The 57671-nt window shown below is 53.7% G+C and carries 46 protein-coding genes, 1 pseudogene and 1 CRISPR repeat array (1 of these 48 running past the window's edge); of the genes and pseudogenes, 25 read left to right on the forward strand and 22 right to left on the reverse strand.

The annotated features are described in order from the left end of the window. Nucleotides 1-46: 46 nt before the first annotated feature. Nucleotides 47-1345 (reverse strand): multidrug effflux MFS transporter, encoded by a 1299-nt coding sequence (locus ACHZB8_RS05555; protein ID WP_316859243.1) that lies wholly within the window; start codon nt 1343-1345, stop codon nt 47-49. A gap of 667 nt (nt 1346-2012) precedes the next feature. Here ACHZB8_RS05555 and ACHZB8_RS05560 point away from each other — a divergent pair. The 4 genes from ACHZB8_RS05560 to ACHZB8_RS05575 all read left to right on the forward strand — a co-directional run bounded on the left by ACHZB8_RS05560 (nt 2013) and on the right by ACHZB8_RS05575 (nt 8901). After that, nucleotides 2013-2603, forward strand: coding sequence for a cache domain-containing protein (locus ACHZB8_RS05560; protein WP_316859245.1), 591 nt, complete (start codon nt 2013-2015; stop codon nt 2601-2603). An 8-nt stretch (nt 2604-2611) separates the two neighbouring features. Further along, a complete protein-coding gene (locus ACHZB8_RS05565; RefSeq protein ID WP_316859247.1) occupies nt 2612-3751 on the forward strand; it encodes a HAMP domain-containing methyl-accepting chemotaxis protein in 1140 nt (379 codons plus the stop codon). Between the two features lie 259 nt (nt 3752-4010). Then, nucleotides 4011-6875, forward strand: a complete 2865-nt coding sequence (locus ACHZB8_RS05570; RefSeq protein ID WP_316859249.1) for an EAL domain-containing protein — start codon at nt 4011-4013, stop codon at nt 6873-6875. 337 nt (nt 6876-7212) lie between these two features. Further along, nucleotides 7213-8901: a cache domain-containing protein gene (locus ACHZB8_RS05575; RefSeq protein WP_316859251.1), complete on the forward strand. Its 1689-nt coding sequence runs from the start codon at nt 7213-7215 to the stop codon at nt 8899-8901. A 103-nt stretch (nt 8902-9004) separates the two neighbouring features. Here the strand turns inward: ACHZB8_RS05575 and ACHZB8_RS05580 are convergent, their stop codons facing one another. After that, a complete protein-coding gene (locus ACHZB8_RS05580) occupies nt 9005-10525 on the reverse strand; it encodes an MFS transporter (RefSeq protein WP_316859252.1) in 1521 nt (506 codons plus the stop codon). Between the two features lie 419 nt (nt 10526-10944). Here ACHZB8_RS05580 and ACHZB8_RS05585 point away from each other — a divergent pair, with 419 nt between their 5' ends. From ACHZB8_RS05585 to ACHZB8_RS05600, 4 genes are all read left to right on the forward strand, one after another. Further along, nucleotides 10945-11634, forward strand: a complete 690-nt coding sequence (locus ACHZB8_RS05585; protein WP_316859254.1) for an SOS response-associated peptidase — start codon at nt 10945-10947, stop codon at nt 11632-11634. 426 nt (nt 11635-12060) lie between these two features. Continuing rightward, nucleotides 12061-13749: a methyl-accepting chemotaxis protein gene (locus tag ACHZB8_RS05590; RefSeq protein WP_316859256.1), complete on the forward strand. Its 1689-nt coding sequence runs from the start codon at nt 12061-12063 to the stop codon at nt 13747-13749. Between the two features lie 464 nt (nt 13750-14213). Next, nucleotides 14214-16373: a methyl-accepting chemotaxis protein gene (locus ACHZB8_RS05595; protein WP_316859258.1), complete on the forward strand. Its 2160-nt coding sequence runs from the start codon at nt 14214-14216 to the stop codon at nt 16371-16373. Nucleotides 16374-16538: 165 nt separating this feature from the next. After that, on the forward strand, nt 16539-16853 hold the full coding sequence (locus ACHZB8_RS05600; RefSeq protein ID WP_316859260.1) for a hypothetical protein: 315 nt from the start codon (nt 16539-16541) through the stop codon (nt 16851-16853). 61 nt (nt 16854-16914) lie between these two features. Here the strand turns inward: ACHZB8_RS05600 and ACHZB8_RS05605 are convergent, their stop codons facing one another. The 6 genes from ACHZB8_RS05605 to ACHZB8_RS05630 all read right to left on the reverse strand — a co-directional run bounded on the left by ACHZB8_RS05605 (nt 16915) and on the right by ACHZB8_RS05630 (nt 23316). Then, the gene (locus ACHZB8_RS05605; protein ID WP_316859262.1) at nt 16915-17670 is read right to left on the reverse strand and encodes an ABC transporter ATP-binding protein; all 756 of its coding nucleotides are present in this window, start codon (nt 17668-17670) and stop codon (nt 16915-16917) included. Continuing rightward, a complete protein-coding gene (locus tag ACHZB8_RS05610) occupies nt 17667-18524 on the reverse strand; it encodes an ABC transporter ATP-binding protein (protein WP_316859264.1) in 858 nt (285 codons plus the stop codon). The genes ACHZB8_RS05605 and ACHZB8_RS05610 overlap by 4 nt, the downstream gene beginning before the upstream one ends. After that, nucleotides 18521-19450, reverse strand: coding sequence for a nickel transporter permease (gene nikC, locus ACHZB8_RS05615; RefSeq protein ID WP_316859266.1), 930 nt, complete (start codon nt 19448-19450; stop codon nt 18521-18523). Before nikC ends, ACHZB8_RS05610 begins: the two co-directional genes overlap by 4 nt. A gap of 13 nt (nt 19451-19463) precedes the next feature. Next, a complete protein-coding gene (locus ACHZB8_RS05620; protein ID WP_316859268.1) occupies nt 19464-20513 on the reverse strand; it encodes an ABC transporter permease in 1050 nt (349 codons plus the stop codon). Nucleotides 20514-20535: 22 nt separating this feature from the next. Further along, nucleotides 20536-22134 carry an ABC transporter substrate-binding protein gene (locus tag ACHZB8_RS05625; RefSeq protein ID WP_316859270.1) on the reverse strand — a complete coding sequence of 533 codons (1599 nt, stop codon included), beginning with the start codon at nt 22132-22134 and terminating at the stop codon, nt 20536-20538. A 111-nt stretch (nt 22135-22245) separates the two neighbouring features. After that, entirely contained in the window at nt 22246-23316 is a 1071-nt protein-coding gene (locus ACHZB8_RS05630) for a dipeptidase (RefSeq protein WP_316859271.1), read from the reverse strand. 848 nt (nt 23317-24164) lie between these two features. On the opposite strand from ACHZB8_RS05630, the gene cas9 (ACHZB8_RS05635) reads away from it, so the two are divergent. The 7 genes and pseudogenes from cas9 (ACHZB8_RS05635) (at nt 24165) to cas2 (ending at nt 28691) form a co-directional block, all read left to right on the forward strand. Then, nucleotides 24165-25547: a type II CRISPR RNA-guided endonuclease Cas9 gene (cas9, locus tag ACHZB8_RS05635; RefSeq protein WP_316859272.1), complete on the forward strand. Its 1383-nt coding sequence runs from the start codon at nt 24165-24167 to the stop codon at nt 25545-25547. Then, the gene (locus tag ACHZB8_RS05640) at nt 25444-25917 is read left to right on the forward strand and encodes a hypothetical protein (RefSeq protein ID WP_316859274.1); all 474 of its coding nucleotides are present in this window, start codon (nt 25444-25446) and stop codon (nt 25915-25917) included. The genes cas9 (ACHZB8_RS05635) and ACHZB8_RS05640 overlap by 104 nt, the downstream gene beginning before the upstream one ends. A gap of 1 nt (nt 25918) precedes the next feature. Next, nucleotides 25919-26083: pseudogene (locus tag ACHZB8_RS05645) on the forward strand (HNH endonuclease domain-containing protein); the annotation flags it as partial. Beyond that, nucleotides 26025-26849, forward strand: coding sequence for a type II CRISPR RNA-guided endonuclease Cas9 (gene cas9 / locus ACHZB8_RS05650; RefSeq protein ID WP_394706124.1), 825 nt, complete (start codon nt 26025-26027; stop codon nt 26847-26849). The pseudogene ACHZB8_RS05645 and the gene cas9 (ACHZB8_RS05650), both read left to right, overlap by 59 nt. Next, the gene (locus ACHZB8_RS05655) at nt 26809-27366 is read left to right on the forward strand and encodes a hypothetical protein (RefSeq protein WP_316859276.1); all 558 of its coding nucleotides are present in this window, start codon (nt 26809-26811) and stop codon (nt 27364-27366) included. Before cas9 (ACHZB8_RS05650) ends, ACHZB8_RS05655 begins: the two co-directional genes overlap by 41 nt. Before the next feature lie 67 nt (nt 27367-27433). Further along, nucleotides 27434-28348: a type II CRISPR-associated endonuclease Cas1 gene (gene cas1 / locus ACHZB8_RS05660; RefSeq protein WP_316859277.1), complete on the forward strand. Its 915-nt coding sequence runs from the start codon at nt 27434-27436 to the stop codon at nt 28346-28348. A 52-nt stretch (nt 28349-28400) separates the two neighbouring features. Beyond that, the gene (gene cas2 / locus ACHZB8_RS05665) at nt 28401-28691 is read left to right on the forward strand and encodes a CRISPR-associated endonuclease Cas2 (RefSeq protein ID WP_316859278.1); all 291 of its coding nucleotides are present in this window, start codon (nt 28401-28403) and stop codon (nt 28689-28691) included. A gap of 73 nt (nt 28692-28764) precedes the next feature. Continuing rightward, a CRISPR array of direct repeats spans nt 28765-30253; the repeat unit is 36 nt; unit sequence ATTGTAGCTTCTCAGAAATCGTAGTCCAGCCGCAAC. An 82-nt stretch (nt 30254-30335) separates the two neighbouring features. Here the strand turns inward: cas2 and ACHZB8_RS05670 are convergent. From ACHZB8_RS05670 to ACHZB8_RS05710, 9 genes are all read right to left on the reverse strand, one after another. Next, nucleotides 30336-31097, reverse strand: a complete 762-nt coding sequence (locus ACHZB8_RS05670; RefSeq protein WP_316859279.1) for an SDR family NAD(P)-dependent oxidoreductase — start codon at nt 31095-31097, stop codon at nt 30336-30338. Between the two features lie 117 nt (nt 31098-31214). Next, nucleotides 31215-32210 carry an enoyl-CoA hydratase/isomerase family protein gene (locus ACHZB8_RS05675; RefSeq protein ID WP_316859280.1) on the reverse strand — a complete coding sequence of 332 codons (996 nt, stop codon included), beginning with the start codon at nt 32208-32210 and terminating at the stop codon, nt 31215-31217. 409 nt (nt 32211-32619) lie between these two features. Continuing rightward, nucleotides 32620-33933: an MFS transporter gene (locus ACHZB8_RS05680; protein WP_316859281.1), complete on the reverse strand. Its 1314-nt coding sequence runs from the start codon at nt 33931-33933 to the stop codon at nt 32620-32622. A gap of 137 nt (nt 33934-34070) precedes the next feature. Beyond that, complete coding sequence (locus ACHZB8_RS05685; RefSeq protein WP_316859283.1) at nt 34071-35363, reverse strand: MFS transporter; 1293 nt, start codon at nt 35361-35363, stop codon at nt 34071-34073. Nucleotides 35364-35608: 245 nt separating this feature from the next. Then, nucleotides 35609-36253, reverse strand: a complete 645-nt coding sequence (locus ACHZB8_RS05690; protein WP_316859284.1) for a 3-oxoacid CoA-transferase subunit B — start codon at nt 36251-36253, stop codon at nt 35609-35611. A 12-nt stretch (nt 36254-36265) separates the two neighbouring features. Beyond that, nucleotides 36266-36916: a CoA transferase subunit A gene (locus tag ACHZB8_RS05695; protein WP_316859285.1), complete on the reverse strand. Its 651-nt coding sequence runs from the start codon at nt 36914-36916 to the stop codon at nt 36266-36268. A 3-nt stretch (nt 36917-36919) separates the two neighbouring features. Beyond that, on the reverse strand, nt 36920-38092 hold the full coding sequence (locus ACHZB8_RS05700) for a thiolase family protein (protein WP_316859286.1): 1173 nt from the start codon (nt 38090-38092) through the stop codon (nt 36920-36922). Nucleotides 38093-38181: 89 nt separating this feature from the next. After that, nucleotides 38182-39027, reverse strand: coding sequence for a 3-keto-5-aminohexanoate cleavage protein (locus ACHZB8_RS05705; RefSeq protein WP_316859287.1), 846 nt, complete (start codon nt 39025-39027; stop codon nt 38182-38184). Between the two features lie 356 nt (nt 39028-39383). Further along, nucleotides 39384-39560, reverse strand: a complete 177-nt coding sequence (locus ACHZB8_RS05710; protein WP_316859288.1) for a hypothetical protein — start codon at nt 39558-39560, stop codon at nt 39384-39386. 358 nt (nt 39561-39918) lie between these two features. Between ACHZB8_RS05710 and ACHZB8_RS05715 the strand changes: the two genes are divergently transcribed. After that, nucleotides 39919-40827, forward strand: coding sequence for a LysR family transcriptional regulator (locus ACHZB8_RS05715; RefSeq protein ID WP_316859289.1), 909 nt, complete (start codon nt 39919-39921; stop codon nt 40825-40827). Nucleotides 40828-40904: 77 nt separating this feature from the next. Here the strand turns inward: ACHZB8_RS05715 and ACHZB8_RS05720 are convergent, their stop codons facing one another. Next, complete coding sequence (locus ACHZB8_RS05720; protein ID WP_316859290.1) at nt 40905-42080, reverse strand: acetyl-CoA C-acetyltransferase; 1176 nt, start codon at nt 42078-42080, stop codon at nt 40905-40907. 903 nt (nt 42081-42983) lie between these two features. On the opposite strand from ACHZB8_RS05720, the gene ACHZB8_RS05725 reads away from it, so the two are divergent. Next, entirely contained in the window at nt 42984-44381 is a 1398-nt protein-coding gene (locus ACHZB8_RS05725; protein WP_316859291.1) for a carbohydrate porin, read from the forward strand. 466 nt (nt 44382-44847) lie between these two features. Next, nucleotides 44848-45945 (forward strand): alpha/beta hydrolase, encoded by a 1098-nt coding sequence (locus ACHZB8_RS05730; protein WP_316859293.1) that lies wholly within the window; start codon nt 44848-44850, stop codon nt 45943-45945. A gap of 89 nt (nt 45946-46034) precedes the next feature. On the opposite strand, the gene ACHZB8_RS05735 is transcribed toward ACHZB8_RS05730, so the two are convergent. Then, a complete protein-coding gene (locus tag ACHZB8_RS05735; protein ID WP_316859294.1) occupies nt 46035-46934 on the reverse strand; it encodes a LysR family transcriptional regulator in 900 nt (299 codons plus the stop codon). A 131-nt stretch (nt 46935-47065) separates the two neighbouring features. After that, nucleotides 47066-47344 (reverse strand): DMT family transporter, encoded by a 279-nt coding sequence (locus ACHZB8_RS05740; protein WP_316859295.1) that lies wholly within the window; start codon nt 47342-47344, stop codon nt 47066-47068. 130 nt (nt 47345-47474) lie between these two features. Here ACHZB8_RS05740 and ACHZB8_RS05745 point away from each other — a divergent pair, with 130 nt between their 5' ends. From ACHZB8_RS05745 to ACHZB8_RS05755, 3 genes are all read left to right on the forward strand, one after another. Continuing rightward, nucleotides 47475-48224: a hypothetical protein gene (locus ACHZB8_RS05745; protein ID WP_316859296.1), complete on the forward strand. Its 750-nt coding sequence runs from the start codon at nt 47475-47477 to the stop codon at nt 48222-48224. Between the two features lie 15 nt (nt 48225-48239). Beyond that, nucleotides 48240-50390: an AAA family ATPase gene (locus tag ACHZB8_RS05750; protein WP_316859298.1), complete on the forward strand. Its 2151-nt coding sequence runs from the start codon at nt 48240-48242 to the stop codon at nt 50388-50390. 66 nt (nt 50391-50456) lie between these two features. Further along, on the forward strand, nt 50457-51068 hold the full coding sequence (locus ACHZB8_RS05755; RefSeq protein ID WP_316859299.1) for a TetR/AcrR family transcriptional regulator: 612 nt from the start codon (nt 50457-50459) through the stop codon (nt 51066-51068). Nucleotides 51069-51228: 160 nt separating this feature from the next. Here the strand turns inward: ACHZB8_RS05755 and ACHZB8_RS05760 are convergent, their stop codons facing one another. Next, complete coding sequence (locus tag ACHZB8_RS05760) at nt 51229-52095, reverse strand: LysR substrate-binding domain-containing protein (protein WP_316859300.1); 867 nt, start codon at nt 52093-52095, stop codon at nt 51229-51231. A gap of 107 nt (nt 52096-52202) precedes the next feature. Here ACHZB8_RS05760 and ACHZB8_RS05765 point away from each other — a divergent pair, with 107 nt between their 5' ends. Continuing rightward, a complete protein-coding gene (locus ACHZB8_RS05765) occupies nt 52203-52907 on the forward strand; it encodes an SDR family oxidoreductase (RefSeq protein ID WP_316859301.1) in 705 nt (234 codons plus the stop codon). A gap of 82 nt (nt 52908-52989) precedes the next feature. Beyond that, nucleotides 52990-53892, forward strand: coding sequence for a DMT family transporter (locus tag ACHZB8_RS05770; RefSeq protein WP_316859302.1), 903 nt, complete (start codon nt 52990-52992; stop codon nt 53890-53892). 260 nt (nt 53893-54152) lie between these two features. Here the strand turns inward: ACHZB8_RS05770 and ACHZB8_RS05775 are convergent, their stop codons facing one another. Further along, the gene (locus tag ACHZB8_RS05775; protein ID WP_316859303.1) at nt 54153-55307 is read right to left on the reverse strand and encodes a hypothetical protein; all 1155 of its coding nucleotides are present in this window, start codon (nt 55305-55307) and stop codon (nt 54153-54155) included. Nucleotides 55308-55799: 492 nt separating this feature from the next. Between ACHZB8_RS05775 and ACHZB8_RS05780 the strand changes: the two genes are divergently transcribed. Both ACHZB8_RS05780 and ACHZB8_RS05785 read left to right on the forward strand, forming a co-directional pair. Next, complete coding sequence (locus ACHZB8_RS05780; protein ID WP_316859304.1) at nt 55800-56624, forward strand: sulfotransferase; 825 nt, start codon at nt 55800-55802, stop codon at nt 56622-56624. Between the two features lie 125 nt (nt 56625-56749). Continuing rightward, on the forward strand, nt 56750-57671 hold the start of the coding sequence (locus tag ACHZB8_RS05785) for an autotransporter domain-containing protein (protein ID WP_316859305.1). The gene runs 2384 nt beyond the window's last position; only the first 922 of its 3306 coding nucleotides appear in the window; its start codon is at nt 56750-56752; the stop codon falls past the right edge of the window.

The raw sequence follows: 57671 nt of genomic DNA on the forward strand, positions 1-57671 counted from the left end.
AGATCTGCCTGTGCATGCCTTCTTTCCGGTCAGTTTCCCAAGCCTGTCAGTTTCCAAGCGCGAGGGCCGCGCTCCTTGCCGCTCTCCAGCGCTCGGTGAAGAACACGATTATCAACGTGATCAAGCCGCACGCGATGAAGCTTCCCGCCAGCGCCAGAATGGTACCGTCATAGACATATCCCATGAAGGTTGCGATGGCCATGGCAATGAGTGTGGAGACAGATCCCACCAGCGCCGATGCGAGCCCGGCAATATGTCCCACTTCTTCCATGGCCAGCGTGTTCAAATTGCCGAACAGAACGCCGATGCAGAAAAACAACGGGCAGAAGAAAACATAGAGCAGCCAGAGCGGAGGAACAAAGCCGGAGGTGAAAGAGAAAACAAGTGCGAGAGATGCCATGCAGACCATGCCATACAGAGCGGCTCTCGCAAGGAAGCGCATGCCATATCGCATCACAAGCCGACTGTTGAGAAAGGACGCCAGGCCAACCGACATCGCCAGTCCGGCAAAGGCAAAGGGAAAGGCTGCTCCCAGTCCATATGTGGTTTGAAACAGATCCTGAGCCGTGCTGAGATAGAGCATGAAGGGACCAGCCACAAAGCCGGCAGCGACCATGTAGCCAAAGCAGCTGGGAATCGTAAAGGAATCGACCGTTCCGCTCCAAAGGGTTGAGGGCGTCACGGGAATACGCCGATCAGGCGGCAAGGTTTCCCGCTGCCGGAACGCCAGCCAGAGGCCACCGATGGCCGAGAGCAGAATGAACACGAAGAAGACAGACCGCCAGCCAGCCAGAAACATCACCGACTGGCCCATGGTGGGGGCCAGCGCAGGCACGAAGATGAACAGCCCCATCACGAATGACATGATGCGCGCCATGGCTCGCCCTGCATAAAGATCCCGGATGAGAGCAATCATCACCACGCGCGGACCGGCAACACCCAGACCTTGCAGAAAACGCCCCACGAGCAACATCTCGAAGCTGGTCGATATCCAGCTGAGCAAATTGCCGATCATGAAAATCACCAGGCCGACAAAGATGGCTTTCTTGCGTCCCAACTGATCCGAGAAAGGACCATAGATCAATTGCCCGACCGCCAGTCCGGCAAAAAACAGGGTAATGATCTTCTGCAAGTCCTGAGGCGCAGCATGCCCCAGTTCCGTTCCGATCACACTGAAGGCAGGCAGGATTGCATCCGTACACAAGGCTGCCAGCGACATCAGCAGCGCCATCAGAGAAATGAACTCGGCAAATGGCAAATTCTGGGCGGACTTTTCAGCCTCTCCCTGGGGCGCGGTTTTTGATTGCGGCATCTGGCTCGGTTTTGAACCGGGTCTTTCAGTCATAAAGAGCGTCCTTGAAACTGGCAAAAAACGCAGCCATCCGTCTTCGCAAAGGAATCCGGCTGCACGAAATAGGTGTATTATTTGAAAGCCACGACTGTCCGGGACCGGGCAGCACGGGTCCGCCTCAAACGAGGCTGATTGCATTGATTATAGCGATCTTACTTAACATCGGCCCTTTGGGAAGGCCAGCATTATTTGGCGCGAAATCGTCAAGACAGAAAGTCGCAGTCCTCCGGTCGCGCCATTCAATGCACAGGAAACGGAACCAGACACCAATGTCGCCGGCCATGCGATTTCAATTTGAAAAATCAGGCAAAGACCATACAGGCATGCAATAATATAATAACATCAGTAAAATTATCGATTATCGCCAGATGATTTATGTAAATTATCAATTTCTATAGTTTGTTTGCATATGAATATTCAACAGATTTGCTTTTGCTATTTACTGTAACAATATCATTATATTCACTCATCCGAATTGGACTCAATTAATTTAGGTAAACCCGGGTAATTACTGCTAAATTTGAAATTTATACTTAATTTCCTCTTGATTTTACACTTTTTAACTCTGCCGTCCAAATGTAGCACAGGTCCGATCTTCTGTTATGCCACGTTGATTTTCATAGGTCGCAAGCGCCTTCGATAGATTTTGGAGATAGTCGCCATGCTTTCCAATTTGATTTCCGCCATGCCCGCCTGGATGAAAGGCCTTTCCGCAAAAATATATTTTCTCGTCTTTCTGGCGGTTGTCGGGATTGGCGCCATAACCTTGCAGGCAAGCCTTAACAGCAAATCGGATCTCGAAGCTTCAAAGGCGGAGGAATTGCATCATCTCGTGCAAACAGCGCTCTCGGTCATCGAAACATTCGACGAGCAGGCAAAAGCGGGCCAGATCTCCGAACAGGAAGCCAAGACCAGAGCCATGAGCCTTCTTTCCCGGATGCGCTACAACGACACTGACTATTTCTGGATCAATGACATGAACCGGATCATGTTGATGCATGGTACGGATCCCTCGAATGTGGGCAAGGATTTCACTGAAATCACAGATCCCAACGGCACATATGTCTTTCAGGAGCTTGTCAGGATCGGCCAGCAGGAAAATGGCGGCATGCTGCGCTATGAATGGCCACACCCCCAGTCACGCCAGCCGGTGATGAAAATGTCCTATGTCCAATCCTATAAGGACTGGGGCTGGATCGTGGAACCGGAGCATATATTGACGAGCTTCAGGCCAATCTGCAAACAAGGGTGATGCATCTCTTGAGCAGCGGGTTCATTATCTTTGTGGTGATCGCCCTCATTTCCGCACTCATTGCCCTCTCGATCACCCGACCGATCATGAGACTTGTCCAGTCGATGCTGGAGCTGGCCCAAGGACATCTTGATGTCGACATTGCCCATTGTGACAGAGAAGATGAGATCGGCAGCATGAACAGGGCAATGGTGATCTTCAGGGACAACGCCCGGCAAAGGATTCAACTGGAAGAACAGCAAAGCCTGAAAGAAGCGCAGGCAGAAGCAGAAAAATGCCGCATGATGCTGGACATCGCAGCCGAGTTCGACCAGACCGTCCGGACCATCATCGATCAGGTGCGTCATTCCTCTGTTGAGCTTGGAAAGGAAACCAACGGGCTGGCGAGCAGATCCAGAGAGAATACAGACCGTTTGCAAAGCGTTTATTCGGCCATGGAAGAAGCCAGTAGCAATGTCGGAACCGTTGCCAATGCGTCCGAGGAAATGTCGGCCTCCATCATTGAGATTTCTGGCCAGATGTCAGAATCCACTCAAGTGGCGCACAGCGCTTTCGAAGAAGTGCAGAAAGCCAATGAGGTGATGTCGAACCTGAATGACGCCTCCTCAGCCATCGGTCATATTGTTGGCCTCATTCAGGAGATTGCAGGCCAGACCAACCTGCTTGCCCTCAATGCAACGATAGAGGCGGCAAGGGCTGGAGATGCGGGCAAGGGCTTTGCCGTGGTTGCCGTCGAGGTCAAGGATCTGGCCCTACAGACCGGCAAGGCTACCGAGGAAATATCCGGACAGATCAACGCCATACAGTCCAATATCGCCGATGCCATTCATGCTATCGGACGGCTGGAGAATACCATAGACAAGATGACCGCCATTTCCAGCACCATCGCGGCGGCGGTGGAAGAGCAAGGCATTGCGGCCGGGGAAATCAGCTCCAATATCGTGCAAGCGGCTGCGGGCAGTCGCGACGCTTCGGAAAATGCGAGCATGATGGGGCAGATCGCAAGCAAAAACTCGGAAGGGGCCGAGGTCATGTCAAACAATGCCCAGGCCTTGCAGGACCAGATCGAAAATCTGGCCATCCAGGTCGACCAGTTCCTTCAGTCCATTTACAAACAGACACAAAAAGCGACATCAGAAGCTGCCTGATTGTGAAAAACCGGCATCAAAAGGAAAAACTTTTGCCCATTCCCTCTCTTAAGTGAGGCCATGGGCGCCGCCGGAGGGTAAAACGCGTTCGATCACCCCGGTTTTGACGCACGGTGTGCATTTGTTTCCAGCTTATAACTATTTCAACACTTTTCTGGCATCCTCGGATCAAACCCACTTTGCGTGGGCAAATAATTTGGACTGAGACAGCGATCCAAGCATAACGCTGTCCCTTCTAGGGGTGAGGCTGGGATAGCCAATGAAGACGCTTTTGCATGGCAGGCGCCATCGGATTATTTTGTCGACTCTTTCTGTCGTCATGACGCTTGCCGGGATTTCCCTGATCGCCATCGTGGATTTCGACAAGTCCATCACGGTGCCTCCTCTGCTTTCAATTCTGACCCATGGTCTGATCTTTGCCAGCCTGCTTTTCCTGCTTTTCCTGCGCCTTGCCCATCAGCAGGCTCTACAGAAAGCCCGAGAGCTGGAAGAGACACAAGGAAAGCTGCTGCGACAGGCGGAAAATTTTGCAAGGCAAAAAGTGGGCATTGATGCTCACGCCATCATCTCGATCACGAATCGGGACGGCAGGATCACCTATGCCAACGACAAATTCTGCGAGATCTCTGGCTATTCGCAAGAGGAGCTGATTGGCGAGGATCATCGCATTCTCAATTCCGGCATCCATGATCAGACATTCTTTTCCGGGCTCTATGCGAATGTCCTGAGGGGCAAGACCTGGCATGGCGAAATCTGCAACCGGGCCAAGGATGGTAGCCTCTACTGGGTTGCCACCACCATTGTGCCGCTTCAAAATCAGGACGGACGCGTGGATGAATTCATCTCGATCCGTACCGACATAACAAGTATCAAGTCCCACGAGGCCGAATTGCAGAAGAGCAATCAGCTCCTCGATACAACATTCAAGCATTTCCCGGGCAGCATCACCGCCTTCGACAAGGACAAGCGGTTGATCCTTGCCAATCGCGCCACCTATGATCTGCTGGAAACCTCTCCGGAGGACCTGCCCGTGGGATCAACCTATGAGGATATTGTTCGCATCAACGCAGCGCGTGGCGAATATGGCTCGGTAGAGCCGGATGAGATCCTCAAGGAAAGGCTGGACTTGCTCAAGAGCAACGAAACCATCCATTTTGATCGGATAAATCCGGCTGGGCGTCATTTGGAAATCAGCATGTGGCCGCTTCAGGATGGTGGATTTGTCGTTGTTCATCTGGACGCAACAGACCGTTACAGAATGATTGCCGATCTCAAGCGCAAGAATGAAGAGGCTGAAGCTACGGCCAAGGCGCTCATGTCAGCACAGGCCGCGCAGAAGGAAACGCATCAGAGACTTCTCGACTCGATCAATTCGATGAAGAGCGGCTTTGCCATTTGGGACAAAGAGAGCAAACTGCTCATGGTCAATGAAGCCTTCCGCAATTTCCACGAAGAGATCGAAGAATGGATTGTGCCCGGCCTCAGCTTCGAGCGGTTTATGCAACTTGGTGCCGAAAAGAAGATCTGGCAGAATAGCGACGAGATGACCGAAGAGTGGATCAAAGCCGCGCACCGGAAATTCATCTCAAATGACGAGATGGAACTCATTATCGTCATGCGCGATGGAACCCATCTGATCCTTTATAATTCGCGGCTCGAAAATGGCGACGCCATTTCCAACTTCATCGACATAACCGAGGACAGAAAGAGGCAGGCAGAACTGGAACGCGCCCGCGATGCACTCACGGACATCGCCTATTTCGACGCTCTGACGACCTTGCCCAACAGAGCCCATTGCCAGCAGGACCTTGAACAGATGTTCAAGGATGGCAAACCCAGAGACCGGTTTGCGATCATTCAAATCGATATCGACAAATTCAAGCGGGTGAATGACTCCATGGGGCATATTTCGGGCGATCATCTGCTCAAGGAAATCGGCTCAAGGCTCTCTTTCCTCGCCTCAAAGGTTCCGACATTCAAGCCCTATCGCTGGGGTGGGGACGAATTCGTTGCGACGGTGACGAATATCTCGAGCGAAGAGCTGGAGAGCCTGTGTCAGGAACTGACCGACCTCATAGCCATTCCGGTGCCATACGAAGGGGCGACGCTGTGGCCAACGGTTTCCCTTGGTATCGCGCTTTACCCGGACGACGCAACGGATCTTGCCTCACTGATGATGTATGCGGATCTGGCGCTCTACAAGACAAAGGAAATGGGTCGGGACGGGTATCAGTTCTTCTCCGCCGAAATGAAGGAAAAACTCGATTCAGAAGCCTCCATCGAGGCGGATGTGCGCGCAGCGCTGCGGCTTGACGAGTTCGAGCTTTATTTCCAGCCGCAGATCAGCACGATCGACGAGAGCATAACGGGCATCGAAGCGCTGGTGCGCTGGAACCATCCCGAACGGGGTCAGTTGCCGCCGGGACTGTTCATGGAGATCGTGGAAAGCAACGGCATGGCATCGGCCCTCGGCAATGTGATTTTCGACAAGGCCATGATGGCTGTGCGATCCTGGAGCGAAGAAGGGCTCCATTTCGGGCGCCTGTCGGTCAATCTCTCGCCTGCACATCTGAAAAAACAGACGCTCGTCGATGACTTCTGCTACAGCATGGAGAAATACGGGGTCAATCCAGACCTGTTGGCGGTGGAGCTGCTGGAGAGCATGCTGCTCGATGATCGCTACACCTATATCAACGAGCTGTTCGAAACCCTTGCCGCCAGAGGCGTGCATGTGGAACTCGACGATTTCGGCACCGGCTACGCATCGCTTTCCCATCTCTCCAATCTGCCCGTGGATGGCATCAAGATTGATCGTTCCTTTGTCAACAATATCGCCGTAAACGAGAAACAGAAGGCAATCGTCGAAGTGGTCATGTCGATGTCCAAGATGATGCAGTTGCGCGTGGTCTGTGAGGGCATCGAGACGCATCAGCAACTGTCGACGGTTTCCCAGATTGCCAACTGTTCGGTTCAGGGATATCTGGTCTCCAGACCCCTGTGTTTTAACGACATGACCAACTGGATCAGGGAAAAACGCCATATTGGCCTTCTATCGCCTTCCGGCCCACGCCAGATCCGTCATGAGCATCTCTCGATTGCTCCCAAAACGGTTATCTCGCGCTAAGGGCCCGGCGCTTCTCTCTAAGCCAATGAAGGAGACCGGCCGCGCCTGGTGCAGCCGGGCTCTTCGTCTTTCATTCATCAAGCCAGATCAATTTCTGATTGCACTCCCATTCCCACACTCTGCAATTTTAAGCATTTGATAGGGAAAAACCCGAAAAATAGTCTACAACCTTTGGATAAAATTCAAGGACCCCTCAGAAGAATGTCTATGTATTAATACCGTTCAAATAAAAAAGTCAGTCACTTCATTTGAATGGGTATTTGTTTTACCGGTTGTTTACCTGGGACTGCCCAGTGTGTTCCCAATCGATTTCGTTTAGGACTCCCGGACGGCACCCATGACCCTTTCAAAGCTCCCACTCGCCTGGAAAATCGCTATTCCAAGCATCGTGATCTTCTTTTTCATGATCGCACTCTCCGTGTTCAGTTTGTCCAATCTGAAAAGCTCTCTGCATTCAGAGCGCCTGGCAAGTCTGGAGCACATCACTGATTCAGCCAAAACCATTGCCCAACTCTATTATGAGTTGGAGAAATCGGGCGAAATGACCCGGCAGGAAGCCCAGACAAAGGCGAAGGACGCGATCAGCGCCATGCGCTATGATGACGGTTCGGGCTATGTGTTTGTTTACCAGTGGGATGGCGTCAATCTGGTTCTTCCGGACAAGAAACTGATCGGCCAGAACCTGCTCGGAATGCAGGACTCAGATGGCAACTATCTGGTGCGCGATCTCATAAACATCGCCAAGGCAGGCGGCGGGAAGCATATCTACAACTGGCCAAAACCGGGCAGTGACGAAGCGGTTGCCAAGATGAGCTGGGCGGACAGCGTACCCGAATGGGAATGGATGCTGGGAACCGGCGTCTATATATCCGACCTTGATGAGGTCTTCTATGAAGAGGCCATTATTGCCGTGATTGCGACGCTCATCGCTATTCTGGTATCCGGCCTTGTGTCCTATTCCGCTATTCGCTCGGTCAGCAAACCGCTCTCTGCGCTGGTAAGCAATATGCGCAGCCTGGCAGATGGCAACTCCGACATCACCGTTTCGGAAACCGACCGGGAAGATGAAATCGGCAAGATGGCGCAGGCCATGCAAATCTTCGTCAAAAACGAAAACAGCCGCAAAGCCGAACTGGCCAGCCATGAGAAAAATCAGGCTCTGGCGTTGAAACAGGGACAGATCGTTCAAGGTCTCTGCCAGAACTTTGATGCAGAGGTTGAGAAAATGCTTGCAACCGTCTCGGAAGCGGCTGGCGACCTTCAGAACGCCTCCAATGTCATGAGCCAGAATGCCCGAGATACTTCGGTCCAGAGCGAGCAGGTGTCGATGTCCTCTCAGCAAGCCTCAAGCAATGTTGAAGCCGTGGCATCGGCAGCCGAGCAATTGGCCGCTTCGGTCAACGAGGTTGCCCGTCAGGTTCAGTCTTCCAATGACATGGCACTCAAGGCCTCGAACGAGGCAACAAGCACCAATGACCGGGTGGAACGACTTGCACACGCTGCCAAGCAGATTTCAGAAGTGGTTACACTCATTCAGGCCATTGCCGAGCAGACCAATCTCCTTGCCCTCAACGCAACCATTGAGGCCGCAAGAGCGGGCGAAGCGGGCCGCGGCTTTGCGGTGGTTGCAGCCGAGGTCAAGGAGCTTGCCAACCAGACCTCGAAGGCAACCGAGGAAATCGACAAGCAGATTTCCGATATCCAGCAGGAAACCAATCTGGCGGTGACCGCCATCTCGGAAATCTCCCATACGATCGAGAATCTCAGCCAGATTTCCGGTCAGATCGCGGCAGCCGTTGAAGAGCAACGGGCAGCAACACAGGATATCGCGACCAACGTCGCTCAGGCATCGGCAGTCACCAGCGAAGTCTCCAACAGCGTGGGCGCTGTTTCGCAAACGGCCGAGAAAACGCAGGAAACCGCTTCCGTCGTCAATGGCTCTTCGGAACGGCTGCAAAAAGAGGCGGATCAACTCAGACTGCGCGTAGACAGCTTCCTTCGGGATGTAAGAGAACAGTCCGCCTGATCGACTGTCACGACAAGAAAGAGAGGGTGGCCCTGACGAAAGCTCCGCCCCCCCTCATCAAAGCTTGAACGGCCCCGGCATCAAGACTGCCGGGGCCATTTTGTTATTCGGCAGGATCTGTCTTTTGTCTTGAAGGGCTCTCGTCTTTGGGGCGTCCGCTCTCAGCGGCATCCGCTTCCTTTTCCCCGGTGGGGCCTTCTGGTTCTTGATTGCCGGTTCCCGTAGCGGCATTTTCCGAGACATCCAGCGCCTCGGTCTTGTCGGGGGCTGCGGGAGTTTCAGCACTTACCCCGGCCTTCCCGGTCACGTCCGACGTCACGTCTGATGGGACTGCTTCATCTGGCTCTTCCTCTTGCGGCTCCCATGCATCAGGAACAACAACATAGCGGTCTTCCTCGCTGATCAGCTCAGGCGAGACAACACCGCCCAGAGCCGCCGAGGTTGCCGCCAGGTCGAAATCCTCTTTCTGTGCTTCGCGCACCGGATCCTTGTATCGAATGCGCAAGATGAGATAGACGCTGAGACAACCAAGCAACAAAGCGGGAAACAGAAACACCGCATCTGCACCGATATAAGGCATGATGAGGGACGTGGCCGATGGCCCTATGGAGGATCCCAATCCGAAGGACACAAGCAAACCGGCGGCCATGCGGACATAGCCGTTTTCCTTGGCATTGTCATACCCATGGGCGGCAGCAAGCGAATAGGCTGGCTGTGTCAGGGCTCCGATAAGAACGCCAACCAGCAAGAACAGATAGAAGGATGCTCCGTCAAGCATAGTTATGGCAATGGACGCGAAAATGCCAAGGATACTGATGCCGAGCAACACAATGCGGCGATCCATCCTGTCGGAAAAGCGCCCGAGCGGCCATTGCGTGATCATGCCACCAAGACCCAGCATCGCGGCAAAGACCGGAGCCTGCTTGATGGCGTCATACCCCTTTTCCACCGCATAGATCGGCGCAAAGGCCAGATGTGTGCCAAGCACCATGCCGACAATGAAGGCCGAAACAATGGCCGCTGGCGAGGTGCGAAAGACCTTCGGCAATTCCAGCTTGACGATGGCGATGGGAGCTGGCTGGGCGGCTTTCGTCATGGCAACGGGCATCACGGCAACCGAAATGATGATCGAGGCGATGGCGAACAGATAAAAGCCCTCTGGCTGCGCCAGCGTCACCATCAACTGCCCCGCGGTGAAAGCGGCAAAGTTGACGATGATATAGGACGACATGATGACGCCGCGATTGGAATTGTCGGCAAATTCATTCAGCCAGCTCTCGATGATGAGATAGAGCCCGGAGATACAAAAGCCGGTAATGAAACGGAACAGGATCCAAGCTTCCGCATGGGTAACCAGAGGATGCAGCAAGGCGGCGGCAGACATGGACGAAACCATGACCGCAAAGCCACGGATATGCCCTGCCCTGACAACGACATGAGGCGTGACGATACCGCCAACAATGAAGCCGACAAAATAGGCGGATGCTCCCAGACCGATCAGGAAATTGCTGAAATCAAGGGCTCGCGAGGCGAGCGGTACAAGCGTGCTCTGCAAGCCATGACCGAGCAATAGCAAGGTGACGGAAAAAAGGAGAGAGGCAATCGGTGCAAGCATCTTGGCCATGACAACCATCCTTACGAATAGGGTGCAAGATCTGCTCTGATGGCAAATATGAAAACAGATGTGATTTTAGGGCCAGAACGCCCCCGGCTTGGTATCAGGAACGTCCAGACGCACGGCACGTCCCGTTTCGGCCACAGCTCCGGTTGGAAACAGACATTGGGTCGACGGGTGCCTTTGCGCCACCCTTGGGGTAATTTGCCCGGCATTGCAAGGACTAACTTCCAAACTCCATAAGTCATTTTGCCGTCCCTTTGCAAAAAGGTCAAAAATGGGGAAGATCGATGCAGGCTCCCGCCCCTCCAGGATTTCGGGGCTTGAGAAAGCAAGCCGGGACAGGATCTGGACAAGCGGCAGGAATGATCCTAGCCTTTGCAGCCACAAAGAGGCGAGAGAAAACAAGAACGGGATTAGTAAAGGCCATGTGCGGACGTTTCATTCTCAAGGGATCATGGGCCGAAATCTATGAGATGTATAATCTCATTCGCCCTGAAGACACTGCCCGCAACATGCCGGCCCGCTACAATATCGCCCCGACACAGGATGTTTTCTATGTGAAAGAACAAGCGGGCAAACGGCAGCTTCAGGAGGGACGCTGGTGGCTCGTGCCCCATTGGGCCAGGGAATTGCAAAGCCAATATCCCATGTTCAATGCCCGATCCGAGGAAGCCCATAACAAGCCGTCTTTCCGGGACGCCTTCAAGAGCGGGCGCTGCCTCATCCCGGCGGATGGCTATTATGAGTGGACGACCAGCAAGATCGACGGCAAGAAGGATCCGCACCTCTTGCATCTACCTGATTTCGAGCCCTTCGCCTTTGCCGGTCTGTGCAGCTACAACGCAGCGCTTGATTTGCATAGCTGCACGATCCTGACAGCTCCGGCGGTGGAAGAGATCAGACATATTCATCCCCGCATGCCGGTAATCCTCAAACCTTCCAGCTTTGACAATTGGCTCGATCAAGAGACCGGCATGGATGATGCCCGTTGCCTGCTCCGGGAACATCGCGACAGCGAGCTGATTTCCTACCGGGTCGACAGAGCGGTGGGCAACAGCCGTGCTTCGGGGCCAGAGCTCATCGCTCCCTACAAGGAAACGGGGCTGCTGCTCTGAAGCCGCAACCATGGGCCGGGAGCCACAACCATGGCCGGGCCGGTTTTCGGGATCGCATAACAAGCACCGATTGAGCCGTGCTTTTGCCATGCAGCTAAAGAAGCGCGGGGCAAGGCGGCAGAATGGCAAGCCGTGTCGCCCGCGCACTCCAATATGTTTGGTTGCGTACAAATTCACGCCAAGATCGTCGCTACTATTCGACAAATCCAAACAAAAATCCAATATCCCTCAAATCGATTAAATATATACAAAACAAAAACAAAATATATTTTTAAATACTTACATAGAGAAATATTATACTTATTTATCCATTATTATTTGCTCAAAATATCAGCAGCAACAAGAAGCTTCGATTAAGTATTTATTACAGTTATTCAACTACTGGTATGTGCTGAGCCATAGCCGAGTGTTTAGGAGTATTGAGCCATGCAGCTCCGTTCATTGATCGCAATCGCATTTTCAGGCTGCCTACTTTTCAGTGCAGCCCTGTTTTTTTCTGCAAGCTGGTGGGTTACCGGAAATATTATCGAGGAGAGTCTCGAGCAACGCTTTTTTGATGAAAGCGCTCGTCTTGAAGAGCAGATCTCCCAAGTGGATGGCAAGACGAAATTCGGTGAACAGGTCGCGGATGACTTTGTTCGGCATTTCACCGAGCAGGATGGAACATTGCTGGCAATCTTTCTCAATGACACCGGCATGCTGAAGAGCCACGCTTCGACCTTCCCGACGGGATACGAGCATTCACCCGAGCCTGTGTCAAAGGCTCTGAGGGAAGTGATGACCATTCCCAGCGTCGTCGTCGGTGCCGATCACCTCGCTGTCAGGATGAGCCCGCTCAGCGATGCCACGGGTAATGTCATCGGGGTCAGCGTAATCGGGCTTGACCGAACCGTGCTCGACGCGACACGAACCAACACGCTTGCGCTGTTCGGGATCATCTCCCTTGTCGTGCTCCTTCTGGGCCTGCTGCTCTCATGGGGTTTCAACCGTCAGATCTGCGGACCGATCACGGCGGTCAGCCGCGTTTTGCGGGATCTGACCGAAGAGAAGCAGAATGATAGCGAGCTTCCGGCCAGATCTCGCGTGCGGGAAGTCAATGACATGTTGCAAACCGTCCACCGCTTCCGGCAAACCAGCTTGGAGCGGGATGAGTTCAAGACACAGAATGAAAAATCCATGGCGGCCCGTCTGGCCGAGAAGGATGTGTTCGACAAGGCTGCCGAAGCTTTCAAGGAAGCAACGGAGAGCACGCTTGAACTGGTCAGTGAAATGGCGGCCAATCTGCGCAACACCGCAAATACCATGAGCCTGACCGCCGCAGAGGCGTCCAAGATGTCTGAAGATGCTGTCGCGACAACCTCGGATACGTCGGATAATGTGAAAAGCGTTTCCTCAGCCTCGGAAGAGCTGGCGACAACCATTCACGAAATTTCCTCCCAGGTTTCCCAGGCGACGGCGTCGATCAGCAAGGCTGGCAGCGTGACACAAAGCTCAAGCGCCCAGATCGAGGCGTTGGCACTCAATGCCGAGAAGGTCGGTGACATCGTGACGATGATCGACGGGCTTGCCGAACAAACCAATCTTCTGGCCCTTAACGCAACCATCGAAGCTGCCCGGGCGGGCGAAGCGGGACGCGGCTTTGCTGTCGTGGCGCAGGAGGTCAAGGCTCTGGCTACCCAGACAGCAAAGGCGACCGAAGAAGTATCGCAACAGATCAACGAGATTCAGAGTTCGACACAAAAAGCGGTCCAGTCCATTCGCGATGTTTCCACCAGCATGGAAGAGATCCAGCAAGTGGCCACGAGCATCGCCTCCAAGGTGGAGCTGCAAAGCTCGGCGACCAGAATGATCTCGCAAAATGTCGCCTTGGCAGCCAACGGGGCGGACGCCCTGAACAGCAGCGTTTCTGGCGTTGCCGGAGCGATCGAGACCGCCCACCTGACCGCCGGCGAAGTGCTGGAGGTATCGACCCGCATGACACGCGAAACCGAAAAGCTGGCTCAGGACATCAAGAAATTTCTTCTCGTTCTCAGAACCGGCCCGCTTGATCGCAGAAAACGCAATGATCCCAATTACAAGGGGCCTGAACGTCGTCGCAACAGGGCTGTGGTCTGAACTGCGCCAATAATTTGTGGAAAATCTGCCAGAGCCTGACCCTCCCTCAAGGGTCGGGCTTTGTCCATGATCGCCCTGTCAAAAGATAAACATGGCAGAGGCAGCTTTCCATCCTTGCCAACAATATCGGCCTTTCCAACGCCAAGGCCCCGGCTTTTTTCCGACTGCCCTGCCCACCCCTCACGACGAGGTTTCTCGCCAAGCCCCCCAGGTATCTTTTCAAAGAGCCGATCTGCGCGTTTTTGTCCTACTCTGTTTCAGTCTTTATTAACCACCCATGCACAGAACTAAGGGTGTTTTACCACTGTAAATTGTACGGAACATTTTCAAACTCATGTCTTGGAAATGTCGAGACCGGGGACGTCTTTGCAATCATGTCATTTTCTTTTTTGCGTCATGTATCTGTTAAACAAAAAATCACCCGCAGCGTTTTTTTGATGATTGCAGGATTTGCCGTCCTGATCATGTTGAATCACCGCACCGAAGGCATCCTGCATGATGTTCAGACCAGGGAACGCACCAACGCAGCGCTTGTGCGGTTGATGGATGGGATACTTGTCGACAGCCTTCAGGCCGCCCGCTTTTCAGAAGAATTTCTACTCAATCATGATGAGGAAAAAGCCACCCAGGTGAACGCGCTTTTCATCAAGGCTTCCGCGATCGATCTTGATGCCGTGCACTCCCGGCAGCGCCGAGAGGCTGTTGCCACGCTTCTTGACAAGATCACGACCAGCGCGGAGAGCTTTGCCACACTGGTCGACCTACAAAAAGAAGTCGGGCTTGGACTGAATGACGGTCTTCGCGGCAAACTTGGCGCAGCGGTGGAGCGCGCCAACGAAAAGATGGATCACTTCATCACCAAGCTCAAGATCGCGGATCGGGCCGGATATGCCAAGGCGATGCTACTGGACATGCGGCAGCAGGAAAAAGACTATATGCTCGCGCCCAGAGCCGATCATATCGAGGCGTTCGAGGCCTCTTATTCAAATCTTCTGTCCTCTCTCAAATCCTTCGGCTTCAATGCCATCGCAAGACTTGAACTCAAAGGGTATTTGAAAGTCTATCACCATGACTTTCTTGCCTGGGTGGAGGGCGACAAAAAGCTGAAGGCGCAGGCGGATACTTTCCGCCAGACCGTCAGCGATCTGATTGCATCGGTCAAGGCGGATTCCGAACAGGTCCTGCAAGACAGTGCAGACCAGATTGCCCTTGGCAAGGCGGAACAGAAGAAAACCGAGCTGGTCTTTTATCTGGTCGCTGCCTTGCTGGTCCTTGCCATGGTGATCGCGGCGTTGAGCATGGCCCGTTCAATCACAAGACCGCTCTCCTTCCTGACAAGAGGAATGCTGCAACTGGCGGACAATGATCCCGATGTCACTCTGAATGGACTTGACCGCAAGGACGAGTTTGGCGACATGACGCGGGCACTGTCGGTCTTTCGCGACAATTTCATCGAACGACGCAAACTGGAACAGCAGGCCAGTATCGAACGTGAACATGAAGTTCTGCGCCAGAACAAGGTGGCCTATGTGGTCGGCGAGTTCCGCTCGAAGATCCGGAACATGCTGAGCGCGCTCGAAGGTGGCAATCGGAACATGATCGTCTCGGCCCAAACCCTGAAAGAAGCCGCACAATCTGCCGATTGTCTGGCACAGTCCACGAACATGGCAACACAGAATTCCCACAGTTCCGTGCAAACCGTTGCCAGCGCAGTTGATGATCTGGCCGCATCAATCGGCGACATTGTCGGGCAGACCAGTCGTTCCTATGACGTGGTGTCTCACTTGCGTTCAACAGCACAAAATGCGCAGCATGACATTTCAGCCCTGTCGGACGCAGTCGAGCATATCGGCAGCGTATTGGGAATGATCCGTGACATCGCTGACCAGACCAATCTGCTTGCACTCAATGCCACGATTGAGGCCGCAAGAGCGGGCGCCGCAGGCAAGGGCTTTGCGATTGTCGCCTCCGAAGTCAAGAGCCTGTCGGGACAGACCTCCAAGGCGACCGAGGAAATCGCCAGCCAGATAACTGCGGTTCAGAGGTCAACCCAAAATGCCGTCGATGCGATCATGAACATGAGTGACGCAATCAACGACATTGACAGCATGGCCGCCAACATTGTCAGCTCGACGGAACAGCAGGACTCCGTAACCCGGGAAATCTCCCAAGCCATCAGGGTCGCCGCCCATGGCACGGGAGAAGCTTCAGACAATGTCGTCGGCGTTGCAGGAGCGATCAGCCAAACCAGCGAGGAAGCCGAAAAGGTTAGGCTTGTATCCGAAGAGCTGGCCGACTTCTGCAAAAATCTGTCCTCTTCAGTCGAAGACTTCCTGCGTGAAGTTGCCGAAGACATCGAAGAAAGACGCCATTCACTGCGCAAGAGCTGTGATGGGACGATGACACTTCTCCATAAAGGCATGGACCTGACCTTGCCTCTGCTCGATGTCAGCGAGACAGGACTATCGCTTCAGAATGTCCCTCAGGATATCGAGGTCGGTGACGAGGTAAGGCTTCAGGATGAAAATGGTGAAATGCTCGTTGCCCGCCTTTGCTGGAGACATGCAGACAAGTGTGGCTTCAGTTTGCAGGGGGAAGGACAGATATCCAAGGCCGCTGCATGACCCTCGCCTTTGTCCGAGATGGATGCTCGAAAGCCTTGTCAGCTTTCGGGCAGACTCCCGCTAATGGTAAATAATACGGATGTATCGGGGACAAAATGCGACATTGCAGCCGCTGAGATGTTCATGAATCAATAGGTAGAATTCACAATCGTCAGGAGAAATCTTATGCGTTGTTCTCATTCTGCCATTTATGCCGCCGGACTGTTTGCGCTCTCTGCCCTCACTGCAATCCCCGCTTTGGCCTGCAAGGACAAGACGGACTGTTCGTCGGGAGAAATCTGCTGCTTCAGCCCCATGGGCGGACGCGACCATCTTTCAAGCGGAGGCAAGATCGTGCAAGGCTATTGCGCGAAAGCGTCCGTTTGTGCGCGGGATGATGGCACATCAGTGGTCTATGGCGATGGTGCCGAATGCCCTGAAGGGCAAAGCATCAAGATCAAGACAACAGCTTCAGGTGCCAAGATCAAGGGTTGCTTCTAGTCATTGGCAACAAAGCCAATCGGCTTGCTGTTTCTCTTCAAGAAACAGCAAGCTTGCCCGCTCATGAGCGATAGCGGGCGCTGCTTTCCAGAAGATGCTTGGAATAGGGATGATCGGCCTGTTGATTGCGCATTTTGTCGACCGTCATCATCTCGACCAGCTCGCCATGTTGCATCACCGCGACATTGTCACACATGTGGCCGACGACGGACAGATCGTGCGACACCATCAAGTAGGTCAGATGGTGCTCGGCGCGAAGCTCGCACAGCAGATTGAGAATTTCTGCCTGGACAGAAACGTCCAGAGCCGAGGTCGGCTCATCAAGCAGCAAAATCTCTGGCTCTGGCGCCAGAGCGCGGGCGATGGCAACGCGCTGACGCTGGCCGCCGGACAGCTGATGAGGATAGCGGAAGCGGAAACTTGCCCCCAGGCCCACATCATCCAGCAACTTAGGGATCTTGGTGTCAATCTCCTTGAAGCCATGCAACTGCAAGGTTTCGCTCAGCACCCGGTCAACGGTATGGCGCGGGTGGAGCGATGCATAGGGATCCTGAAACACCATCTGAACGGTCTTGTAGAACCGTTTGCTCCGGCCCGTTCCCAGTTCTTTCTGATCGACAAGAATGCTGCCGCTGCAATTGGGAACAAGCCCGGTGATTGCGCGCAAGACGGTTGACTTGCCCGAGCCACTTTCGCCAACAAGCCCGAAACTGTCGCCCTGCTTCACGGAAAAGGAGACGGATTTGACAGCGTCGACCCGATCACTTCCTTCTCCGAACCAGACATTGAGATCAACAAGTTCAAGTGCATTCATCATAGGATCCCACTTACGCTTTCCTGGTCGCGCCACGCCGGATCGCGGTCAAGCGTCTCAAGGCGATCATGTTTGATATTGAGCTGCGGCATGGAGTTCAAGAGGCCGCGCGTGTAGGGGTGCCTTGCTTCTTCGAGCTTGCCTGCCTCGCAGATCTCGACGATGCGCCCCCCATACATGATGAGGATCCGGTCGCAGAAATTGGAAACCAGCCGCAAGTCATGGCTGATGAAAATCAGTCCCATGCCGCGGTCCCGCACCAGTTTGTCCATGATCTCCAGCACCTGAATTTGCACCGAGACATCGAGAGCGGAGGTCGGTTCATCGGCAATCAGGATCTTGGGGTTGGCAATGAGCATCATGGCGATCATGACCCGCTGTCCCATGCCGCCGGACAGTTCGTGAGGATAGGCCGAGAAGACCCTTTCAGGATCGCGGATAACGACGGCCTCGAGCATTTCCAGTGCCTTTTGCCGGGCCAGTTTGGAATCCACCTTTTCGTGGATCGAAAGAGCCTCGACGATCTGGGCACCGACACGCATCACCGGATTGAGGGAGTATTTCGGATCCTGCATGATCATCGAAATGTCCCGCCCGCGCAATTGACGCATCTGCTTTTCCGGCATGGATATGATGTCCTGGCCCATGATTTCCATGCGGTCGGCCTCGACGATGCCGGGCTTGCGGATAAGGCGGAGCAAAGCGCGCCCTGTCATGGATTTGCCAGAACCACTTTCCCCGACGATGCCAAGCCGTTCCTTGCCAAGCGAGAAGCTGATCCCGCGCACGGCATCAAACACGCCGGTACGGGTCGGGAACCGGACCCAGAGATTTTCTACATCAACCAGATTGCTCATCGGCCACTCTCCTTGGGATCAAGAACATCGCGCAAGCCATCGCCCAACAGGTTGAAGGCAAGGGAGACCATGAAAATGGCGATGCCGGGCATTGTGGCAACCCACCAGTGGTCGAGAATATATTTGCGGCCGCCGGATATCATGGCGCCCCATTCCGGTGAAGGAGGCTGCGCTCCCAGACCGAGGAAGCCGAGCCCTGCGGCGGTGAGGATGACACCGGCCATGTCGAGCGTCACCCGAATGACGAGCGAGGAGATGCAAAGCGGCCAGATATGCTTGGTGATGATGCGGAAGGGCCCTGCCCCCTGCAACTGGATCGCCTGAATGAAATCGGACTTGCGAATGGTCAGGGTTTCAGCGCGGGCGATACGGGCATAAGGCGGCCAGGAGGTGAGCGAGATGGCCAGAACGGCATTCTCGATCCCTGCCCCGAGGGCGGCGACGAAGGCCAGCGCCAGAACCAGCTTTGGAAAGGCGAGGAAGATGTCGGTGATCCGCATCAGGACCACATCGACCCAGCCGCCCACATAACCGGAAATCGTGCCGACGATCAGCCCCATGATCGGTGCGATGATCGCCACCAGCGTCACGATATAGAGCGTGATGCGCGAGCCATAGAGAAGACGGCTGAGGATGTCTCGGCCAAGGGAATCCGTGCCCAGCCAGTGGCTTCCAAAACCGAGCGGTTTCAACCGGTTCGCAAGATCCTGAGTGAATGGATCATGCGGGGCAAGGACAGGGGCGAAAATCGCAATGATGATCACCAGGATCAAGATGCCGAGGCCCGCCATGGCCAGGGTGTTGCGTCTCAATGCCAACCAGTTCTGATACCAGGCGGCCATGCGGGCGTGACGACGGGATGTCGGCACCTCGGCCAGCAACCAGTCTCGCAAGCCTTGTTTTTCTGTTTCTGCTGCTAAGCTCATCACATGGTCTCTTTTATTTGGCCCGAGGATCGAGCAGGCGATAAAGGATATCGGACAGAACATTGAGGCAGACAAACACCAGACCAACGACCACGGTTCCGCCCAGCACGGCGGCCATGTCTGCGGACAGCAGGGAGGTGGTGATATAACTGCCGATGCCGGGCCAGGAGAAGATCGTCTCTGTCAGCACAGACCCCTCCAGCAAGCCCGCATAGGAAAGCGCGATCACGGTGATCAGCTGAACGCCGATATTGCGGAAGGCATGTTGCCAGATCACGCGGCTTTCCGAGAGGCCCTTGACGCGAGCGGCGGTGACATATTCCGAATTGAGCTGCTCGAGCATGAAAGAGCGTGTCATGCGGCTGATATAGGCGAGCGAATAATAGCCCAGAATGGAGGCCGGCAGCACGATGTGCGAGAAGGCATTGTAAAAGACCTCGAAATCGCCCGCGAGCAGACTGTCAACGAGGATCATGCCTGTAACCGGCGGAATCAGATCTTCATAGAAGATATCAAGCCGTCCGGGGCCACCGACCCAGTCAAGAATACCGTAGAAAATCAGCAGCCCGACCAAGCCGATCCAGAAGACGGGAATGGAATAGCCTATCAGCGCCACGAAGCGGGCGATCTGGTCTATCCAGGTGCCGCGTTTGACGGCCGCCAAAACCCCCAGAGGGATACCGACGATGATACCGACAAGCGTGCCGATCGTGGCCAGCTCAAGGGTCGCGGGGAAAAAGCGCTTGATGTCTTCAAAGACAGGCATGCCGGTGCGAATGGATTCGCCAAGATCACCGTGGAAGACATCGTTCAGATAATAGAAGAACTGAACAAGCAACGGCTGATCCAGCCCAAGCGCGATATAGGTCGCGTCATATTGTTCCTGGGACGCGCGTTCGCCGACGATTGCCAACACCGGATCAACCGGCATGACACGTCCAATGATAAAGGTGATAAACAGCAATCCGACCATGGTCACCAGGATCGTCGACAGGGTCGAGACCGGCTTGCGCACAATGGGCGGAATGGACAGCCATTTACGCTGTCCATTCAAGTTTTTCATGATGAAGTTCCCAATCCGAAACTTAGTCTTTGGTGACTTGCCAGTAAGACGTGGTGGTGATAGCGCCACCGATCGAGAAGTTGTTCACACTGTCTTGCAAACCGGCCTGTTCGGTCTGCTGGAACATGATGCCGAACGGGCTGTCTTTCTGGAAATCTTTCTGAAGATCGAGATACATCTGTTTGCGTTTTTCAACGTCGTTCTCGACAACTGCGGCCAGGGTGCGTTCGGAATAGCCAGGGATATCCCAAGCGTTACGCCATGCCAGATAACCGGTGTTGCCAGCGTCGTCGGCATTGCCCGGGTTGAGGGCAAAGGTACCGGCGTTGGTGTTCGGATCCGGATAATCCGGGCCCCATGCACCAACATAGATGTCATGTTCGCGAGCACGATATTTATCAAGGGTCTGGGCACCGGTGCCGACCGTCAGGGACAGTTTCACGCCAGCCTTGCCCCATGTGTTCTGCAAGGACTGGGCAATGTCGATACGTTCCTGGGCTTCACGCACGATGGCATTGATTTCAAAGCCGTCCGGATAACCGGCTTCGGCGAGAAGAGCCTTGCCTTTTTCGATATCGAGCGAATAGGGATTATCTTCCAGAGCACCAAGATAGGTCAAAGGCAGGAAGGACTGATGAACGGAATACTGGCCCTTGAGGAAGCTGCTTGACATGCCTTCATAGTCGGTCAGATATTTCAGGGCTTCCAGAACCTTCGTGTTGGAAAGGATCTCGTTCTTCTGGTTGGCAGCCCAGTACATGATACGGCCACGCAATTCAGAATGGATCTTGAGGCCTTCCACTTCGCTGACGGCGGCAACATCTTCGGTGGAGAGGTTACGGGCAACGTCAACATCGCCTTTTTCCAGCAACAGGCGCTGGGATGCACTTTCGGCAACCTGACGAATGAAGATCTGTTTCATTGCAGGCGCGGCACCCCACCATTTCGGGTTGGCAGCCAGAACAACGCTTTCGTTCGGTTTCAGGCTTTTCAGCGTATAGGCGCCTGAGCCTGCACTGTGGTTGCGCAGCCAGTCATTGCCCAGATCGCCATCAACTTCATTTTCCATGACGAGCTTGCTGTCGACGATGGCAGCAACGTTTGCAGTCAGGCAGTTAAGCACGAAGGAAACGGCGTATGGCTTGTCGGTGGTGATGGAAAGGGTATAGTCGTCGGTTGCAACGATCTTTTCTTTCACATTTTCAGGCGTGAACCCGAACTGGCTGAGAATGAAGCTCGGCGTTTTGTTGAGCAGGATAACGCGTTGCAGGGAGAAGGCTGCATCCTTTGCGGTGATCGGATTGCCAGAGGCGAACTCGCGGCCTTCGGCGATCTTGAAAGTGATGGTCATGCCATCTTCGGAGACTTCCCAGCTGGACGCCAGATCCGGACCATATCCTGCTTCCAGATTCAGCGGATCGGTGTTGATCAGGAAGGAATAAACGTTGCGGTCGATTTCGTTGCCGGTGAATTCGAAGGACTGTGCCGGGTCAAGCGAAATGATGTCATCGATGCGCTCTGCGACAACAAGCACGCTCTTTGGCGTGGCTGCCATGGATGGCATCGCCGCCACGGTAACAACCGCTGCTGCTGCCAAAAGGGATAGTTTGAAATGTTTCATAGCTCTGTTCCTCTTGTTTCTTCCTCTGTTGGTGGTGCTTCCTTTTGCAAGGAGTTTGGTCAATCGGGCTTATGCCTCTGTCTTGACCGGGCTTTTCTTGGTGATTGAAGTTTATATTTCTTTCCAGGTCTTTTTGAGTACGCGCATCCAGTTGCCGTGACACAGCCTGGTCATCAGCTCCTCGCCATAGCCATGCTGTCGCATCGCTTCACGCAATGCAGGCAAACCGGAGAGGTCCTTGATGCCCTGGGGAATTTCCGCTCCGTCAAAATCGGAACCAAGACCGACGCGATCTTCGCCGAGCTTATCGATCAGATGGTCAAGATGACGCAGCATCGTATCAATTGAGGTATCGACATTCTGTTGCCCGTCCGGACGCAAGAAGACGACGGCGAAATTGAGCCCCACCATGCCATCGCTTTCGGCGATGATGCTGAGCTGACGGTCTGTCAGGTTACGCGCGTGGGGGCAAATGGCATACGCGTTGGAATGGGTGGCAACAATGGGCGCGTCGGTTATGGCGGCCAGATCGTCAAAGCCCTTCTCATTGAGGTGAGATACGTCGAGCATGACGCCGAGGCGATTGCATTCGGAGACCAGCTTCTTGCCAAGATCGGTCAGCCCCGGACCGGTATCGCCCGTGGACGGGTATCGGAAGGGCACGCCATGACCGAATATGGTCGGGCGGCTCCAAACCGGTCCGATGGACCTGAGGCCTGCCGCATAGAGCACTTCCAGCGTCTCGAAATTCTCGTCAATGGCTTCGGCCCCTTCCATGTGAAGGATGGCGGCGATTTCACCCCGCTCGAAGGCGGCCTCGATTTCGCCGGTGGATGTACAACCGGTCAGGAAGCCTGCCTTTTCGAGCTTTTTAAACGTAGCGACCTCGGAGAGAATGACCTTTATGGCGTCGTCCCACGCGATTCCGGGAGGCAATGGAATATCATAGGTGGGCTGATCCATCTTGTCTTCGTAGCTGCCTGCGATGGCGCCACCAAGATCGGTTGGTACATAAAGAGCGAAAAATCCTCCGCCAAAGCCCCCGGCCCTGGCCCTTGGAAAATCCATCTGGCCCGTCTCAACCCCATTCATGGCCGCATCAATCGTCAAGGTCTTGCGAAAGAAGCGTAAGAGAAAATCGTTATGACCGTCGAAAATGAGTGGGCTTGTAGTATTTGTCATGGGCAATCTGCATTATTATTTTGTTTTATGGGCTGTCTGTTCCGTAAGCGCCTCTAGTTAAAGAACATTCTCATTGTCCCAAATGTGAAACAGAACATCTCTTTCTCCCAGTCAATAGAATTGAGCATGAATGAACTCAATACGTTCGCAATTACAATGTCAAGAACTCATGCTTGGCAGAAGTAATATTTGGCTGTAGCCTTCAGCATGTGCTGTTTATTTTGGCAAGACATTGCGTTGAGCGAAATTGCCAGATCGTCCGTAAGGCCCTCAAATAGCGGCAAATCATGAAGTTGAGAAAAGGTCCGATGTTGCTCAATGATGAAATATTGAGCATTCTCATGAATTTTGATTATTTTTTCAACAGTAAGCAAAAGCTTTGGATATGTGCTTAATTTAATAGCAACATCGCACCGTTAGCGGCTGCCGTCGTCCGTTGTTGTATCAGCGAAAAAACTTTTATGCGACCAGAGCTTGCCCCACTTGCCGCGATAGTCAATCCCGCAAGCACCCGTGCCGCCGGGGCAATCCTGCCCGCACAACAACCAGAAGCATTCATGCCCCCGAGAAGCACCCACCAGCCTGCCCTTTCGCTCGCCATCACAGAGGATCGAGGACACAGTCCCTGCGCGCCAGGACAGACCCATCGGCTCATGAATTTGTCTGGAAACAGAGCAATAAAAAACGGGCCGTAGCCCGTTTTTGATGTGGTGCAATCGAATGCTTGTTAACGACTCGACTACGATTTCTGAGTGAGTAGATCATAAGATGAGGGAGAGAAAATTGCAATATTGAATTGTATTTGCTTCGAAGTTAACGTGGGTGAATACATGGCGGGAGGGAAGCTTATGCGTCTGGGGCTGGATATCGGTACGAATTCGATTGGCTGGTGGCTATACGGGCAGGATGAGGACGGACGGCTGCGTGACGTCATCGATGGCGGGGCTCGCATTTTCCATGACGGTCGGGACCCGAAATCAAAGGAGTCGCTTGCCAAGGATCGTCGCATTGCCCGGTCCATGCGGCGGCGGCGAGATCGCTATCTGCGGCGGCGCAAGAGCTTGATGTGCAAGTTGGCCGAAAGCGGCCTGATGCCGCAATTGCCCGAAGAGCAGAAAGCGCTTGAGCAGCTTGACCCTTATGAACTCAGAGCGAAAGGCCTGGATGAAAAGCTGTCGCTGACAGAGCTGGGGCGCGCCTTCTTTCATCTCAATCAGCGGCGCGGCTTCAAATCGAACAGAAAAACCGACGGGCGTGACAATGAAGCGGGCGCGATCAAGTCTGCCACCGCCCGCCTTGAAATGAAAATGGCGGAAAGCGGAGCGCGGACCTATGGCGAATATCTGCATCTGATCCGGCAGACCGCTGCCGATCAGCGACATGTTCCGACCGTCCGGGCGCGCCTGACCCTCAGGCACAATGACGAGACCGACAAGGAGGAAATGGGATATGACATCTATCCGTCTCGTGCGCATCTGGAGGAAGAGTTTGAAAAGCTCTGGAAGGCTCAGGCTTCCTTTCATGCCAAAACGCTCACAGATGCCTTGCATGACGAGTTGTTCGAGACGATTTTCTTCCAGCGTCCGTTGAAAGCGCCCGAAGTGGGCCGTTGCTTTTTCTATCCGGAGCAAGACAAGCGTCTGGCCAAGGCACATCCGCTCTTTCAGCAGCGTGTCCTTTTTGAAACGGTCAACCAGCTGCAAATCCAGGCGCCCGGCCAGCCAAAACGATCCCTCACGCGGGACGAAAGGGACAAGCTTGTTCTGAAGCTGAACAGCAAGGAGGCCAAAGCGCCCTCCTCTGCCAATATCAGCTTCGTCCAGCTTCGGAAAACCCTTGGACTGCGTGCCGATGAGCATTTTTCCATTGAAAGCGAAAGCCGCAAGGGCATCGACTGCGACAAGGTTCGCGCCATCATGATGCACAAGGAGCGCTTTGGCCCCAAATGGACCGAGCTGGACTGGAAACAGCAATGGGACATTATTGAAAAACGCCAAGCGATCGAAAGCGATGCCGAGTTTGACGCTTTTTGTGATTGGCTGGTTGCGCAATACAAGCTCTTGCCAGAGCAGAGCAAGGCCGTTGCTTCCGCTCCTCTGCCAGAGGGCTACGGGACGCATTGGCCTTATGGCAACAGAGCATCTGGTTCCCTTGCTCAAGGAAGAGGTCATCACCTATGCGGCGGCCTGCAAAGAGCTTTTCGGCTATCATTCCGACACAAGAACCGGTGAAGTGTTCGACGCGTTGCCTTACTATGGCGAAATCTTGCAGCGCCATGTCATTCCCGGATCATCCAATCCCAAGGATGACGACATCACCCGTTTCGGGCGCATAACCAACCCCACGGTTCATATCGGTCTGAACCAGCTGCGCCGGCTTCTCAACCGGATTATCAGGCAATATGGCTTGCCCGACCAGATCGTCGTGGAGCTGGCGCGGGACCTGAAACTGTCGAGAGATCAGAAGGCGGAGGTCAACAGGACCATCGCCAAGAATACCAAGGCAGCGATTGCAAGAGGCAAGCAGCTTGAGGATATAGGCCAGCGCAATATCGGGGCAAACCGGCTGTTGCTGAGACTGTGGGAAGATTCTGAGCGATGATGTGCTGCATAGACGTTGCCCCTATTCAGGCGTCCAGATCAGCGAGACGATGCTGTTTGATGGTTCGTGCGATGTCGACCACATCTTGCCCTATTCGCGCACGCTTGATGATTCCATGGCGAACAAGACGATTTGTCTGCGCTCTGCCAACAGGGACAAGACCAACAAGTCCCCCTGGGAGAGATGGGGGCAACACCGCCCAGTGGCAGAAGATCGAGCCGCTGATTGCCCATATGCCCAAGAACAAGCGCTGGCGTTTTGCGCCCGATGCGATGGAACGCTTTGAAGACGAAAAGGGATTCCTTGACCGACAACTGGTCGATACGCAATATCTCTCGCGCATTGCAAGGGAATATCTGTCCTGCCTGTATCCCGAAAAGGGCGAAGGCAGCAGCCATATTTGGGTCGTGCCGGGCAGACTGACCGAAATGCTGCGCCGTCATTGGGGGTTGAATTTTGATCTCTCCGTGAGTGAGGCGGGAACCTCCAAGGCAAAGGATCGAACCGATCACAGACATCATGCCATTGATGCCGCCGTCATTGCCGCAACAGACCGGAGCCTGATCAAGGCCATTCAACATGCGTCCGGACGTCGGGAAGATCTGGACCTTGATGATGTGATCGGCGACATTCAGCCACCATTCGAGCATTTTCGCGACAAGGTCCGTCAGCGACTGGATCAAATGGTCGTCAGCCATCGGACCGATCATGGCAGCATCAAGCCGTCCAGCAACCCCAAGGGATATGACAGCACGTCCGGCCAGTTGCATAACGACACCGCCTATGGCCTCACCGAAGAAATGAGCACGGGCGGCGTTCAGCTGGTCGTGACACGCAAACCACTGGCCAATCTGGGCAGGAACGATATCCGAAAAAATCAGGGATCCGGATTTGCAGGCCCTGTTGTGGGATGCCGTGCGAGATGTGGCTGACAGCGACATTCCCAAGGCACTTGATGAGTTCAGTCGAAAAGAAGGCCCCTATCAGGGGGTGCGGAGAGTTCGTCTCATCATGCCGCTCAAGACGATTCCCATCCATGATGGGAAAGGCAGGGCCTATAAGGGCTACAAGGGGGACAGCAACCATTGCTATGAGATCTGGCAAATGCCGGATGGCAAATGGGAACGGGTTGTTTACACGACCTATGAAGCCAACAAGATGGGAACGGACAAGAAACCTCACCCGGCCGCCAGGCGCGTGATGCGGCTTCACAAGAAAGATGCATTGCTGCTTGATCATCCCAAAACGGGGCCCGCGGTCATGATCATCGCAAAGTTGAGCGAACAGAGACTTGATCTGGTCGCCCATAACGAGGCGAATGCCGATGCGAGAAGCAGATCGAAAGACGATCCTCTCGACTATGTGCGCGTGTCTGTTTCCTCTTTGCAGAAATACAATGCCCGGCAGGTCTTCGTCGATGAAATCGGCAAATTAAGGGTAAAATCATAAAATACCACCCTTGATGGCAATCGGTGCTATCATGGGAGCTGTTGGCCAGAAATGTCGAGCAACTCCCATGGACCAGATTGTAGAAGTCGCCAGCGATAATCGACACCTGAAAAAGGAGCGCGGTTTTCTTGTCGTGTGCGAAGGCCACAAGGAAATCGGGCGCGTTCCGCTGGATGGCATCCTTGCCGTGCTCATCCACGCCCATGGTGTGACCTACTCCAATAATCTGCTTGTGGCTCTGGCGGCTCAAGGATCGCTTGTCGTGCTATGCGGAGCGAACCATGCCCCATCTGCGGTCATGATGCCGCTTGAAACCAACAGCTTGCAAGGCGCAAGAACAAGAGCCCAATGGGATGCCGGCAAACCCCTCATCAAACAGCTCTGGAAGCAGATAGTCAGGCAAAAAATCCTCGCTCAAGCCGATTGCCTTGCGGCTTTCCATCTGCCGGACGCTCCTGTGCGCTCCCTTGTCCGCTCTGTCAGATCTGGCGACGAAGGCAATGTCGAGGCGCAAGCGGCTCGTCGCTACTGGAGGCAATTGATGGGCAAGGATTTCCGCAGAGACATCGGAGCGGTGGGCCACAATTCTCAGCTTAATTATGGCTATACGATCCTGCGTTCCATGGTGATGCGGGCCATTGTCAGCGCCGGTCTCAACCCGACCATTGGTGTGTTTCACAGCAACCGGGGCAACGCCTTCGCATTGGCGGACGATCTTGTGGAGCCTTTCAGGCCAATTGTGGACGCGCTTGTTCTGCATTGCAAACATAAGGGGATAGAGGACCTGACCCCCGAGTTGAAGCAGCAATTTTCGCGCATCACTCGTCTGGATGTCGAAACCGACGATATTTTGTGCCCGCTCGGGCAAGCGGCACACAGGCTCGTTCTGAGCCTTGTCAATGCCTATGAAAAACAGGAAACGCGTCTTGTCTATCCCAAATTTCCATCCGCTTTGGAAATCGCCTCGCTGAATGAGGCATAGGGACATGACGGCAACTTATTTGAGTGGGTACAGAGTTTTGTGGATTTTGGTAATGTTCGATCTGCCGACCGACACGAAAAAACAGCGCAAAGCCGCAACAAAATTCAGGGAGTTTTTGCTCGACGAAGGTTTTGAGCGGAGCCAGTTTTCGGTGTATGCTCGATTTGTCAGTGGAAAAGAGGGATTCGATACCCGCGTTCGTCGGGTGGAGAGGAATTTGCCGCCTGAAGGCGATGTCCAGATCCTGCAATTCACCGACAAGCAATATGAGAATATGATTCGTTTCTATGATCAGGGGCGGCAAAAGTCGCAGAAAAAACATGATCAATTGGCGTTGTTTTAAGCCGAAACCATCATTTTCGGCACACCCAGACATGGAAGTGTCTGTATGTTTTCAGACACTTACCAGAACTCCAATTGTAGCTTCTCAGAAATCGTAGTCCAGCCGCAACGTTGGTGGCTGCGTTGTCATCAGAGGATCTATTGTAGCTTCTCAGAAATCGTAGTCCAGCCGCAACTTGTCCTAGAACGAAGATTGTTTGGCAATGATTGTAGCTTCTCAGAAATCGTAGTCCAGCCGCAACTAGGACTGCCAGAATTAACATTCTCATCTGAATTGTAGCTTCTCAGAAATCGTAGTCCAGCCGCAACATAGCCAATCCAATGAGCGCAACCGGCTCGATTGTAGCTTCTCAGAAATCGTAGTCCAGCCGCAACTGAACATTAATCATTTAGTGGTTAATGTCTGATTGTAGCTTCTCAGAAATCGTAGTCCAGCCGCAACCATCACGCCATCGGTCGGTCAGGCGGTTTTATTGTAGCTTCTCAGAAATCGTAGTCCAGCCGCAACAACCTTCACGTCTTTGCCTCTGTGGTTTTTATTGTAGCTTCTCAGAAATCGTAGTCCAGCCGCAACCGCCAGCTTCAAAGGGCATGCTGGTGGTCGATTGTAGCTTCTCAGAAATCGTAGTCCAGCCGCAACTGTGACCGTGACGGTTGATTATGGTGATCCATTGTAGCTTCTCAGAAATCGTAGTCCAGCCGCAACACCACGAGACGCGCAAAGACAGGATTTTGAATTGTAGCTTCTCAGAAATCGTAGTCCAGCCGCAACCCCGGCCCGGCAAGGCTGTTACCAACATGAATTGTAGCTTCTCAGAAATCGTAGTCCAGCCGCAACGGCACCGATTTTGCACTGTCAGCCAATATATTGTAGCTTCTCAGAAATCGTAGTCCAGCCGCAACAGCGAGAGATTCCCAATCTTGATAATCATGATTGTAGCTTCTCAGAAATCGTAGTCCAGCCGCAACTTGCCGCAACACCCGAAGTTTAGCGGGTACATTGTAGCTTCTCAGAAATCGTAGTCCAGCCGCAACTTCTCGGACGGGCTCGTGTCGGCGGGCAAATTGTAGCTTCTCAGAAATCGTAGTCCAGCCGCAACAGCAGAAGCTTTGAGCTTTTCCAATTCCCTATTGTAGCTTCTCAGAAATCGTAGTCCAGCCGCAACCCGCAAGGGCAAGGAAAAGGCCGCAACATACATTGTAGCTTCTCAGAAATCGTAGTCCAGCCGCAACGCCCAAGTCAGGACCATGGTTACAAAGGTGAATTGTAGCTTCTCAGAAATCGTAGTCCAGCCGCAACTTCGAAGAGCAGCGAGACATCATGTATTTCATTGTAGCTTCTCAGAAATCGTAGTCCAGCCGCAACTGCCGTGATTACCGACTTGTGTTGGACGCGATTGTAGCTTCTCAGAAATCGTAGTCCAGCCGCAACTTGGCAAGCTGGTGGGGGCGGGAGCCTTGAATTGTAGCTTCTCAGAAATCGTAGTCCAGCCGCAACGAGGCATTGGCCCGTTACTCTGCGGGTAGATTGTAGCTTCTCAGAAATCGGTGTCCAGCTGCTGTCTGGAGTGGTCAACCGTCTTGAGCGCGTAAAAAGGGGCTGCCAGAGCAGCCCCTTTCTTTTTTAGGGATCTTATCCGGGCCCCTAGAGGGTCCAGCCGTGATCAACCACGGTGCAGCGGCCGGTGACGGCGCGCGATTCATCGCAGGCATAATAGAGAATTGCATAAGCCTGATCGATGACGTCGGATTCGGGCAAAGACGTATCCATATGACGCCCGGTAATTTCGCGCATTTCCTGATCGAACGTGGCAAGTTTTTCAGGGGTGTTCAGCTCGGTAGGGGTCGGTCCGGGAGCGGTCGCGTTGCAACGAATGCCTGTACCGGCATACTGAATAGCAATGTTTTTGGTCATGCCAAGAACCGCAGACTTGGTTGCAGAATAAGCAATCCCGGCGCTGCCATAAACACCACCGATAGAAGAGACGTTGACGATGGAGCCGTATTTGGCGTCCACCATGTGCGGCAGAACTTCACGGCACATCCAGAACAGGCTGGTCTGGTTCATCAACACGACATGATTCCAGAAGTCGTCATCGGTTGCGACACAGGATTTATGCATGTCGGCGATGCCGGCATTGTTGACGAGAATGTCAATCTTGCCAAACGCCTCGATGGTTTTTGCGACGAGATTCTTGCAATCTTCAAGCTTGCCGACGTCGGTTTTGACAGCCAGAGCCTTGCCACCTTCAGCTACGATTTTCGCAGCCATTTCTTTCATTTTCTCTTCGCGACGAGCAGCAAGAACAACGGTTGCGCCTTCTCTGGCGAACAGAAGAGCTGTGCTTTCACCGATACCGGCACTCGCGCCGGTTATAATGGCAACTTTGCCTTCAAGACGGGCCATTTTTATCCTCCATGGGAGAGCAGGAAATCCTGCATCTTTGTCAGTTACAAAAAAGCAGGCGGTATCAACAATGGTGTCGATACCGCCTGCATCAAATCATACTAGGCGAGACGGCAATTATTTGATTGGGGTCTCTGCTTCGCCACCGCCGATACGTGGGCGAACGACTTTGCCTTCTTTTTCTGCCGCACGAACCAGAGCAGCTTCTTCTTTTGCCTGATCCCAGAAAGTTGCTTCGTGTGGAGAGTGATCGGTTGCGGTCACGAACATTTCGGTAGCGAATGCGTTGCGCAGTTCGTTTGCAATGTCTTCTTTCCAAGGTTTGCGGATCTGCTGAGTGGTCATGCGGCGGGTAACGCGGGTACCGGTCTGCATGATCAGTTCAGCAATTTCCCAGGCACGCTCGTATGCAGCATCAACGTCTTCGCAGATTTCGTTGACCATGCCATATTCGAGAGCTTTACGAGCGGTGATGATTTCACCGGTCAGCTCGGCATATGCGAAGCGTTTGCGGCCCATCAGTTCGCGCCATGCGATCTGGATACCGTCGCCAGGAACCATGTTGGTGCGGAAGTGCATTTCGGTGGTCCATGCATCTTCGGTGCAAAGGGTGATGTCGGAGAAGAGAACCAGGTCGGAGTGGAAGGTCGCGCCACACCAGACACCAATGGTTGGAACTTCTACGTCGAATACCTGGCCTTCGATGTCGTTGGTGCCATCATAGTACTGATATTCGTACATTTTCCAGGATTCTTCAGGCTCGGAACCGAACTCGGTAGCAGGCAGCCAGTTGCCCTGTTCGTCAACGCGGCCGATGCCTTTGAAGGTGTCCGGGCCGATACCGCCGAGGATGATGACTTCGTTGTCCGGGTCGCGACCAGCCCAATCGAAGAAATAGTGCAGACCCTGGTGCAGAGGAGCACCCCACTGGATCGGACCGCCGTTGGTGTGCATTTTTGCTTCCAGGATGCCGTCACGACGGGTCATCTTGATGCAGCTTTTCAGCTTTTCGGAATATTCTTCAAATGGCATGTGAGGGATGGTGCCGAGTTCTTTATGGGAGAACTCTTTGCGTTTCGAAGAATCGTTCTCGTAGTTTGCTTTAATGACCATTCCGTTTACTCCTTTTGGCGGAAATTGAATCTCTATACTTCGGAAAAAGCGGCATAATCAGAAAGAAACGTCCTCTATTCTTCCCGGTTACTATTTTTTCCGAGCATATATGCAAGTTTTGCCTCGCATGTTGCTTTACAAGCTATCATTTAGTTTGTAGGCGCTGAAATTCTTTTTGATTTTTTGGCTATGTCCATTTGTAATAACCACATTCACCAGAGCCGTGCAGTACGGAGTTAACGCATTGAAATACAATATAAATTTCCGCACCAAAATCATGCTTTTGCGGAAAATGCCCTTCATTTGAGGCCAAACAGCTTTTAAAATAAAAAAATCGCCCCGGAAAGTTTCCCCAAGTTTTTTTGGGCTTTCCGAGGCGCGGATTTCAAATAGAAAAATCAGGGTCTGATTAGCCTATCTTTTTGTTGTCCAGTCGCCAGATCATGATTGCTGCAATCAGATTGATGACAATATAGATGCTGTAGGCGCCAGAATAGCCACCAAGATAGGTGAGGCCAAAAGCGAGCACAGCAAAGGCAAAAGAGCGCACGATAGACTGTATGGGATTGATGATGCCCCATGCCTTGATGAAGGTTCCCCGGTGAAACTTGGTTGCAACAATGGACGTTGCCAGATTGCCGCAACCACCAATGCCAAAGCCGATCATGAATACGGATATCCAGAGCGTGATTTCATTCAACTCGAACACGTTGAGAATGAGGGCTGCGATATACCAGAAGGAATATACCAGCGAAGCATTGCGGGTGCCGATTTTCTGATCCAGCCATCCCCAGGCATAAGAGCCGATCACGCCGACAAGCGCGGCAATGGTCAAATAGGAAATTGCCGTATTCAGATCATAGCCGATCGCCATGAGGCGAGGAACCAACTGGCTGACAAGGCCAACCGTGACCATATAAAGAGCGCCATAGGCAAAGCCAACCAGCCAGACGTCTTTCATCGCCAGCATTTGTCTGGTGCTGAACGGGCAGACATATTCTCGGTGCTGGCGAGCGCTTTCGACGATCTGCTCGGCTGTCATGGGATCATTATCGGGAGCGACACCTGCTTCCTCCGGGGTGTTGCGCGCGAAAGAACCAATGAGAAGCATCAGAACCAGAATGATTGCGGAAATGCCCCAGAAGGCATGCTCTGTGCCAAGAGACGACAGAAACCAGGCCATGACCGGGACAAACAGGGCGGTTGAGAAATTCTGCCCCATGGTTGACCATCCCAAGGCCAGCCCCTTCTTGCGGGGGAACCAGCTTGCGATCATCGCGTTGCCGCCAATATGCGCATATCCCGTGGCGCAGAAGCAAACCGCGGAAAAGAGCACAAAGAATCCAAGCATCGTGCCCCATACGCCAAGGAAACCAAAGCAGACCGCCGTGATTGCCAAGCCGATCAGGATTGCTATTTTTGCTCCATATTTCTGGGAAATCCATGCAAAGACGGGAGCGGCAGGAATCGAAAATAATGTCGCCGGGGTCGCCCAGGCGAGCATCGAATTATAGTCAAGCTTGAAAGTAGAAGACAGAGCCCCAAGGATGACGTTCAGTCCGTCAACTGTCGTTCCGGTATTGATCCAGAATAACAATCCTGAAAAGACAATCATTGTCCATCCACGTCGTCCGAAATTGCTTTTAAGATCGTTTGACGCTGTTGCCGAGTTTTCAAGTGTGCCGCGACTCCTCCCTGCGGCTTGGGCATTTTCCTCAAGCATATCGATTTCCTTTGCGTGCTTGTATGGATCCTCTTCATCCCGCACGCTTTGCCTGTTTTGGGTCCATCAAAACAGATGTCTAGGTCTTACAATAGACCACAACCGCGGAACAACTGTTCCGCGGTTGCCATTTGCGTTTAATCTACCGGAGTTGGATCTACCAACATATAACAAATGACTGTCAGCACCCCGATACCTGCCAGCAGCATCCACGCGCCTGCCAAGCCACCCAGATAGGTCAGACCCAGAGCAAGGATGGAGAAGGCAAAGCAGCGCACGATCGACTGGATCGGAGAGACAATGCCGAATGCAGGGGCAAAAGCCTTGCGGCGGAACTTGCCGGCAACCACAGACGTTGTCAGGTTGGTTGCGCCGCCAAGGGAAAGACCGATCATCAGCAGCGATACCCACAGGATGACGACGCTGTCGCCAGCAACAAGGTTGATGATGATGGCAGCAACCCACCAGGCTTCATAGAAAGCCAGTGCCCATTTGGTGCCGACCTTCTGACCCAGCCATCCCCAGAAAGGAGCGCCGACGGTGCCGATCAGGGCCGAAAGGCTCATGTACCAAATCGCGGTCTGTAGATCGAGGCCCATATCCATCATGCGCGGAACCAACTGGCTGAGAACGCCCACGAGCACGATATAGACGCCACCCGCACCGAGGCCGAGCAACCAGATGTCCTTGTTTTTCAAAAGGGCTCCGGTGGTCAGGGCTGGGTTAACCGCGCCATCTTCATCTTCGTTCACCAGGTGAGCTTTCCAGTTCGGATCATTGTCCGGATACTGACCTGCTTCCTCAGGTGTGTTTTTCGCGAACAGGGCAAACAGCACGAACAGTATCGCCAGCAGGACAGACATGCCCGAGAAGCCCCATTGCGGACCGAAGGTGCCCAGGAACCATGCGAGCATCATCACGAAGAATGCCGAAGACAGGTTCTGGCCAACGGTCGTCCAGCCGAAGGCCAGATCTTTCTTCACAGGGAACCAGTTGGCGATGATGGCAGGGCCAGCGATATAAACGCCGCCCGAAGCAAAGAAGGCAACGCCTGCAAAGAAGGTCACGAACAGGGTGATCGAGCTTGCATAGCCCAGCGCTGCATAGCAAAGGGCAGAGAAGAAGATGCAGACCAGAACAGTCAGTTTTGGTCCCCACTTTTCGGAGGTTTTGGCGGCAAGGTAACTCGAAACGATACCGGCCCAGGATGCAGGGGTTGCATAGAGCAGAAGCTGCGCATTATCCAGACCATAGGTTTGAGCCAATGTCGGAATAACAATATTCAGTCCATGTGTGGTCAGGCCTGCACCAAGGAAGAACAGCATCGCCTGCATTGCGATAACCATCCAGTGGCGGCCAGTAAAATTTGTCTTGGTTGTTGATGCGGCCGTTGCCTCCCCGACCGTCATCATCCCAGATTCCTCAGTCATTAACCAGGTCTCCCATTTAACGCCCTTTGACGAGTTGTGGCTTCACGAGGTTCAGGCGTATCAAATCCTCGCCGCCTATCCTTGTTTTGTCCAACCGGGGCCCCATTTTCGGGGCAGACCTTGACGGTCCGGATGGCTTTCTTTTGGTTTTTGGTTTGAGGCCACTTTAGATTTGATAGGGGCGTCAAAATGGGCCCGGTGACTTGATGCGTCACCGAGCTTTTCTTGTAGGAAAACGGCCTTGCTTAACTTTCCATGATCTTCAGATTGTCGGAGACTTTCAGGTCAGGCTCGATTTTGCTTGCGATGTCTTCTGGCGTGACACCTTCGATGATGTCGGTCAGAACCAGACCGTCAGGGGTCACGTCGATGACACACTGTTCGGTCACGATGTGATCAACCACCCCCTTGCCGGTCAGTGGGAAAGAGCATTCCTTGAGGATTTTCGGGTCGCCCTTCTTGGTGCATAATTCCATTGCGATGATGACCTTGCGCACACCGCACACCAGATCCATGGCCCCGCCCATGCCGACCATGTAACCGGGGCGGGCCCAGTTTGCGAGGTCGCCATTCTCCGCCACCTGCAACGCACCAAGCACGGTTGCTGCCAGACGTCCGGAGCGGACGATCGCGAAGGATGTCGCGCTGTCGAAGGAAACCGCACCGGGCAGCGGGGTGATGGCCTGTCCGCTGGCATTGGTGAAGTTGGTCATGGAATGCAGCCCGGTTGCCGTTGGGCCGGTGCCGATCAGACCATTTTCCGTGTGGAACAGGACGGTCGGGTCGGAATAGTTGGGGCAAAGGCTCGGCATGCCAATGCCCAGATTGACGACGTCGCCGGGCTGGAAGAAAGCGGCAACGCGTTTTGCGATTCTGTTACGGATATCCATTTCGCTCTCCTCTTAGTCAGCCAGAACCTTGTCGATGAACACGCCCGGCGTATGGATGTGATCGAGACCGATTTCATCCATTTCAACGAGCAGATCTGAATCAACGATGGTGATGTCGCCAGCCATGGCGACCAGCGCGTTGGTGTTGCGCGAGGTGCCGCGATAGGCAAGGTTGCCAAGCGGATCGGCCATACGGCAACGCACCATGGAAATGTCAGCGCGCAGCGCCGTTTCCAGCACATAGTTCTCGCCATCAACCTCGATGATCTGCTTGCCTTCCTGCATCATGGTGCCAAGGCCGGTTTTGGTCAGCACGCCGCCAAGACCCGAGCCACCGGCGCGAATGCGTTCCATCAGCGACCCTTGCGGGCAGAACTCGATTTCGATCTTGCCTTCGCCATAAAGCGCGACGGTTTCGGCATTCATCCCGATATGGGAGCAGATCACCTTGTCGATGCGGCCCTCATGAACGAGACGGCCTACCGTTTCGTTCGGGTCACCGGTATCGTTGGAGATCAGTTTCAGATGGCGGGCGCCGCTTTCAAGCACCAGATCGATGATCCGTTCGGGCATCCCCTTGTTTGCAAATCCGCCATTCATGATGGTCATGCCATCCTTGAACAGGGGGATGATGTCATTGCGACTTGTGAATTTCCCAAGCATTGATTAATCCCTCGTCAAAAGCACGGAAACGCCCTGTCCACCGCCAACGCAGAAAGAAATCACTGCATTGTTGATGGCCGGATTGCGTTTCATTTCATGCACGGTTTTGGCTGTGAGGATCGCACCGGTACCGGCCAGAGGATGGCCAAGTGCCAAAGCTCCGCCATTCGGATTGACGCGGTCCAGCGGCATGCCGATTTCCTTGATGCAGGCCAGAGACTGCGCCGCGAAAGCTTCGTTCAGTTCCCACAGATCGATGTCTTCGACCTTGAGACCCGTCTGCTTCATCAGCTTTTCTGTCGCCGCGATCGGGCCAAGACCCATATAGTTGGGATCCACACCGGTTGCCGCGTAGCCACGGAAGACACCGAGAATTTCCAGACCCTGCGCTTCGGCCATGGAACGCTCCATGATCACCATGGCACCAGCACCATCACTCATCGGCGAGGAGTTGCCTGCGGTCACCATGCCGTCCTTGATGAAGGCCGGACGCAGCTTGCCAAGGGTCTCCAGATTGCTGTCGGCACGCACACATTCGTCTTTGTCAACGATGATCGGATCAGCCTTGCGCTGCGGAACCGGGATTGGAACAATCTGTTCATCAAACCGCCCCGCGTCCACCGCAGCTGCGGCCAGCTGATGACTGCGAACGGCAAATTCGTCGAGTTCGGTGCGGGTGAATTCATAACGTTTGGCGATATTTTCCGCCGTGATGCCCATTGGCACGTTGCCCACACGATCCGGGGCCGTCCAGCGTGCATCAATGACCGGAGGGGCAACCGAATATGGCTGTTCCAGCTTCTGCATGGTGTAGGTGCGGCGGCTGTCGCTCTCGACACCGCCCGCGACGATCACATCAGCAAAGCCAGCCATGATCTGCATGGCACCATAAGCAAGCGCATTCAGCGAAGCGGCACATTGGCGATCAAGCGTGATGCCGGGCACGGAAATCGGCAGGTCCGCTTCCAGAGCGACCATGCGGCCCATATTGAGGATCTCGTTGTTCATCAAGTTGCCGAAGATGCAATCTTCGACAAGGGCAGGATCGATGCCGGACCGTTTTACGGCTTCTTTCACGGCAGCCGCGCCCAGGATGTGCGCCGGAACAGAGGCCAGTTTGCCGCGACAGCGACCGACCGGTGTCCGAACTGCCGATACAATGACGGCTTCTTTCATTTTCTTTCTCCAGATTGCTGGTCTTCAAGGTCCCCCTGCGGCCATGTCATCCTGAGAGGGGGGAAGCAATGGATGACATGGCCACCCACTCACCTTTGGAGCGGAGGAAGCTTCAGGATTTCGCGGGCTTCAGCGGACGTAGCCGGTTCATTGCCGAACACTCTGATCGCGTCGGCAGCGCGGGTCACCAGCTGTGTGTTGGTTGCCTTGACGCCTTTGGAGAAATAGATGTTGTCTTCAAGGCCGACACGGACATGACCACCAAGAGCAAGTGTCGCAAACAGGATTGGAAGGTGACCACGGCCGATGCCGAAGGCTGACCAGGTGCAGTCTTTTGGCAATTTGGAGTGCAGATACATCAGGCTGTCAACGGTAGCAGGCATGGCGCCGACAACACCGAGACAGATCTGGAAATGGGTCGGGGTTTTCAGTTTGCCTTCTTTGACGAAATAGTCGGCAACACCCAACATGCCGGTATCGAAAATTTCAACTTCCGGCTTGACGTTGCTCTCGATCATCGCTTCGCCAAGCTCGCCAAGAAACTTGGGAGAGTTCATGAAAACACCACCCGGCATCCAGTTGAAGGAACCGGCATCATAGGAACCGATTTCAATGTCCTTGAGCGTCTTGATATGCTCCATCCGCTGGGCGTCCGTCGCACGATGATCGCCCGAGGTGGTGCAGTTGATGATCACATCGCAGTCGTCATAGGCGCGGATCAGCTTGATGGTTTCGGCAAATTTGGCCGGATCCATCGTTCCCATGCCTTCATCGTCGCGCATGTGAAGATGAACGACCGCAGCGCCAGCTTTCCAGCAAGCATATGCATCCCTGGCGATCTCTTCCGGCGTAAGCGGAATGTTCTCGTTGGCGCTCTTCGGAGTCAAAGCCCCGGTCAGTGCTGCTGAAATGATGGTTTTATTTTCTAGGCTCATTTGACTAGCTCGTTGTTGTTAAAGGCAAATCGAAATGATCACGTCAAAAACTGAACGCAGCAATTGACCGATCCGGAGCAGCGCAATTCAGGCGGCAAATCGAAGGAAGGAGAAAGGCATAGAAATACCGTTCGCGCACAATGAAATCTATTCACTAGCGCACGTTATATTTATAGATCTGGCCTTTTGGCTTTGTGATCCTCCTGATCTTAAATATTGCCCCGATCTGTATTTCCACAGGCTTGGGTGTCTACTATCCCGAGGCAAATTCAAGATTTACCACCAACTACAGGTGCCGTTGTTAATGAGCATAAATTGCTTCATTCAATAGTGGTAATTCTTTTTTGGTATTTGAATTATTTGTTGCCCGCATAACCTTTGAGCATTAAAAACATGAGCTTTTTAGCAATTTTCGCCATTCCGGAGGCCTGCACGCGTATCGGGTAATGCATTTTCGTCATAATCAATTCGCCTTTTCCACCCGATGGCAGACTTCGCTTTTTCCGTTTGAAGAAACATTTGGCAACAGTCATGTCGGGCCTTCTCTCGGCAGCCCGGGCTGGAAGGGCGACTGCCTTTAGGGAGAAAGTTCGCAACAGTGTTTGCGCTCATGCAAGACTTGCACTAAACAGTACGGGTAGGTTCGCTATAATTCTTCGCTTCTCTGTTTCCAATGGTTCGTCGCAGGCTCATCCCGGGCACACACTTTGTCCCGGTGGCGTGGACAATTATAAAAAGAAAGAAATGGGAGGCCACCAACAAGAAACACAAGTCGTTCAGGATGGTTTTTCGGGGCCATAACGGGCGACACGACAAGATCGATGACGTGGGCGGTTCTGCAAGCTCATCAAAATCGGCCAATATGAATCAGCGAAATGTTTGGGAGGCTACATGGAAATTCGCTTGTTTCGGGAATATCTGGTTTTGTCCAAGCTGCTCAATTTCAGTCGAGCGGCGGAACAGTTGGGCATGACGCAGCCAGTGCTCAGTCGGCACCTGAAATATCTGGAAGAACAATTCGATGCCAAGCTTCTCAATCGGAACACTCATCAGGTTGAGTTGACACCGACCGGACAGCTGCTGGCCGAAGAAGCCGAAAAAATAGTTGTCCAGTATGAAGCGACGTTTCACGTCATCCGGGAGGCTCTGGGCAAAAGCCAGAGCTCGCTGTCGATCATGTTCCTCGGCGCTGCAACACGTGAGTTCTTTACGGACTTTCTGGTTCGTTTCCGCAAGCATCATGAAGCGGTGGAAATCAATTGCTGCGATACCGATCTTGATGCAATCCCGGACGCTCTTGATCGCCACGAGTGCGATCTGGCTTTTCTCATCAGGCCTGATCACCAGATAAATGACAAACAATTCAAGCATATCGAGCTGTTCAAAGACCCCTTGTGCATCGCGGTACACAAGGATCATCCCCTGACCAAGAAAGAGCAGGTCTCAATCACCGATGCAGCCGACTATCCGATCATTGGTGTCGACAAGGCGGTTTCTCCGCTCTCGGGAGAGTGCAACAGCTATTTTCTGGAACGATATGGCGTTTCCTATGGGCCGGACGTCGTTAGCCCCAACTTGCCAACCTGTTGCTTCAATCTGGAACTGAGTACAAACGCGGTGGTCATTCTTCCCAAGCATCAAACCCATCTGCTTGGTAAGAATTCAACATTTCTTCGTGTCGCCGAGGCGGACTGCCAGTTTAATGTCGAACTCATCTGGGACCCCAAAAACAGAAACCCCAGCATCTCTCTTTTCATAGATGAACTGGATGCCTTTCTGAAGGATCACACCGGACTCTAATATCCCTGCCATCGGAAGAAAATGACAGGGATATGGTCAAGCTTCAATCAGGAGAAAGGGACGGGGTTGGCTTCGGGCTATTCCCGCTCAACGCAAACAGCCATACCCATGCCACCGCCAATGCATAGGGTTGCCAGACCTTTTTTGGCATCGCGACGCTCCATTTCGTGAAGCAGTGTCACAAAGATGCGCGCACCGGATGCTCCAATCGGATGGCCCAGAGCAATCGCTCCACCATTCACATTGACGATCGATGTGTCCCAGCCCATTTCATTATTTACGGCAACAGCCTGTGCGGCGAAGGCCTCGTTGGCTTCAATCAGATCCAGATCGTCTACGCTCCAGCCTGCTTTTCGCAAGGCTTTTTGGGATGAAGGGATTGGCCCCGTTCCCATAAGTGCAGGGTCGACACCGGCAGTTGCCCAGGAAACGACCCTGGCCAAGGGCTTGATGTTGCGTTTTGCCGCTTCTTCAGCGCTCATCATCACGACAGCAGCCGCTCCGTCGTTAATTCCGGATGCGTTGCCCGCGGTAACGGTGCCGTCTTTGACAAAGGCGGGACGAAGGCCTGAAAGCTTTTCAACGGTCGTTTCCGGTCGAATGAATTCATCTGTCCCGATGGTGACGTCGCCCTTGCGGGTCTTGAAGGTTACCGGAACGATTTCCTGATCAAATTTGCCGGCCTCACGCGCAGCAGTGGCCTTGCTCTGGGAAGCAGCGGCAAGCTCATCCTGCATTGCACGGGTAATGCCATATTTTGCAGCCACATTTTCTGCGGTCTGCCCCATATGGTAGTCATTGAAGGCATCCCACAGACCATCGATGATCATGGTATCCGTCATTGTCGCAGGGCCCATCTTGACGCCGCTGCGCATGAAAACGGCGTGCGGTGCACGGCTCATATTTTCCTGACCGCCAGCAATCACAATATTCGCATCACCGCATTTGATCGACTGCATGCCCAGGGCAATGGCGCGAAGACCGGAGCCACAAACCTGATTGATGTTCAGCGCGGTTGTTTCTATTGGCAATCCTGCTTCAATCACGGCCTGACGAGCAGGATTCTGCCCCTGTGCTCCGGTAAGCACCTGACCGAGAATAACGTCTTCGATGTCGGCTGGCTGAAGGTCGGCGCGTGCGAGCAAGGCCTTGATGACCGTTGCCCCAAGCTCGTGAGCCGGAACACTGGCAAGCCCTCCATTGAAGTTTCCGATTGCTGTGCGCGCAGCTGCTGCGATAACGATTTCCGACATAATGATCCTCTGGAAATATTGAAATGTTTAGTGCTGACCAACAGCAGTCGCTTGTCACTTGGGCATTTCGGTATGAGTAGGCATGGGTTTCAACCGGATAGAACCGAAAATCTTCGTTCACGAAGCGAGACCAGGAGCACTGGCCTTTACACGTCATGTTCGTGGTGGCGTGTGACGTCCAGATCCAAGCAAATTCCGGTGAAGCTTGTCGGCTATCACAGTTCCGATCGTTGGCATGCTCATACAAGTGGCTCTGTTGACGGAAGATATTCTTGAATTATTGCGCGAAAATGGGAAATTCTTTTTCTGAATAAGGGTTATTCGTAAAAAGGAACGTCCTGCGCCCTGCCCTGCGCTCCGGATCATCGATGCAACGACACCGATCTAATGAAAATGATTCGACCGGCAGACGGCGAAACCGAACCGCATGCCGTCCTGCTGGCAAACATGGTCCTCTTCATGTGTATAGAAGAACGGCTTCGGGTCGATCTTTTCAAAGTTGCCTTGAAGCAAATGCGCCCGACATGCTTTCGTGCGGAAGCTGCGATCGTCCGAGCTTGCCTTGTGCCGGAATTCAATTACGACATTCTGCCGCTCCATAATTCCGTCGGCATCAACATGCGCATACCTGTTTTCGGAAGAATAACGCTTTGTCTTTCAGGGACAAACCCTTCGTGCTCCGGACTATCTTTTGGCAAATAAAAATGTTTCCGTCCGGATATTCTTCCGACGTCAATTCAGGCAAGAAACGACACTGATAATAGTCTTGTTATGCCGAATAGGCATAAGCCGTTGTTTGTTTAGAATTTCACCCTCTCCGAAAGCGATGCTAGCTCTATTTTAAGGCAGTCTAAAAATGGGCTGTTGGGTTATTCGAGCGTTATTCGACAGGAGGAGTCTGGGATGAATAAAAGTAAAGATCAGACCTCGAACTTGGAGCATACGGGTGTCTTTGGGACGGCGGTTCGCAGCACGACAATTGCAGCGGTCAGCTCTGTCCTGCTGTGCAGCACGGCCTTTGCGCAGTCGGCACCAGAAGGCAACAGTGAAGATTCGGGCGATTTTGTTTCCAGTGTAATCGACTATATAAATGGACCCGGCGTGCCCGGTCCGCTCTCATCTGTGGGTGAGAAGCTGCATGAAAAGGGCATCAAGCCGGTTCTTGTCATCAGCAACAACTTCATGACAAACCCTTCCCTGGGGCTGGTGAAGGGCAAAACCGAACGGGTTACAACCGTTTCCTATGGTGCAGATCTTGATCTGGAAAGGATTCTCGGCTTCAAGGGCTCCTCTTTCCATGTTCTGGGACAGTATAACCTGTGGACACATGGGTCCGAGTCATTCGCAAACGCCGCTGGTGACAGCATCATCGGGCATGCTGCCCCGTTTGCGCCGACCGATGAACGCCTCACAAAACTGACATTTGAACAGAAACTGTTTGATGAACGATTTGATTTCGAGGTTGGTATCGACAACGCGTCCAGTCATTTCGGCACACCGGTGTGCAACACGCCATTCCTCTGTCAAAACAGTGTGACCCAGTTCTATAACGGTATAAATCCACCACCGTTTGGCAACTATGGCGCTCGTGTTGCCTATAAGCTGACGCCTGAGGTTACCGCTCAGGCCGGTTACTACCGCACCAACCTGAACTTTCCATTCTCACATGGCTGGGAAGGCTGGGACGGCAAAGTCACCCTTCCAAACGGGGCAGAGGTTGAGTCCAATTACAACTTGTTCCTGGCGAGTGTAAGTTATGACACCACCCTCCAAACGGATCTTTACCCGACCCATTTGGAGGCCATGATTTATCACAATGACACCGACTTTTCGAGCCCGAAGACCCCGGAAGTCTATGACAGCATGACAGGTATTTACCTGGGTGCCAAACAGACGATCTGGCGCCAGAGCGACGAGCCGACGGCAACATCCATTGCTCTTTACAGCAGCTTGTTTGCCGACTTTGGCGAAGGGGACGACGTAAACAGCGAACTGGATGCCGGTGTGATCTTCCAGGGTCTGTTCCACGACCGTCCATTCGACAGCTATTCTGCCAAATTCATCTGGAACCATCTGTCTGATGACTATGCCTCTTATGCCAATGTTGGCTCTCAGGACGAATTCTCTGCTGGCGTAGACGCCAACCTGGTTCTGGCTGGCAACACCATCCTTCAGCCTTGGGCCATGTATACATGGAATACCAACAAGGCCATGAATCCAACCTCAACGGCAACAGCTGATGACGGATGGGCCGTTGGCGTGAACGCAATCTTTTTGCTGGACAGAGCTCTCGGGCTTTAAGAATCGTCTTGGCAAGACAATTGACTTCGCAAATGTGGAAAGGCGCCTTGGGGCGCCTTTTTGCTTTCATGGGCTCTGCGCAGAAGACCGGGCATGTCAGAGACTATTGATTTCGCAGGCGCTCCTCGCGCTGGCCGATTTGCAATGACGCCACGTTCGGACTGACATCTCCTCGGAACGCTCTCGAATCGGGACCGAGGTGTCTGCCGCTGCTGGTCAACGCTCGATCGACGAGCTTCCGAGCGCGTTGGGCGATTCCCAACACACGATACAGCCTATATGGATTTCATCCTCTTCATTCAGCTCTCATCGCCTCAAAAGTGACCCGCTGAGCCATACAGAAGCATGAATGAGATTCATGGCTTCATACAAGAATTGCTCTCTACCATCCCTCCTCCCGGCGACCATATTCATATCATAAGAATTTTGAAGTTCGATGATCGAGTAAAACGCTGGGAGACTGCCGATGAAAGAAGATAAAAACGTCGAAAATTCAGGGAAATTTGCGCGTTCAAGCAGGAGAAGCGTGCTGAAATTTGCGGGTGCCAGCGTTGCAATTCTTGGTGCTGTCTCGCTATTCAAAAGAACCGAAGCAAAGGCAAATAACATGACGGATGAGTGGGACAAAACATTCCCGAAAAGCGAAAAGGTAGAACACAAGAAAGTCAGCTTCAAGAACCGCTATGGCATTACCCTTGCGGGCGATCTCTATGTGCCGAAAGATCATGCTGGAGGCAAGCTTGCTGCGATTGCCGTGAGTGGACCGTTCGGGGCTGTCAAAGAGCAATCTTCCGGGCTCTATGCCCAGACCATGGCTGAGCGTGGTTTTGTTGCGCTTGCCTTTGACCCTTCCTATACCGGCGAAAGTGGCGGGGAGCCGCGCAACAACGCGTCACCCGACATCAATACGGAAGACTTCAGTGCCGCAGTTGATTGCCTTGGCATGCAGCCGATGGTGGACAGGGAGCGGATCGGTATCATCGGGATCTGTGGCTATGGCGGCTTGGCGCTGAATGCGGTTGCCGTCGACAAGCGCGTCAAAGCCGTTGTGGCCAGCACCATGTATGACATGACCCGCCTCATGTCGAAGGGCTACAACGACAGCATGACCCTTGAGCAACGCACGCAAAGGCTTGAGCAGTTAAGCCAGCAGCGCTGGCAGGACGCGGAACGTGGCAGCCCTGCCTATGGTCCGGTATCTCTCGAATTGAAGGGAGGCGAGCCGCAATTCGTCGTGGACTATGCGGACTACTATAAGAAGCCTCGCGGTTTTCATGAACGATCAGTCAACTCCAATGGCTCATGGAGCCTCACATCGGCCTTTCCGTTCATGAACATGCCGATCCTGACCTATATCGCGGAAATCTCGCCGCGACCGGTCTTGTTCATTCATGGGGAGAAAGCCCATTCACGGTATTTCAGTGAAACGGCCTATGCAAACGCAGCTGAACCGAAAGAGCTGATGATCATTCCGGGCGCCAACCACACCGATCTTTATGACCAGGTGGACATCATCCCGTTCGACAAGCTGCAATCCTTCTTCGAGCAGCATCTGGCCGTCTGATTGCCATCACCTGGAGCCAAGAGGCCCGCGGTTTGCGTATCGCGGGCCTTTTTTTATGTTCACGCAAAGAGAAGTCAAAGGGCTTCATATCAGGAGGCGTTTTGCGCTTTGAGGCGATCAATGACGAGCCTCAACGCCGAGCTCATCTGGCGGCGGCTGGAATAGAATAGATGATATCCTTCAAACGGTTCGCACCAGTCTTCCAGAAGGCGATGAAGGGACCCATTCCGGATATCGTCCATGACTTCATCTTCAGTTACATAGGCTATGCCAAGGCCTTCCTTTGCGGCCCTTATCGACATGTCACTGTCGTTGAATATAAATGATCCCGATACACGGGTGACTATTTCTTCTCCATCCTTCTCGAATTCCCATTCATACATGGCCGCACTGGGATGGAACCGGTGATTGAGGCAGCGATGAGCATCAAGATCGCGAGGATGCTGGGGAGCGGGATGTTTCTTCAAATAGTCGGGAGAAGCGACAACCGCGATGCGAACGGGTGGCCCTATGCGCACAGAGATCATGTCCTGACCGACAAATTCTCCAAGCCGGATACCCGCATCGAACCGATCCTCGGTCAGATCATTCAGACGGGCATCGAGATTGAGCTCAATCTCGATTTCGGGATAGTCCCGGGCGATTTTCGAGAGAACCGGCCAAAGCAGGAGTCTGGCCACAGGTTTGCTCGATGTCAGCCTAACAAGCCCTTTCGGGGCATCGCCAAGAGATCTCAGTTCCTCGATCCTGTCGTCAATCTGTTCCAGCCCCGGCCGCAGAGCCTCTAGCAGCTTTTCTCCCGCATCTGTGAGGGAAACGCGTCGGGACGTGCGGTTCATCAGTTTGATGCCGATCGAGCTTTCCAGGCGCCGGATTGTGTGACTGACAGCGGATTGAGAAATGCCAAGGCGCGCAGCAGTCCGTGTGAAATTCGTCTCTTCTGATGCGACCATAAAGACGGCCAGATCACTGAGATCTTCTCGTTTCATTCATGCCTCCTGAAGGAAAGACGTTCCATTTGTTATCTTTTCTCTATTTAGAAGCATTGTCCATGAAATTGATTCATTGTTGAAGAGGCGTCAGTTATGGGGTCTTGAGTGCCTGCCATTGTTGGTTTGCGCTATGCTTGGCGCGAAGCGATGATAAGCACGCCGCAGATTAGCAGACCGGTGCCAAATGCAGCAGTCATGATCCCGTTCAGGGTAACATTCTCAGTCCGCGACATGTCCCATGCCAGTCCGAACACCATTTGGCTCGCAACCAGAATGGCGATGGTCGGCGCGGCCCCCATATTCCTGTATCCGGTGATGCTGGCAAAGACGAAGAAGGTGCCCAATATCTCAGCGCCTGCCGTTCGCCAACGAAAGATGGCCCCGATGCGTTTCCCGTAAGTTGTCATTCATTTGATGGTGCCCGGCATAGCATCCCAGACGACTTTTAAGGCTGTTTTCAATTATTGACTTGAAATTAGGACGCCTGTCCTATATTTAGCCAATAATAGGACGGACGTCCGAATTATGGAGATTGAAATGGACGAACAGCTTTCACGAAAGATCCAGCTATGGTGTGCCTATAGCGGGATTGCTTATTGTGTACTCTACGGCATCAGTTTCATCATTTTGCCGGTGAACTATCCGCCTCCGGATCCAGCCTTTACGGCGCAGGAACTGGTCGACAACTACTATTTGAAATACCAGTCCCGCATCATGTTGGGACATGTTCTGAACGCGGCGTCGGGCATTCTCTACCTCACGTGGGGCACGCAGCTCACCGTACAGATGTGGCGACGGGAACCGCTCCCAATCCTCTCCCTGCTTCAGTTGGGTGGTGCCATTCTGACCACATGGGTTGTCATGTTCCCGCCTGCTATGTGGGTCTGGTGTGCCGAGAATGCAGCCACGGCTGATCCCGAGACAATCAAGATGGTGCATTTCATCGCGTGGTATCTTTTTGACATCACATATTGGGTGACGACACTTGAATGCATCGCGATTTTCCTGATTGTTCTGTACGACAAGGAGAAGCCTGCACTCTTTCCCAAATGGGTCGGTTGGTTCTCTCTTTTTGCCGGTCTCAGCTTCATCCCCCTGACCGTCGTTCCCTATTTCAAGGATGGCATTTTTGCTCTCAATGGCTACTGGAACTTCCATGGCGTCTTCATCTTCTTCGGCGCATTCACCGGGGTTGCCAGCTACTATATGGGGGTCGACCTCAAGCGCGTTCGCATCCCCGCCGTTCCCGGCATTGGTCAGGCATTGAGCCGCAATCAGCGTCAGTGATGTGAATTCGACAGAATGGATGCAATTTCCACGATGCAGCTTGATGCAGCAATCACTTCCGCCCCAACGGGCGGAAGTGATCACATAATAGGTCTTCCCGCACATATACTGAATGAGGCAAACCTGAAGAAGGGAGACTTTGCTTTGGTCACCTTCACGGGAGAAGCTCTTGCAAGAATTGAAGATCTGCCACCCGATCAGGATCGGGCGCAGGTACTGCTTTCTCCGTCTCTGGCCTTCAACATCGGCCTGATCAACACCGGATCGATACGCGTCAATCCCGTCGCTCTCGTCGAGGCGGAGCGTATCACCTTCAGCAAAAGGACAGCTCAGCTCAGGACCGAACCGCAAAGGGCGTCATTGTTCGACAAATGGAGATCTGACAGCAAGCAGGGGCAAAGGGCAACGTCGACGACAGACAGGGATGCAATACGGGCCCGGATTTTGGGGCAAGCCCTGCTCAAGGGGAATCTCCTGTTTCTGAATTCAGAACAAAAGCAGGAGCTACAGGTTGTCGAAACCGTGCCCGAAGGGGCCGTAGTAATTTCGGAAAACACAGAACTCCGTTTTCTTGATCCTGATGGGCGACGAACCGGATATGATGATATTGGCGGTCTGACACAGGAGGTTGCCAAGGTCAGGGAAATGGTGGAACTGCCGCTCAATCATCCAGAGCTGTTTGAACAACTCGGTATTGATGCACCGCGCGGCGTTTTGATGTATGGCCCTCCGGGATGTGGCAAGACGCTGATTGCCCGGGCCGTTGCCGAACAGACAGACGCCGTGTTCCTCACGATCAACGGACCGGAAGTGATCCAGAAGCACTATGGCGAATCTGAGGAATTGCTTCGGCGGGTCTTTGAAGAAGCCCAGAAACACAGGGCAGCCATTTTGTTCATCGATGAAATCGACGCCTTGGCCCCCAACCGGGAAACGGTTCTGGGCGAAGTGGAAAAGCGTGTCGTCGGGCAGTTGCTGGCCTTGATGGATGGCGTCTCAAGCCGAGGCAATATTGTCGTCATGGCGGCCACAAACCTGCCCAACAATGTGGATCCGGCGTTGCGGCGTCCGGGGCGCTTTGACAGGGAAATTGGTATCAATCCACCAGGCAAGGCAGGTCGGGCCGAAATCCTGTCCATCCACACCCGTTTCATGCCCCTGTCGGCTGATGTGGATATGGAGCGTATTGCCGCAGTCACCCATGGCTTTCTTGGGTCTGATCTGGCGGCCCTTTGCAGAGAAGCCGCCATGCGCTGCGCAAGGACGGCAAGCCTTGTCAGCATCAATCCTTCACGCCCCTCATTGAGACCATTCGTTGGCATGTCCCATTTTCTGGAGGCTCTGGAGGATTTCAAGCTCTCAACCATTCGTGAACTCAACTCCGATATTCCGGAAACAAGCTGGTCAGATATTGGTGGCCTGGAAGCTGAGAGACAGCGCCTGACCGAGGCGTTGGAATGGCCGAGACTCTATGCAGATCACTTCGCGGAAGTTGGCGTTTCCGCTCCGCGCGGTATTCTGCTGACCGGGCCTTCCGGTACGGGCAAAACCCTTCTGGCTCACGCGGTCGGCGCCAATACGGAGGTCAATTTCATTACCGTCAAGGGACCGGAGCTGCTCTCAAAGTGGGTTGGTGACAGCGAGCGAGGCATTCGCGAGACCTTCAGACGGGCACGCCAGTCGGCTCCATCCGTCATTTTCTTTGACGAGCTTGATGCAATCGTTCCTGCCCGGGGTTCAGAAACCGGAGACGGGCAGATTGGAGACCGGATGGTTGGCCAGTTCCTGCTCGAACTTGACAGCCTCGGGCCGCACTCGGACGTGATTGTGATCGGCGCATCAAACCGGGCGGACAGGATTGATCAGGCCCTGTTGCGGCCCGGTCGTTTCGACCTGATCCTCGATCTTAAGTTGCCAGACACCAAAAGCCGACAGAAAATCCTTGGGGTGCATTGCCGAACCAGCCCTGTCTGCTCGGATGTTTCCTTTGAGGTCTTGGCCAAACTGACCGAGGGCATGAGCGGTGCGGATATTGCCGGGCTTTGCCAGAGAGCCAAGATGCTGGCGATCAAGGCAATCATCACCGAACCACAGAAACAGGATGGAGGCCTCAACAAATTGGCCATGCACCATTTTCAACAGGCCCTTGCCGATGTAAAACAGTAAGAGAAACGCGAACGAAAGAAGCGGGAAACCCAGGCTTCCCGCTTTCCTTCTCCTGAGGAATGCAAAATGAAAAAGAATCCATCCGCCATGCCCAAGGGAGAAGAAACCGCAGAGAAGATACTGGATGCGGCGATGAAGGCGATCGCGGCGAAAGGATGCGGTTCTGTAACCTTGCGGGAAATCGCCAAGGAGGCGGGCGTCGTTCTCAGCCAGCTCAACTACTATTATGGCAACAAGGATGGTCTGTTCGCAGCCGTCCTGAAACGCATGCAGGAAAACTACATAACAGATTTTGAAGGCAGGTTACAGCAAGACGGATCTCTGCAAGATCACACCAGAGAACTGATTGCCTTCAATCGCTCTCTTTTGCTCGAAGAGCCGGAAATCTATCGAAATTTCCTTGAATTCTCCAATTTCGCCATGAGTTCTCCGGGTTTCCTGCCCTTTGTCGAGCGTTTCGTTGCCGATATTTCGGACATGATCGAGGAAAGGCTCTACGGATCGAGCGCTAAGGACCAGAGCGATCATTCTGCCGCAGTCATGACACGGTTCATCTTGTCCGCTTCTTTCGGAATTTCTCTGCAACATTTTCTCGCGCCGGACGACAAAAGCATCCTCTCCGGTTTCGAGATGCTGGAAGCGGCTATTCCGAATTTGAACGTCTCGAATTCGAAGTGACGTTCCGATCGCAAGTGCCAAAAACACAGACTTCAATTCCGCCCCAATCCTGACATTCGTCACTCGCCATCTTCTGCAAGGCAAATTTCGCGTTCCGGATACACGAACGAGCCTCTGCATGATATGGGATCAGACGATGACCGAGTGACGAATGGGGCGGTTAACAGGTCCAGTTGGCAAGGCACCAGTCCCACACGGCGTTCACTGCCTTTCGTGGTGATGGCGGCCGTTTTCGGGCCAGATAGTAATCCGCTTCTGGTTCAAAGCTGGCCGGACAGATTTCGACCAGACGGCCTGTCATGAGATCGGCCTGAACAAAGGCCCGGCAGGCAATGGCCACGCCCTGCCCCGCCAAAGCAGCATCCAGTGCATGGGTGGTCTGGTTGAATATCGCGCCGGGCAGCTTTCCGCTCGAGCCAAAGAATTTCGGCCAATGGCCATGTGAGTCATGCAACAATGGCAGCTTTTTTAATTGCTCTGTCACCATCGGCAATGTTGCCTTGCCGATCAGATGCGGACTGGCGACTGCAACGAGTTCCTGTCGGAACAACAGATGCGCTTCGATGGCTCCGGGAAAGGGGGCCCGTGTCAAGCGCACAACAATATCCACCTGATCCCGATCGAAGTCGGATACGGCTTCTGTTGCAATGGTTCGAAGCTCCACCCCCGGCAGGGCGGCATTGAGGGCGGGGAGCTGCGGAATCAATATCTTTGTCGCGAAGGTCGGTGTCACGCTGATTGTTACAGCATCAGGCAATGTCACAAGCTGCGCAGTCGCGTTGCCAAGTGTGTCAAACGCGCGCGTGACTTCGGAAAGATACGCAGCACCCTGCGGGGTCAGTGCCACCCCTCTGGGCAAGCGCTGGAACAAGGCGATGCCCACATGCTCTTCCAGAAGCCGGACCTGCTGGGCAACGGCTCCTTGCGTAACACCAAGTTCCTCTGATGCGGCCCGAAAGTTCATATGCCGTCCGGCAACTTCAAAGGCGCGCAACGCATTCAACGGGGGGAGAGAGCGGCGAGACACGTTCCTATCGATCCTGTAGTTTTTCTACAGGCTATCAGCTTTCCTTCTAGCGCGAAATAGCTAATTTTATTTGCTATTGTGCGCTGATTGAATAGAAGGAAGCGAAAATGACTGAAGAAAAAGTAGCCCTCGTCATGGCAGGCGGTTCCGGCATGGGCGCTGCTGCGGCGCGCAAACTTTCCGCCGATGGATACAAAGTCGCGATCCTCTCTTCCTCTGGCAAGGGGGAGGCTCTGGCAACGGAACTCGGCGGTGTCGGCGTGACCGGCTCCAATCTTGAGCATGATGACGTCAAGCGTCTGGTTGATCTTGCGATGGAGAAATGGGGCCGCATCGACGCATTGGTGAACTCGGCCGGTCACGGCCCTCGCGCACCGATTCTCGAAATCAGCGATGACGACTGGCACAAAGGAATGGAGGTCTATTTCCTCAGCGCCGTGCGCCCGATCAGGCTCGTCACGCCGATCATGGAGGCACAGGGCCGGGGCGCGATCGTCAATATATCAACCGCCTGGGCCATACAGCCGACCGCCATGTTTCCGACATCGACGGCGTTCCGGGCGAGCCTTGGTGCCTTCACCAAAATCTACTCCGATGACTATGCCTCAAAGGGCATTCGCATCAACAATGTCATGCCGGGTTGGATCGACAGCCTGCCCGAAGTCGATGAGCGTCGAGACAGCGTGCCGATGGAACGGTACGGCAAGTCCAGCGAAATCGCCGCAACCATCGCCTTTTTGCTGTCCGAAGAAGCCGGATACATCACTGGCCAAAGCATCCGGGTTGATGGCGGTGTGATCCGCTCCATCTGATTGCCTTTCTATCCTCGCCCATGTTGCCGCCTCGCCCTCGCTGGAGGCGGGTAGCTGTCACCTTTTCCTGAAAGGCCACGCCATGTTCCGTGCCTATGCTGCGCTTGTTGCTCTCGGCCTCATCTGGGGGTCTAATTTCATCTACATGAAATGGGCGACAGACCTCATTTCCCCCATGCAGACGGTGTTCTTGCGGGTGCTTTTCGGCTTTCTGCCGCTCGCGGTGATCGCGGTGCAGGCCAGGGTGATCCGCCGCGACCAATTACGTCACCTGCCGCACTTTCTCGCCATGTCGGTGTTCGCCACCAGTTTCTACTATTACGGCTTTGTGGCCGGAACCGCTCTTCTGCCGAGCAGTGTGGCGGGACTTCTCAGCGGTGCCATTCCGATCTTCACTTTTCTCAGCGCGGCCATTTTCTTGCGTGACGAGCGCCCCACCCGGCAGATGGCTGTTGGCGTCACGCTCGGGTTTGTTGGTATCGTGCTGAGCGCGAAGCCGTGGAACGGAGCCGATGGGGTCAATTCCCTTGGCGTCTTGTGGATGCTGGCGGGAACCTCGAGCCTCGGCGCATCCTTCGTCTATGCCCGCCGCTTTCTGTCACCGCATAAACTTCCGCCTTTGGCTCTTGCGACCTGGCAAACCGGGCTTGCCGTGCTGACACTTGCGCTGCTGACCGACTTTGGCGGGATCTCCGCCATTGCGACGGACAGCACTGCCATGTGGGGGACGATTATCGGTCTGGGAGCGCTGGGAACCGGCGGAGCTTTCCTCATCTACTACTTCATCATCGACAGGCTCGGGCCGGTTCGCGCCGCAGGGGCCACCTACATTGCACCCGTGGTCGCGGTCATCATTGGCGCTGCCATCGGAGAAGACGTAACCAGCACCGAAATCCTCGCGCTGGCCCTGATTCTCGGAGGCGTGGTGCTGATCCAGACCGGCAAGCGCCAGCCCCTTCCCGCACTTCCGGCGAAAATCAAATGAGGGCTCCGCGCGGGGCTGGACAGGACATCATCATTTGAGAACGGTCATCCCGGCGCGGGATTAGCAGATGCGGGCCAAAGCAACCATTCATGGACGAACACAAGCTGCGAGGTCGCCTCCCCACTCCGGTCATTCGAACGAAGCACAGCATTTTCAGTGCCAATATCCCCTCAACATGACCAACCAATCTGACTGAATAAATCAGCCGTTACCCGAGCGCTTTAGAATGGCGCGCCATTGGAACGATCGTTCCGAACTCTCTACAATTCGTCATCGTCGTCGAGATTGTTCGCAAGGGTGCTGGTTTTCTCTCGTTTGGCCTGCCTCGCGACCATAACACCCATGGCGGCCATGAGCGGCAGCCAGTCCGGATCTGCAATCGAAAGAATGAAATTGTCGAACACGACATTATCGAGAGTGAAATTGAGTTTCCTTGCAATCGTGCCAATCTGTTCCCCGCCGAGCTTGACCTGATAGTTTGAACCGGCCATTGCGTTCATGCGGATCAGTTCCAGCTTTCCAAAACTGGTCTGCCCCGAGAAAGCGGTGTGGTGAAGCACAAGCCTTCTTTTCAGGCGGCAGAATATGGTCTTGCCCTGATACACATCATATGTCGTGAAAATGTGGAACAGGCGTTTTGTGAGGACGATAAGTTCTTCGCCGCTCTTCGCATCGGAGATATGAAATGTTTTGCAGGGGATCTGCGATGACACCCTCAATCTGGGAATCATATCCACATCGAGCAGATGAAAATCCTGACCGGTCCATTTGAATTCTTCATTGAACAGATAGATTGCATCGTCCCTGTTCAGTCCGATTTCCGAGGTGTCGGCCGTACCAGTCTTCAGATAGGTCTGTATCCGCTCCGCCAGCGCATCCATAAGGCACGCAGTGTTGAAGCTGTAGCGGATCATGCCTTCAAGGCTGTCGGGCTTCTTGACTGGCTCCAATCGCCACTCGTTTTTCGCATCGGGTTTTATAAAGCCGGTTATGTTCCCCAGATTGATACTGATGAAAAGGCCGAATAAATCCCGTATGAAAACATATTCGCCATCAGGATTGGGTCCCAATATAATGACCTTGCCCTTGATTGACTGGACCCGCCCCATCCATGGGGACCCCCACGCCGTTGGCATATCTCCGAAAGCATCGAAAATCTGTCTCAGGGTGAGCTTCCGCGTGTTTATGACAAGTTTCGCGCCATCATTGAACTGGTTGTAGAAATCCGGATTGCAGAACTGGAATGCAACCACAGAAAAAATGAACAGAATTGTACCAATCGTGATCGGGCCGGAGCGAATATCATCCTCCCCGACGTTAAATCCCTCAATCATGTATTTGACTGAAAGAACCAGCAAACCAATTGCCAGAAGGAGCAGCAGTAGTCTGGCGGTTAGAATTATGAAACGTTGCATTGAAAATGTCCAAAAAGAGCGGCGAAAGGAATGTTGGCTCGCTAGCAAAGAACCAAGCGTTTTGGTTCTATTCCCTTGGACGCGGGAAATCTCTCCGGAAGATCACCTAGTTTCATCCGCACTCTGAAGCGGGTCACAATGACTATGCCCCATGAGTCCGGCGCCGAAAGGCAAGTGGGATTGGCCTTGGCAGGTCGGGAGCGGTGTCGAAGGTCAGTGACTGAAACACTTCACACCGCAGGGCAACAACTCCTTCAAGTGCAATGGGAAACATCTCTCCAGCACAATGCGCCCCATCGTTAAAAATACCATGGGTAATGGAACGTGCGACATTTTGTATGCTTAAAAAGCGACAAATTTTGGAATAAATCGAGACCGGTTGCAATTCGTCTGATTTTCAATAACTTCCTCAAAAAAAACAAGAATCAGGCCGTTTACATAAACTGGGAATGCGCTTTCAGTTCCGCACTTACAAGATCGGGGGCTCCTTTCGTGGCAACGCCCAAGCAATATCATTTTATTTCCGGGTTGCCCCGCTCAGGCTCCACCTTGCTTTCAGCCCTTTTGCGACAAAATCCTCGAATTCATGCAGACATGACCACGCCGGTCTCCCGGCTTATGTCCAGCATGCGCGACCAGATGTGTGAGCCGCGAGAGAATGCCAGACTGATTTCAGACGCACAGCGTCGTCGCCTGCTTCTCAGTATTATGGATAGTTTCTATTCCTCCGATGACTATCCGCAGGAGATCATCTTCGACACCAGTCGCCAATGGTGCGCGATGATGCCGCTGCTCAATGAGTTTTATCCGCAGTCAAAAATTATCGCCTGCGTGCGGGACGTCGGCTGGATTGTCGATAGCATCGAACGGATCGCAGGCCGCTCCACCGTGACAACCTCGGGCATTTTCAATTTCAAGGCCGAGGGTACGGTTTATGATCGGGTGGACTCATTGGCCAAAGGGTCCGGCATGGTCGGCTATGCCTACAACGCCGTCAAGGAGGCTTTTTTCGGCTCCGAGCCGGGACAGCTCATGCTGTTGCGCTATGAAACGCTGACAAGCGATCCGCAAAAAACGATGCATGCGGTTTATGATTTCATTGGCGAGCCCTTTTTCGAGCACGACTTTGAAAATGCCGGCTTTGATGCGGTCTCCTTCGATCAGGCGCTTGGCACGCCGGGGCTTCATCACGTGCGCAAGAAGGTTGAAGCCATCCCACGCCAGACGGTCTTGCCACCGGACGCGTTTCATCGTTTCGACAATGACGCCTTCTGGAACGATCCAAAATTCAATCCCAATAACGTGCCGATCATTTAGCTTGCTATCAGACCACGCACTGTCCTTTCCCGCTCAATTTGTTCCCTCAGAGATTTGTCATGTTTCCCCGTTTCTTTCGCCGCTCACTTCAAGACGCCAAATGTCGGCGCCGGGTGACATCTCGATTGCTTGCATCCACCGCCATTTGTGCCTCTGTTCTTTTCGTTGTGGCAGGAAGCGATGTCGCGCTGGCGGTGTCTCCAGCTTACACAGTGACGAAAAGCACCGATGATGGGACGGGCACCACAAGCGGAACATTGAGCTGGGCCATTTTGCAGGCCACAAGCGATGGCGACGTCATTGATATCGATACGAGTGTCACCTCGATCACGATAACGGGTTCCCTGCCAAGTGCATCGGCAAATATTTCGATTACGACTAACCATGCGGTAGAAGTCATAGGGGCAGCTCTCAACGGGTCCGGCTCGACATCCCTGACCCTTAACGGGTCATCGTCTGCTGCCGCCCTGGAAGCCACCCTGTCTGGCACCATACATGGCGATGACGCGACGAGCGATGGGGGAAGTGGATCCACTGCTCTTTCCGGGGCGGGATTCATCCTCGACAGCGGTTCCGATATCACCGGAGGCGCTGCGAGGGATGGGGCCTCGCGCGGTTACTCCTATAATTCAGGGGCCAATGGCCAGGATGGCGGAGCCGGTGGCAATGGCATCAGCGCGAATGCTTTCTCCATTGAGAGTTCAGGACACATCACTGGTGGAAATGGCGGAGCTGGCGGGACTGGTGCGGGCGGTTATTATAGCGGCAGAGCCGGTGGGATTGGTGGTGCCGGGGGAGCCGGTGTCTCTGGCACTTCTTTCTCCCTTGTAACAAGTGGCTCCGTCACTGGAGGCAGTGGCGGCGATGGCGGAAATGGCGGGAGATCGGCTGTTTTTAGTGGCGGAAATGGTAAGATAGGCGGTGCCGGAGGAGCCGGTGTCTCTGGCACTTCCTTCTCTTTGACCAACGGCGGAACGCTTGTTGGAGGCAGTGGCGGCGACGGCGGCGATGGCGGGAGATCAGGCTCAGGTAAGGGCGGAAATGGTG

The sequence above is a fragment of the uncultured Cohaesibacter sp. genome, from assembly GCF_963556055.3.
Taxonomy (GTDB): Bacteria; Pseudomonadota; Alphaproteobacteria; order Rhizobiales; family Cohaesibacteraceae; genus Cohaesibacter.

What these genes read in the sequence shown, in the direction of transcription:
- ACHZB8_RS05555 (WP_316859243.1), bottom strand. Translation starts at nt 1,345, where the DNA reads ATGACTGAAAGACCCGGTTCAAAACCGAGCCAGATGCCGCAATCAAAA.
- ACHZB8_RS05560 (WP_316859245.1), top strand. Translation starts at nt 2,013, where the DNA reads ATGCTTTCCAATTTGATTTCCGCCATGCCCGCCTGGATGAAAGGCCTT.
- ACHZB8_RS05570 (WP_316859249.1), top strand. Translation starts at nt 4,011, where the DNA reads ATGAAGACGCTTTTGCATGGCAGGCGCCATCGGATTATTTTGTCGACT.
- ACHZB8_RS05575 (WP_316859251.1), top strand. Translation starts at nt 7,213, where the DNA reads ATGACCCTTTCAAAGCTCCCACTCGCCTGGAAAATCGCTATTCCAAGC.
- ACHZB8_RS05580 (WP_316859252.1), bottom strand. Translation starts at nt 10,525, where the DNA reads ATGGCCAAGATGCTTGCACCGATTGCCTCTCTCCTTTTTTCCGTCACC.
- ACHZB8_RS05585 (WP_316859254.1), top strand. Translation starts at nt 10,945, where the DNA reads ATGTGCGGACGTTTCATTCTCAAGGGATCATGGGCCGAAATCTATGAG.
- ACHZB8_RS05590 (WP_316859256.1), top strand. Translation starts at nt 12,061, where the DNA reads ATGCAGCTCCGTTCATTGATCGCAATCGCATTTTCAGGCTGCCTACTT.
- ACHZB8_RS05595 (WP_316859258.1), top strand. Translation starts at nt 14,214, where the DNA reads ATGTTGAATCACCGCACCGAAGGCATCCTGCATGATGTTCAGACCAGG.
- ACHZB8_RS05600 (WP_316859260.1), top strand. Translation starts at nt 16,539, where the DNA reads ATGCGTTGTTCTCATTCTGCCATTTATGCCGCCGGACTGTTTGCGCTC.
- ACHZB8_RS05605 (WP_316859262.1), bottom strand. Translation starts at nt 17,670, where the DNA reads ATGATGAATGCACTTGAACTTGTTGATCTCAATGTCTGGTTCGGAGAA.
- ACHZB8_RS05610 (WP_316859264.1), bottom strand. Translation starts at nt 18,524, where the DNA reads ATGAGCAATCTGGTTGATGTAGAAAATCTCTGGGTCCGGTTCCCGACC.
- nikC (WP_316859266.1), bottom strand. Translation starts at nt 19,450, where the DNA reads ATGAGCTTAGCAGCAGAAACAGAAAAACAAGGCTTGCGAGACTGGTTG.
- ACHZB8_RS05620 (WP_316859268.1), bottom strand. Translation starts at nt 20,513, where the DNA reads ATGAAAAACTTGAATGGACAGCGTAAATGGCTGTCCATTCCGCCCATT.
- ACHZB8_RS05625 (WP_316859270.1), bottom strand. Translation starts at nt 22,134, where the DNA reads ATGAAACATTTCAAACTATCCCTTTTGGCAGCAGCAGCGGTTGTTACC.
- ACHZB8_RS05630 (WP_316859271.1), bottom strand. Translation starts at nt 23,316, where the DNA reads ATGACAAATACTACAAGCCCACTCATTTTCGACGGTCATAACGATTTT.
- cas9 (WP_316859272.1), top strand. Translation starts at nt 24,165, where the DNA reads ATGCGTCTGGGGCTGGATATCGGTACGAATTCGATTGGCTGGTGGCTA.
- ACHZB8_RS05640 (WP_316859274.1), top strand. Translation starts at nt 25,444, where the DNA reads ATGGCAACAGAGCATCTGGTTCCCTTGCTCAAGGAAGAGGTCATCACC.
- cas9 (WP_394706124.1), top strand. Translation starts at nt 26,025, where the DNA reads ATGATTCCATGGCGAACAAGACGATTTGTCTGCGCTCTGCCAACAGGG.
- cas1 (WP_316859277.1), top strand. Translation starts at nt 27,434, where the DNA reads ATGGACCAGATTGTAGAAGTCGCCAGCGATAATCGACACCTGAAAAAG.
- cas2 (WP_316859278.1), top strand. Translation starts at nt 28,401, where the DNA reads ATGTTCGATCTGCCGACCGACACGAAAAAACAGCGCAAAGCCGCAACA.
- ACHZB8_RS05670 (WP_316859279.1), bottom strand. Translation starts at nt 31,097, where the DNA reads ATGGCCCGTCTTGAAGGCAAAGTTGCCATTATAACCGGCGCGAGTGCC.
- ACHZB8_RS05675 (WP_316859280.1), bottom strand. Translation starts at nt 32,210, where the DNA reads ATGGTCATTAAAGCAAACTACGAGAACGATTCTTCGAAACGCAAAGAG.
- ACHZB8_RS05680 (WP_316859281.1), bottom strand. Translation starts at nt 33,933, where the DNA reads ATGCTTGAGGAAAATGCCCAAGCCGCAGGGAGGAGTCGCGGCACACTT.
- ACHZB8_RS05685 (WP_316859283.1), bottom strand. Translation starts at nt 35,363, where the DNA reads ATGACTGAGGAATCTGGGATGATGACGGTCGGGGAGGCAACGGCCGCA.
- ACHZB8_RS05690 (WP_316859284.1), bottom strand. Translation starts at nt 36,253, where the DNA reads ATGGATATCCGTAACAGAATCGCAAAACGCGTTGCCGCTTTCTTCCAG.
- ACHZB8_RS05695 (WP_316859285.1), bottom strand. Translation starts at nt 36,916, where the DNA reads ATGCTTGGGAAATTCACAAGTCGCAATGACATCATCCCCCTGTTCAAG.
- ACHZB8_RS05700 (WP_316859286.1), bottom strand. Translation starts at nt 38,092, where the DNA reads ATGAAAGAAGCCGTCATTGTATCGGCAGTTCGGACACCGGTCGGTCGC.
- ACHZB8_RS05705 (WP_316859287.1), bottom strand. Translation starts at nt 39,027, where the DNA reads ATGAGCCTAGAAAATAAAACCATCATTTCAGCAGCACTGACCGGGGCT.
- ACHZB8_RS05710 (WP_316859288.1), bottom strand. Translation starts at nt 39,560, where the DNA reads ATGACTGTTGCCAAATGTTTCTTCAAACGGAAAAAGCGAAGTCTGCCA.
- ACHZB8_RS05715 (WP_316859289.1), top strand. Translation starts at nt 39,919, where the DNA reads ATGGAAATTCGCTTGTTTCGGGAATATCTGGTTTTGTCCAAGCTGCTC.
- ACHZB8_RS05720 (WP_316859290.1), bottom strand. Translation starts at nt 42,080, where the DNA reads ATGTCGGAAATCGTTATCGCAGCAGCTGCGCGCACAGCAATCGGAAAC.
- ACHZB8_RS05725 (WP_316859291.1), top strand. Translation starts at nt 42,984, where the DNA reads ATGAATAAAAGTAAAGATCAGACCTCGAACTTGGAGCATACGGGTGTC.
- ACHZB8_RS05730 (WP_316859293.1), top strand. Translation starts at nt 44,848, where the DNA reads ATGAAAGAAGATAAAAACGTCGAAAATTCAGGGAAATTTGCGCGTTCA.
- ACHZB8_RS05735 (WP_316859294.1), bottom strand. Translation starts at nt 46,934, where the DNA reads ATGAAACGAGAAGATCTCAGTGATCTGGCCGTCTTTATGGTCGCATCA.
- ACHZB8_RS05740 (WP_316859295.1), bottom strand. Translation starts at nt 47,344, where the DNA reads ATGACAACTTACGGGAAACGCATCGGGGCCATCTTTCGTTGGCGAACG.
- ACHZB8_RS05745 (WP_316859296.1), top strand. Translation starts at nt 47,475, where the DNA reads ATGGACGAACAGCTTTCACGAAAGATCCAGCTATGGTGTGCCTATAGC.
- ACHZB8_RS05750 (WP_316859298.1), top strand. Translation starts at nt 48,240, where the DNA reads ATGGATGCAATTTCCACGATGCAGCTTGATGCAGCAATCACTTCCGCC.
- ACHZB8_RS05755 (WP_316859299.1), top strand. Translation starts at nt 50,457, where the DNA reads ATGAAAAAGAATCCATCCGCCATGCCCAAGGGAGAAGAAACCGCAGAG.
- ACHZB8_RS05765 (WP_316859301.1), top strand. Translation starts at nt 52,203, where the DNA reads ATGACTGAAGAAAAAGTAGCCCTCGTCATGGCAGGCGGTTCCGGCATG.
- ACHZB8_RS05770 (WP_316859302.1), top strand. Translation starts at nt 52,990, where the DNA reads ATGTTCCGTGCCTATGCTGCGCTTGTTGCTCTCGGCCTCATCTGGGGG.
- ACHZB8_RS05775 (WP_316859303.1), bottom strand. Translation starts at nt 55,307, where the DNA reads ATGCAACGTTTCATAATTCTAACCGCCAGACTACTGCTGCTCCTTCTG.